Here is a 56,780-nt window from a genome sequence, read left to right on the forward strand (position 1 = left end):
GTCAGCGGCAGACGGTACATCTGCCGACGTGGGTGTGGCTGGATGAGGGCACCTACAAGCCGTTGTCGGTGACGGCGTCGGTGGATCTGGGCGCTGGGAGGAGGATTTCGGCGACGACGCGGGTGGAGCCGGAGTCGTTGGCGCTGTCCGCGGGGACGAGGGAGGCCGTGGTGCATCCGGCGTCGGGTGAGTGCGCCGTGCGGGAGGACGGCGGGATCGGGGTGCCGTACCGGAAGGGGGCGGGGAAGAAGTCTCCGCCGTGCGGGGTGACGTATCTGCGGGCGACGCAGGGCGGCGGCAGCTACCCGTTGCGGGCCACCCTCACCTGGGACGCCTCGTGGAAGGGCACCGGGGGTACGGGCGACGACGACCTGCCCGACGGCGAGTTCGGCAGCACGCGCAACGTCACCGTCCAGGAGATCCAGTCCATCAACTAGAGCGGCAGCGTGAGGGCAGGCTCACGGGCGGCTGAGGTCGCGGGGGATTTCGGCGGCGGCGGTCGAGGCGAGGAGCCAGCCGACGGCGATCCCTTTCCGGCAGGAGCACCGCGGCACCGGCAGGACCACCGCGGCACGGGGAGGAATACGCGGTGGACAACGGGGCCCCGGTCGCACAGTGCGGGAACGACTTCCGCGGTGCGGCACCTCACGTGCGGCTGTCATGACGCGTACGAACTCGCCCGGTTCCGGGCGCAGGTGGTGGGCGGGGCGGTGTCCGCCGAAAACGCGCCGGGGCCCCGAGGCGCTGGTGGATTCCGGGAGCGCCGCGGTGCTGTTCGTCACCGTTGCCGAGGGCAGGACGGTCAAGAACCGGGTCCGCCTCGTCCTGCGGCCGCCGGGCCGTTCGCGGAACGAGGAGGTCGAGCGGCTCCTCGCGCTCGGCGCCACGCGCGTGGCCGATCACCGTACCGCGGACGGCAGAGGCTGGGTGACCCTTGCCGACCGGGAGGGCGACGGCCGGAGGGCGACGGACTGTGCGTCGAGCGGGGTGCGGGCGGCTGAGGGGTCAGCCCACAGGAACGGGCGCCGGCAGCGTCAGGGCGCCGACAGCATCAGAGCGCCAGCGGCCTCCTGCTCGCGGGCGAGCATGGCCGCGAACGGCCCGCCCGCGGAAGCCAGTTCCCCGTAGGAGCCGCGCTCCACCGTGTGTCCGCCGTCCAGCACGACGATCTCGTCCACCGCGTCGAGGCCCTGGAGGCGGTGGGTGATCAGCACCGTCGTTCGGCCCTCCGTCGCGCAGAGCAGGTCCGCGGTCAGGGCGTCGGCGGTCGGCAGGTCGAGGTGCTCGGCGGGCTCGTCCAGGACGAGGACGGGGAAGTCGGCGAGCAGGGCACGGGCCAGGGCCAGCCGTTGGCGTTGGCCGCCGGACAGCTTGGCGCCGTGCTCGCCGACCAGGGTGTCCAGGCCGTCGGGCAGGGTCGTGACCCAGTCGTCGAGGCGGGCGGCGGCCAGCGCCGCGTGCAGCTCGGGACCGGTGGCCGCGGGGCGCGCCAGCCGCAGGTTCTCGCGGAGCGAGCTGTCGAACAGGTGGGCGTCCTGGGCGCAGAGGCCGACGTGTCGGCGGACGGCGTCCGTCTCCGCGTCGTACGCGCACACCGCGGGGGACCCGACGGTGTAGACGCCGCCCGCCTCCGGATCCACGAACCGCAGCAGCGCGTTCGCCAGCGTCGTCTTGCCCGCGCCCGATGCGCCGACGACCGCCACCCGGCGGCCCCGCGTCAGGTCCAGGGAGAAGTCGTGCAGCGCGGGCCGCGCGTCGGCGGGGGCGTCCGGGTAGCGGACGGTCAGGTGCCGGACGCGGAGGGGGAAGGTCTCCGCGGGGAGGGCGACGGGCTCCGCCGGTTCCGCCACCGGTACGGGTGCGTCCAGCACCTCGTACACCCGCTCCGCCGAGCGGCGCACCCGCTGCCGGAACTGGACCGCCTGCGGGAGCGGCGTGACCGCTTCGAACGCGGCCAGCGGGAGGAGCACCACCGTCGCCAGCAGCACGCCGTCCAGCGTGCCGTGCGTGGTCGCGCGGGCGCCCGCCCACGCGGCCGCGGTCACCGTCAGCCCGGTCGCGAGCGTGCTCAGACCGGCGGCCAGCGCCGTACGGGACGCCGAACGCGCCGCGAGCCGGGTCAGTGTCGCGTCGGCCTCCGCCGTCTCGCGGCGGCGCGCTGCGAGGGCGCCAGTGACCGGCAGTTCACCGGAGGCCGTGCCGGTCAGCAGATCCACCGTGCGCGTCGCCAGCTCGGCGCGGGCCGGCGCCAACCGGTGCTCCGTACGGCGGGAGAGCGCCCCGGTCAGCGCCGGGACCGCGATCCCCGCCACCGCCAGGCCGACGGCGAGCGCCGCGCCCGCGGCCGGGAGGAGCCACGTGGTGAAGGCGACGGATACCAGGGCGACCGTGCCCGCGACCGTTGCGGGCAGAAGCCAGCGCAGGAAGTGGTCCTGGAGGGCGTCGACGTCCGCGACCAGGCGGGTGAGGAGGTCACCGCGGCGGCGGTGACGCAGGCCCGCGGGGGCCAGTCGCGCCAGGCGCCGGTAGACGTTCACGCGCAGCGCCGCGAGGACGCGGAGGGCCGCGTCGTGCGAGACGAGGCGCTCCGCGTAGCGGAAGGCGGCCCGCCCGATCCCGAACGCCCGGGTCGCGGTGACCGCCACCATGAGGTAGAGGATCGGTGGCTGCTGGGCCGCCCGCGAGATGAGCCAGCCGGACGTCGCCATGAGGCCCACCGCCGCCGTGAGGGCGAGCGCCCCGAGTACGAGAGCGAGGGCGAACTTCCTGTTGAGACCCCGGGCCGCGGCGCGCACCCGCGCGAGGGGGCTCCTGGGCGCGGGGCCGCCTGCGGCGGCTGTACCCCCCGCGGGGGGAGCGCCCACGGACGCGGAGACCTCCACGGGATTGGAGATGTCCGCTGACCCGGAAGGACCCGCAGAAGCGGGAGGGCCCACAGCGGTGGAAGGGGTCCCAGCGGTGGGGGAGATCCCAGGCGCCGGAGGTGTCACAGACGCGGGAGCGCCCACTGAGTCGGAGCCGCCCACGGGCGTGGAAGGGCCCGCGGAGGCGGAAGAGTCCCCAGGTACCGGAGCGCCCACAGAGGCGGAGACGCCCACAGACGCGGAAGGGGCCACAGAAACGGACGGACCCGCAGAGGCACAAAAGTCCCCAGGTACCGGAGCGCCCACAGAGGCGGAGACACCCACAGACGCGGAAGGGGCCACAGAAACGGACGGACCCGCAGAGGCACAAAAGTCCCCAGGTACCGGAGCGCCCACAGAGGCGGAGACACCCGCAGACGCGGAAGGGGCCACAGAAACGGACGGGCCCCCAGACAGGGAGAGGTCCGCAGCGTCCCCGCTCCGAGCGGGAGCCGGGAGCGGGTCCGCAGGGGAGGAGCCCTCCACAGAAACGGACGGGCCCCCAGACAGGGAGAGGTCCGCAGCGTCCCCGGTCCGGGCGGGAGCCGGGAGCGGGTCCGCGCAGGAGGAGCCCGGTTCCAGACGGCGGTCCGCGGTGGCCAGGAGGGCCGGGCGGTGGGTGACCAGCACGACGGTGCGGGTGGCAGCGAGCCGCCGTACGGCCTCAAGTACGGCGGCCTCCGTCGCGGAGTCGAGGGCGGCGGTGGGCTCGTCCAGCAGGACGAGGGGGCGGTCGGCGAGGAAGGCGCGGGCGAGGGCGACACGGCGGCGCTGCCCGGCGGAGAGGCCGGAGCCGGACTCCCCCAGTACGAGCTCCGGGTCGAGATCCGGGGCGCCTGCCCCGGTGAGGGCGCGGACGACGGCGCTCTCGTCGGCGTCGGGCCGCGCGAGGCGGACGTTGTCGGCGACGGTGCCCGCGAACAGGTAGGGGTGCTGGGGCACCCAGGCGATCTGCTGCTGCCAGGCGGCGAGGTCGAGGGAGCCCAGCGGGGTGCCGCCGACGGTGACGCGGCCCTCGCCGGGCGGGGTGAAGCCGAGCAGGACGGACAGCAGCGTGGACTTGCCGCCGCCGGAGGGGCCGGTCAGGGCTACCGTCTCACCGGGGCGGACGGTCAGGTCCGTCGGGGGGAGGGCGTACCCGGCGCGGCCGGGGTAGCGCACGGCGACCCCCTCCAGGACGAGGGCGGCGTCCCGCGCGTCCACCCGCTGGGTACCGCCGGCCGGCACGGGCCGCTCCAGCACGTCGAAGACGGCCTCGGCGGCGGCCAGCCCCTCGGCGGCGGCGTGGTAGTGGGTGCCGACCTGCCGCAGCGGCAGGTACGCCTCGGGGGCGAGGATCAGCACCAGCAGCCCGGTGTGCAGGTCGAGGTCGCCGTGGACGAGGCGGGTGCCGATGCTGACGGCGACGACGGCGACGGACAGGGTCGACAGGAGTTCGAGGGCGAAGGAGGAGAGGAAGGCCAGCCGGAGGGTGCGCAGGGTGGCGCGGCGGTAGTCGCCGGTGATGGCCCGGATGTTGTCGGCCTGTGCCGTGGCGCGGCCGAAGACCTTGAGGGTGGGCAGTCCGGCGACGACGTCGAGGAAGTGTCCTGCCAGCCGTCCCAGCAGCCTCCACTGGCGGTCCATGCGGGACCGGGTGGCCCAGCCGATGAGCGCCATGAAGAGGGGGATGAGAGGGAGGGTGGCGACGATGATCGCGGCCGAGACCCAGTCGGCGGTGACGATGCGGGCCAGGACCGCGACGGGGACGACGGCCGCGAGGCCCAACTGGGGCAGGTAGCGGGTGAAGTAGCCGTCGAGCGCGTCGATGCCGCGGGTCGCCAGGGTGGTCAGCTCGCCGGTGCGCTGCCCGGTGAGGTAGCCGGGGCCGAGCGCGGTGGCCCGCTGCAACAGCCGTCGGCGCAACTGGGACTTGACGGCGGCCCCGCAGCGGTGCGCGGCCAGCTCCGTCAGCCAGGAGACGAGGCCCCGGGCGACGGAGACGGCGGCGAGCAGCAGCAGGGCACGGCTGTCGAGGTGCCCGTGCCGGTAGGCGCCGACGACGACGTCGGCGAGGAGCACGGCCTGCGCGATCACCAGCCCCGCGCCGGCCAGCCCCAGCGCGACGGAGGCCAGCAGGAAGAGCCGGGTGGTGCGCGCGTACCGCAGCAGGCGCGGGTCGACGGGCCGCATCTTCGAGGTCACCTCCCTTCAGTGTCCGCTCAGTGTCCGCCGGAGGCGGCGAGGTGCTGGGTGCCGATGCGCTTGCGGAACACCCAGTACGTCCAGCCCTGGTAGACGAGGACGACGGGGGTGGCGAGCGCCGCGCACCAGGTCATGATCTTGAGCGTGTAGGGGGTGGAGGCGGCGTTGACGACGGTCAGGTTCCAGTCCGCGTCCAGCGTCGAGGGCATGACGTTCGGGAAGAGGGCGAGGAACAGCATCGCGACGGCCGCGACGATCGTCACGCCGGAGAAGGTGAACGCCCAGCCCTCGCGCCCGGCGAGGTTGGTGGCCAGCGCGGCCAGCAGCGCCGCGACGGCCACGGCGAGCGCGATCAGGGAGGCGCCGTCGCCCCGGTCGGCCTGGGTCCACAGCAGGAATCCGGCGGCCGGCACGGCGGAGGCCGCGCCCAGCACGGTGGCCAGGCGCCGGGCCCGGGTGCGCAGGTCGCCGAGGGTCTTGAGCGCGGTGAAGACGGCACCGTGGAAGGTGAACAGGGTGAGGGTGACCAGGCCGCCCAGCAGCGCGTAGGGGCCCAGCAGGTCGGGCACGTTCCCGACGTACTCCATGCGGGAGTCGATCCGCACGCCGCGCACGATGTTCGCGAAGACCACGCCCCACAGGAACGCGGTGAGCAGCGAGGTGTAGAAGATCGCATGCTCCCAGTTGCGCTGCCAGCGCTCCCCCTCGCGCTTGGCGCGGTACTCGAAGGCGACGCCGCGCACGATCAGGCAGACCAGGATCACCAGGAAGGGCAGGTAGAAGCCGGAGAAGAGGGTGGCGTACCACTCGGGGAACGCGGCGAAGGTGGCGCCGCCCGCGCTGAGCAGCCACACCTCGTTGCCGTCCCAGACGGGCCCGATGGTGTTGATCAGTACGCGCCGCTCGGCCCGGTCGCGGGCCAGCAGCTTGGTGAGGACGCCGACTCCGAAGTCGAAGCCCTCCAGGAAGAAGTAGCCGATCCACAGGATCGCGATGACGGCGAACCAGACGTCGTGCAGATGCATGGCGGAAGCCCCTGTTCCTCGGGCGAGCTCAGTAGGAGAAGGCCATCGGCCGGTCGTCGGCCTCGGCGCCGGAACCGTTGGCGTCGCCGCCGATCCGGGTGGGCGGGTCGAGGTCGGCCTCGGTCAGCTCGGGCGGACCGGCCTTCACGTACTTGACCAGCAGCTTGACCTCGACGACGGCGAGGACGGCGTACAGCGAGGTGAAGACGAGCAGCGAGGTGAGGACCTCGCCCTGGGAGACGCCGGGGGAGACCGCCGAGGCGGTGGGCAGCACCCCGTAGACGGCCCAGGGCTGGCGGCCGGTCTCGGTGAAGATCCAGCCCCACGCGTTGGCGATCAGCGGAAAGCCCAGGGTGAGGGCGGACAGCCGCCAGTACCAGGTGCCCAGCCTCGGGTTCAGCTCGCGCCTGCGGGTGAGGGCGAGCCTGGGGCGTTCGTCCTCGCCGGTCCGCAGCCGCTCGTCGAGCCAGAACCGGCGGCGGGTGAGGTAGAGGCCGCCGGCGCCGAGCGCGAGGGAGGCCATTCCGAAGCCGATCATCCAGCGGAACGACCAGTAGGCGACGGGGATGTTGGGCCGGTAGTCGTCCAGGCCGACCGAGTCCTGGTACTTCTTCTTCAGGTGCGCGTCGGTGTCGTTGATGCCGGGGACGGAGTCGTGGAAGTTGTCGTGCGAGAGGAAGGAGAGCAGTCCGGGTATCTCGACGGCGACCTTGTTGTGGCCCTTCTCGACGTCCCCGTAGGCGAAGACGGAGAACGGGGCGGGCGCCCGGGTGTCCCACAGCGCCTCGGCGGAGGCCATCTTCATCGGCTGCTGTTCGAACATGACCTTGCCGAGCCGGTCGCCGCTGAGCGCGGTGAGCGCCCCCGCGATCACCAGGGTGACCAGGCCGAGCCGCAGCGAGCTGCGCATCACGGGTATGTGCTTCTTGCGCAGCAGGTGGTACGCGGCTATGCCCACCATGAACGCGGCGCCGGTCAGGAACGCGGCGGTCAGGGTGTGGAAGAACTGGGCCAGCGCCGTGTTCTGGAACAGGATGCCGAAGAAGTCGGTCATCTCCGCGCGGCCGGTCTCGTGGTTGATCCGGTACCCGACCGGGTGCTGCATCCAGGAGTTCGCGGCCAGGATGAAGTAGGCCGAGGCGACGGTGCCGAACGCGACCAGCCAGATGGTGGCCAGGTGCAGCTTCTTGGGGAGCTTGTCGCGGCCGAAGATCCACAGGCCGATGAACGTGGACTCCATGAAGAAGGCGATCAGCGCCTCGAAGGCGAGGGGGGCGCCGAATATGTCCCCGACGAAGCGGGAGTAGGCGGACCAGTTCATGCCGAACTGGAACTCCTGCACGATGCCGGTGACCACGCCCATGGCGATGTTGATCAGGAAGAGCTTGCCCCAGAAGCGGGTGGCCTTGAGGTACTTCTCCTTGTTCGTGCGCACCCACGCGGTCTGCAGGACCGCGGTGAGGGTGGCCAGCGAGATGGTCAGCGGAACGAAGAGGAAGTGGTAGACGGTCGTGATACCGAACTGCCAGCGCGCCAGTGTCTCCGGCGCCAACGCAAGGTCCACGTCGCTCTCTCCTTCAGGCAGCGCCCCCGAACGGGCGACCATTCGTGAATGCGTTCACATTCACAAGCCCAGCGTACGACGACGCCATATCGGACATGTCAGGGGGGTGGCCGTCGCTGCGGGACGGCTGAGCCGCTGCCGCCGCTCCGGCCCCCGCCGCCGTCCCGCACCCGGCAAGGACGGGCAGTGCGCAGACACAGCGGTGCCCGCCGCCCCGCCTCACGCGGGACGACGGGCACCGGAGCGAAGAGCTACAGACCCTTCCGGAACTCCTCTGCGACCTGCAAAAAGATGGTGTTGGCCGCCGTCTCGCCGATGGAGACCCGCACGCCCTCCCCGGTGAACGGACGGACCGTCACCCCCGCCGCCTCGGCCTTCTCGGCGAACTCGGCGGTCCGCTCCCCCAGCCGCAGCCAGACGAAGTTGGCCTGCGACTCGGCCACCGTCCAGCCCTGCGCACGGAGCTCCGCGAGCACGCGTGTGCGCTCTTTCACAAGCGCGTCCACCCGTACCAGCAGCGCCTCCTCGCTGCGCAGCGAGGCGATGGCGGCCTCCTGTGCGAGCTGGCTCACACCGAAGGGGACGGCGGTCTTGCGCAGGGCCGCGGCCACCGGCTCGTGCGCGACGGCGAAGCCGATCCGCAGCCCGGCCAGCCCGTACGCCTTGGAGAAGGTGCGCAGCACGCACACGTTCGGCCGGTCGCGGTAGAGCTCCAGTCCGTCCACCACTGCCTCGTCCCGTACGAACTCGCGGTACGCCTCGTCCAGCACCACCAGCACGTCGGAGGGCACCCGGTCCAGGAACCGCTCCAGTTCGGCACCGGTGAGGGAGGCACCCGTGGGGTTGTTGGGGTTGCAGACGAAGATGAGGCGGGTGCGGTCGGTGACGGCGTCCGCCATCGCGTCCAGGTCGTGCGCCTCCCGCCCGGCGCCCCCGGTCAACGGCACCCGTACCGAGGCGGCGCCGGAGATCTGCGTGATGATCGGGTACGCCTCGAAGGAGCGCCAGGCGTAGATCACCTCGTCGCCGGGGCCCGCCGTCGCCTGGAGGAGCTGCTGCGCGACGCCGACCGAGCCCGTGCCGGTCGCCAGGTGGGAGACGGGCACCCCGAACCGCTCGGCGAGCTCCGCGTGGAGGGCGGAGCACCCCATGTCGGGGTAGCGGTTGAAGGCGCCGGCCGCGGCCGTCACCGCCTCCAGCACGCCGGGCAACGGCGGATAGGGGTTCTCGTTCGAGGACAGCTTGTAGGAGACCGGCCCCCCGGCGGCCGCCGGACGCCCCGGCTTGTAGGTGGGGATCCCCTCCAGCGCACCGCGCAACCGCGGGCTGGTCACGTGCTGGTCACTCACCGCTGCTCCTCCTCCGTCGTGCCCTCGCGCCCGACCGCGACCGGTACCTCGTGCGCCCAGGCCCTCCGCCGGGGCGTTCACCCGCCGGGGCGCCCCCGGCCGGGTTCGGCTGCCGGGACGCCGCCTGCCGGGGAGTGTTCCGTCCGGCGGCGACGCCCGCCAATGCTCTTCACTTTATGAGGATTCACCCGCCCGGCGTAGCCCCACGGTCGCCTTACGGCCACGCGGCCCGCCCGGGGGAAGACCGCGATCCGCTTCCGGGGCCGGTTCCGGTACCCGGGGGAGCCCGCGCCTGCACCGCCGCCCGGGGAGGGCGTGCCCGGCGCGGGGCGCGTTGGTGCGCGCGGGAGGACGCACCGCGCGCGGGTGGCGAGCGCGGTGGCGCGCGTCACCCGTGACGGTGACGTCACCCCCGCGCGCACCGGTACGGACGCCACGGTGAAGGGCCGCACCACCTGCCGGACCCTCCCGGTGGATTCCCCGGTTGAACTGCGGTTTCCATGGTCGCCGGGGAAAGTCGCTCATGCAGGATCGTGCCTGCGCGAGGCCCGTCCGCCCTCCGGCGCGTCAGCACCGTGCGGGCCTACGATCGGCTCGCCATGACAGCAGCAGAGAAGCATCAGGCGGGCCGTAACCCGGCCGCTGCCCCGCCGCCGTCCGCCGGGAGGTGCCCGCAGCCCCGCGGCGGCGGGCGGCGGAGCGGGCGGGCAGGCATCAGGGATGTCGCCGCCGCAGCCGGTGTCTCCATCACGACTGTCTCCGACGCCCTCAACGGCAAGGGCCGTCTCCCGGAGGCGACACGCAGCCATGTCCGCGAGGTCGCCGACCGGCTGGGCTACCGCCCCTCGGCCGCCGCCCGGACGCTCCGTACGGGCAAGTCGGGCCTGATCGGCCTGACGGTGACGACCTACGGCGAAGAACCGTTCACCTTCACCGAATTCGCCTACTTCGCCGAGATGGTCGCCGCCGCCACATCGGCCGCGCTGGCCCGCGGCTATGCCCTGGTCATCCTCCCGGCCCCCGCCCGGCGCGGCGGCGGGCCCGGCACCGGCAGACCCGGCGCGGACGGCGGAACCGGCGGCGGGGGGCCGGGCGGGGAGGGGGTGCTGCCGGGGCCGGACGTGTGGTCGAACGTGGCGCTCGACGGCACCATCGTCGTCGACCCCTCCGACCAGGACCCCGTCGTCAGCGAACTCGTCCGCTCCGGACTGCCCGTCGTCTCCGACGGGCGCCCCAGCGCGTCGCTGCCGGTCTCCGCCTGGGTCGACAACGACCACCGGGCCGCCGTCGGCGGCATCCTCGACCACCTCGCCGAGGGCGGGGCCCGCCGCATCGGGCTGCTGACCGGCACCAGCACCGACACCTACACGCACGTGTCCACCACCGCCTACCTCGACTGGTGCGAGCAGGTGGGCCAGGAACCCGTCTACGAGCGGTACCCGGCGCACGACCCCCGCGCGAGCGCCGTCGCCGCCGACCGGCTGCTGGCGCGCCCCGACCGCCCCGACGCGGTCTACGGCCTCTTCGACCCCAACGGCACCGACCTGCTGGCCGCCGCCCGGCGCTACGGGCTGCGGGTCCCGGAGGACCTGCTGCTGGTGTGCTGCAGCGAATCCACCTCGTACGCCACGACGGCGCCGCCGATCACCACGCTCTCGCTCAAGCCCGGACGGATCGGCAACGCCGTCGCCCATCTGCTGATCGACGCCATCGAGGGCACCGGCCCCACCCGCACCGTGCAGCGGGTCATGCCGACCGAGCTGATCGTGCGGACCTCCTCGCAGCGCGCCGGAGCCCGCACCACGGTCGCCCCGCCCCGCACCCCCACCGCCGAGTGAACGGGCCGCTGGCGTGCCGTGCAGGTCCCGGCTGCGGATTCCGTAGGGTACGTCAGCGGAGAATTCAGGCGGAATGCACACGGGGCGCGGCCGGCTCGCCACATGGGCGTACCCAGGTGCGTCACAAGCCGCGACCAGCGTTCCTATGATTGGGTGCACCCCCGGCCGAGGCGGGGGAGGACGACACCGGGACCTGCTCCCGTCCTGGGGCGGCACCCCGGCCGAAAGACCAACGACCGGGGCCCCACCGGAAAGGGGAGGTCCTGCGGTGCACGGCGGCGGCGCGATGGTGGAGGGGTCGATGACTCAGGGGGCCGGTCAGGGACCCGACGTGTGGCACGGCGGGGCGACAACGCACGGTGCGGGCGATGCGCGCACACTTTCTGCTCCCGCGTCCGGTGCCCCGTCGGCGCCGCCGCGGGAGACCGGACCGGCGGCCGCTGCGGCGGAGCCCTCGGAGGTGCCGAGGGCGCCGAGGACCGCGCGCCCGGCCGGTGTGCCGCTGGACCCGCGGGCGCCCGGCAGCGTCCCCGCCGATCCCCGCGCGGGTGCCGACACCCCCTCCGCCGTCGGTACGGTCACCGCGGGCCCGGTGCCCGCGGGCGCCACCGGCTCCGCGGACCCGGACAAGACCGGTTCCCCGGGAGAGGGTGACGGGGCCGCTTCCGTCGGGGAGGGTGACGGGATGCCGGAGGAGTACACGCCGACCGCCCGGGACCTGCCGCTTCTCGGAGCGGCGTCGGCGGCAGCCGCGTCCCAGGAACGGGAGCCGACCATGGTGGATCTGCCCACCGCCGCACCGTCGGGGAACGACGGCGAGGGCCCGCTGTACGTCGTCGGGGACGTGCACGGATATCTTGAGGAACTGCGGGCCGCACTGCGCCAGTTCGGGATCATCGATGCCGACAACCGGTGGATCGCCGGAAACGCCCGGCTGTGGTTCCTCGGCGACTTCACCGACCGGGGCCCGGACGGCATCGGCGTCATCGACCTGGTCATGCAGCTCTCCGCCGAGGCGGCCGCCGCGGGCGGCTACTGCAAGGCGCTGATGGGCAACCACGAACTGCTGCTCCTGGGCGCGAAGCGGTTCGGCGACACCCCCGTCAACTCCGGTGCCGGCACCGCCTCGTTCCAGGCGGCCTGGCTGCTCAACGGCGGGCAGCGCAGCGACATGGAGCGGCTGGCGGACCACCACGTGCAGTGGATGTCCCGGCTGGACGCCATGGCGTTGGCCGACAGCCACCTGCTGGTGCACTCCGACGCCTCCTGCTACCTGGAGTACGGCGGCACCATCGAGGACGTCAACGACACGATCACCGAGGCCCTCCAGCGCAACGACGCGGAGGAGACCTGGGAGCTGTTCCGCAAGTTCACCAAGCGCTTCGCCTTCCGCGAGGAGACGGCGGGACCGGCCGCCGTGCGCGAACTGCTGGACGCCTTCGGCGGCACCCGCATCGTGCACGGGCACAGCCCGATCCCGTACCTGCTGGGCGAGGTCGACAGCGAGGACGGCGAGAGCGCCCCCTCCGTGACGGGTCCGCACGTCTACGCGGACGGGCTCGCCATCGCGATGGACGGCGGCGTGACGATGGGCGCCAAGCTCCTGATCGCGCAGCTCCCCCTCGTGCAGTGAGCGCGGCTGGGCTCGGGAGCGCGGTGGGCGCGGGGTGGTACGGGTGCGGACACCGGGGGGCGTGCGGAGCACACTTCGACACCCCTGGTGATTCGCGCGCCGATTCCCGGGCAGGTGTTTCCCCGAAGTGATCGGCCGGGGGCGTCGCTGTAGCGGGTCAATTCTGGAAACTGTCTGTCACGACATGCCGTGACGGCTCTACCATCGGTTTTACCGAGGAGAGTTCTCCGCCTGCTGACCAGACCTGCCCCGCCCCTCGACCGGCCGCCTAGGCCCTTCGCCCTACGGAGCATCGGGGGATGCACATGAACAGCGCTCCGCACCTGCTGCGTGAAGACCGGCCCGAGTTCGAGCGGGTCCTCGACGAGGCACTGCGCACCGCCCACCGACGCCCCGACCTCGCGGCGATCGGCCGACACCTGAACGCCGACCAGTTGCGCACGATGGCGCTCAGCGCCGCCACGGCGATAGCCGCCTGCGCGGAGGCCGAGTACCAGCAGTTCGTCCGGCTCCGCGACGAGTTGCGCCACCCCGACAACGCCCCGTCCGTCTCGGGCGCCGCACGTCCGGGCGGCGGCGCGACGGCCGAGGCCGAGGGCACCACCGGCACGGAACTGCGGACGCCCGGCCAGGGCGGCGGCAGCGTGGGCGACAAGCTGGTCGGCGCCATGGGCGGCGAGACGCTCGCGGAGGCGTCGGGCGCCGGACTGATGGCGGTCGTCTCGGTACTGGCCCCCGTCCTGGCGGCCACGGCAGCCGTCATCTTCCTGCTGCTCGGCTACTCGTTGCGGCTGATGTCCCCCGAGCCGGGGGTCGCGGGACCGATGCGCAGCGTCGGCTGGATCTTCGCCGCCTTCGCCGCGGCCGGCATCGTGGTGGCGATGGCGGGCCTGCTGCTGGCCGCGCTGCGCAACAGGTCCAGTTCGATCCGGGCGAGCGGGCGGGCGGCGGACGACGATCCGGGCGCCGACACCCTGACCGACGAGGTGGCGACGGCGCGGGCCGCCTGGCGCGAGGCCCTGCTGGAGCGCGGCATCCTGCCGTTCCTGCGGGAGGCGCTGGCCGACCCGGACGGCGCCGAGCAGGCACCGACGGCCTACGTACCGCGCGCGGGCAAGCTGGGCTACTCGCACCCCGGCTTCTCCAGCCGCCCCTCCTCGGAGGCGGCGTCCGTCGAGGGGACGTACGGGCGGCCCCGTTTCACCAGCCCCGACTACTCCAGCCCGGACTACGGCAGCCCGGACACCCCGCACGCCTGACCGCCCCGCCGCCCGCGGGGCGCCGGGGCGGTCAGGGCGTCACGGCGTCCCCGGCGGGGGCCGAGGCGTCCAGGGCGCGGCGGATGTCCCGTACCAGGTCGGCGCTGTCCTCGACGCCGACCGACAGCCGCACGAAGCCCTCCGGGACGGGGTCGCCGCCCCAGCGGCCGCGGCGCTCCGCCGTCGCACGGACCCCGCCGAAGCTGGTGGCCTCCCCCACCAGCCGCAGGTGGGCGAGGAACCGGTTGGCGTGGGCCTGGTCCGGCAGGGTGAAGGAGACCACGCAGCCGTAGCGGCTCATCTGCCGGGCCGCCAGCGGGTGCGCCGGATCGCCGGGGAGCCCCGGGTGGCGCACGTCGCTCACCTCGGGGCGCGCCACCAGAGCCTCGGCGACCGCCAGCGCGTTGCCGGCCTGCCGCTGCGTACGCACGTCCAGCGTCGCCAGCGAACGGTGCGCCAGCCACGCCTCCATCGGCCCCGGGATGGCGCCGACCGTCTTGCGCCAGGCCCGCACGGCCGCGGCCACCTCCGGCTTGCGGGTGGCGACGTAGCCGAGCAGCACGTCGCCGTGGCCCGTCAGCGCCTTGGTGCCGCTGGCCACCGCGATGTCGGCGCCCAGCAGCAGCGGACGCTGTCCCAGGGGCGTGGCCAAAGTGTTGTCGACGGCCACCAGAGCGCCCTGCTCGTGCGCCGCGTCCGCCAGCCTGCGGATGTCGCACACGTCCAGCCCCGGGTTGGAGGGCGTCTCCAGCCACAGCAGGCTCGCTCCGTCCAGGTGGTCGAGCTGCGCGTCCCCACCCGTGGGCGCCGTGCGCACCTCGACGCCGAAGCCCTCCAGCCGCTCGCGCAGGGCGGCCAGCAGGTTGTAGCCGTCGGAGGGCAGCACCACGGTGCGGCCCGGTCGGGTGAGGGAGAGCAGCACCGCGGAGATCGCGCCCATCCCGGACGAGAAGACGACCGCCTCCACCTCCGGGTCGCCGGGCGCCTCCAGTTCGGCGACGGCCCGCTCCAGGCGGGCCCAGGTGGGGTTGGTGTCGCGCCCGTAGGTGTACGGCGCGTCCTCGACCTCGCCGGGCAGGTGGTAGTGCGCGGCGAAGACGGGACCGGGCAGCGGCGGCTCGTACGGCTCCTCCGCCGGGAGCCCGGCGCGCACCACGCGGGTGCCGTCCGCGTCGCCGGCCGGCCCGTGGTGGAGGCCCGGCCCGGTCGGCGGCCGCTCGCCGTCCGGGGGCGGAGTCGGGGTGGTGGTCATGGTGCCTCCTGCTCGTGCTCGCGCGCGACGGCGCGCCTTGCGCGGTACGGCCGGGCTCAGCCGAGGGCCGCGCGGGCGGCGGCGCCGCTCTGAGCACCGTATCCGCCGCCGAAGAGCACGGCGTGCACGAGCAGGTGCTGGAGTTGGTGCAGCGGGACCCGCGCCTGGCGGCCGGGGAGCGGGCGGACCTCCTCGTACGCGGCGAGGATGCGGGGCAGCTCCGGACAGCCGAACAGCTGGAGCATCGCCAGGTCGGTCTCGGGGTGGCCGCCCTGAGCCGCCGGGTCGATGAGGCGGGCGGGGCCGTCGGCCGTCCAGTGCACGTTGCCTGCCCACAGGTCGCCGTGGATGACGGCGGGCCGCCGGGGAGGGCCGGAGACGGCCTCGTCGTCGAGCCGTCCGCACAGGCGCTCGATGTCCTGCGCGTCCCGCGGTGCGAGGTGGCCGCTGTCGACGGCGGCCCGCAGCAGCGGCTCCAGCCGGTACTCGGCGTGGAAGCGGGGCCAGGCGGCGGGGTCGTCGACCGGCTCGGCCGGCGAGGTCAGCGGCAGCGGCCCCAGGTAGCAGGGTTCACCCGGGGTGCCCCAGGACGGCGCGGGGCTCGCGTGCAGGGCGGCCAGCCCGCGCCCCAGCTTCTCGGCGGCCTCCCGGTCCGGCTCCCCGGGCTCCAGCCACTCCAGCACCAGCACGTCGCGTTCGGCCGCGTACACCGCGGGCACCGGGACGGTGCCGGTCGCCCGCAGCCGGGCCAGGCCCGCGGCCTCTGCGGCGAAGAAGTCGGCGGGCGCGGCGTCCAGCGTCTTGGCGAAGACGGCGCCGGGACCGCCGTCGGTACCGACACCGGCCCCGGCGCCGACGGAGACCCGGTAGGCGTCGCAGATCGAGCCGCCGCCGACCGGACGGGCGTGCGCGACGGGGTGCCCGAGCAGCTCCCGCGTACGCCGCTCCACGTTCCCGTTGCTGCCGCCGGGACCCGCCATCAGCCCGCCTCCCGCGCGTCGAGGGCCGCACCGACCTCGGAGAGCAGACCGGGCACGGCCGCCTCGACCATCTCCAGGCACACGGTGAAGCCCCGCTCGCCGCCGTAGTACGGGTCGGGGACGCTCAGTTCGCCCGGGTCGGCCTCCGGGTCGTAGGAGCGCAGCAGGCGTACCTTGCCGGCCTCCGCGCTGTTGCGGGCCAGCGCCCGCAACTCGGCGGCGTGGCCCTCGTCCAGCGCGACGACGAGGTCGTGCGTGTCGAACCAGTCGGGCTCGAACCGGCGCGCGAGGTGGGTGAGCGGGTAGCCGGACGCCGCCAGCACGGCCGCCGTCCGCGGGTCCTCCGGGTCGCCCAGGTGCCAGCTCCCCGTTCCCGCGCTGTCGACCTCCACCAGTCCGTCCAGCCCCGCCTCCCGCACGTGCGCCCGGAGGACGGCCTCGGCCATGGGCGAGCGGCAGATGTTGCCCGTACACACGAAACAGACGCGGTACATGGCCTCAGTCCCGGTCCAGGACCATGTTCAGCGCCCAGGAGACCACCGAGATGATCAGGCCGCCGAGGAACGCCGTGCCGAAGCCGTCCACGTGGAAGCTGACGTCCAGCTTGTCCGCGACCCAGGAGGTCAGCATCAGCATCAGCGCGTTGATCACCAGCGTGAACAGGCCCAGCGTCAGCACCAGCAACGGCAGGGACAGCAGCTTGACCACCGGCTTGACCACGACGTTGACGACACCGAAGATCAGGGCGACGACGACCAGCGTCAGCGCCTTCTCGCCCCCCGACCCTCCGGTCAGCTCGATATCGCTGAGCAGCCAGGTCGCCACGGCGAGCGCAGCGGCGTTGGCCAGCGTCTTGATGAGGAAGTTCATACCCAGATCGTGGCAGAGACCGGCGCCGGACCGTACGGACGGGCACCGGACCCGGCCACCCGGCCACGGGGACCGGCCGCCGGCCGGTGAAGGGAGAGACGAAGCGGTGAAGGCATTCCGGCTGGAGGAGCTGGAGGCGGAGCGGGCCGCGAACGACGGTGCCTATCTGAGGTTCCTGCGGGAGAGGCACATGTCGGCCGGTCTCTACGCGCTCGACGCCGGCACCGCGGATCCGCAGCGGCCGCACGAGCAGGACGAGATCTACTTCGTCGTCAGCGGGCGCGGCTCGCTCACCGTCGGGGACGAGACGACGGCGGTGGCGCGGGGCAGCGTCGTGCACGTACCGGCGCGGGTGCCGCACCGGTTCCACCACATCACCGAGGACCTGCGCGTCCTCGTGGTCTTCTCCCCTCCCGAGGGCTGAAGCCCGCCCTCCCCTCCCGAGGGCTGAGGCGCGGGCGCCGGGACGTCAGGGTTGCGTCAGGGTCGTATTCAGGGGACGACCCGGGCCTCGGCGGCCCCATCGGCTTGCCACGCGCCCTAGCATCGGAGCCAGAGGGCACACGAAGCCTTCGAACACACCCAGAGACGGAGCACACAGTCATGGATGCGAAAGGCACTGTCGCCGGCCTGCCGTGGTGGGTCACATGGATCGTCATACCCGTGATCGCGCTGGTCGTCTTCGGCGGTCTGATCGCCAGCCTGGTCGGCTTCCTGATCGGTCTCCTGTTCAAGATCCTGGTCTTCGTCGCCCTGGTCGGCGGCGTCGTCTACCTCGTCCGCCGCTTCAAGGCCGGCTCCTCCCGCAGCGACTGGTGACCCCGCGCCGGGCCCACGGGCACGGGCGCGGCCGAGCGCGCCCCGCCCGCCCGTGGGCCCGTCGGCGCGCCCTCACTTCGGCTTGCGGCGCCTGCCGCCCCGCCGGCTCGGAGCAGGTCCGGGAACCGCCGGGCCCCGCCCTCGCCCGGGTGCCTCCGGAACGGGGGCAGCCGCAGCCGGGGCGGTAGCCGCATCCGGTGGGCCGCCCGGAGCGCCCGGGAGCTTCGACCCGGCCGACTCCTGCGGGCGACCGCGGGCGCCCGCCGGACGGCCGCGGTCGGCGGAGACGACGAGCGCGGCCAGCAACGTCGTCACCGGTACGGAGGCGACCAGGCCGATGGAGCCCACCAGCGTGCGCACGATCTCCTCGGCGACGACCTCGCTCGTGGCGACCATCGTCACGTCGCTGCGCGCGATGGAGAACAGCAGCAGCAGCGGCAGCGAGGCGCCCGCGTAGGCCAGCACCAGCGTGTTGACCACGGACGCGATGTGATCGCGTCCGATCCGCATGGCGGAGCGGTAGATCCTGAGCCAACTCGCCCCCGGGTCCGCCTCCCGCAGCTCCCACACGGCGGACGTCTGGGTGACCGTCACGTCGTCCAGCACACCGAGCGAGCCGATCAGCACCCCGGCCAGCAGCAGGCCCCGGATCTCGATACCCGGGTAGAGCCCGTGCACCAGCCCGGTCTGGTCGTCGGTGTTGCCGGTCAGTTGGGCCCAGTCGATGAACAGCGACCCCAGCAGCCCGATCAGCAGCAGCGACACCAGCGTCCCCAGCACCGCCACCGAGGTGCGGGCCGACAGCCCGTGGCACAGGTACAGCGACGCCAGCATGATCGCGCTGCCCCCGACCACCGCCACCACCAGCGGATTCGAGCCCTGGAGTATGGCGGGCAGGATGAACAGCGTCAGCACCGCGAAGCTGATGACCAGGCCCACCAGCGCCAGCACCCCGCGCAGCCGCCCCACCAGCACCACGACGAGCGCGAACACCGCCGCCAGCAGCACCATCGGCACATCGCGGTTGGTGTCGACGACGCTGTACTGGAGGTTGCGCGGCGCCTTCGCCGAGTAGCCGACGACGACCTTCTCGCCCACCTCGTAGGTACTGGTGGCGTCCGGAGTGACGACCGTGGTGAAGGTGCGGCCCGCGTCCTTGCCCTCGGTGACCTCGACCGTCGCCTTGCGGCACGGCCCCTGGGCGCCGGACCCGCCCTGGGCACCGCCCTGCGGCTGGGAGCCGCCACCGCCCCCGCCCGAAGCGGCCGGAGGCTGCCGGACGTTGGCGTCGTCGCAGTCGATCTCCGCCAGCTTGGTGACCTTCGCACCGAACGTCGGCCGGTCGAAGCCGACCCCGGAGTGGTCGTGCGGGTGCCCCGGCGCACCCCCGGGCCACAGCACCACGAGACCGGCCAGCACCGCCACCGCGAACGGCACCAGCACGGCGGCGATGACCTTCCGCAGGTGGCGGGAGACGGGCGCGGCGGGACCGTGGGAGTGCCCGTGCCCGGCTCCGGCTCCGTGGTGGTGCCCGTGGGAGTGCTCGGGCCCGGGGCCGGAACCGTGGGGGCGGTCCTGTCCGGGCACAGGGCCGCGGTGGGGCGTCGGACGGTCGTCGTCGGGGTGCGAAGGGGTCACCGGCAGATCATCGCAAGAAAGCCGAGGCGGGGTGTTGTGTCCCTGCGGTGTGCCGTTAGCGTAGTAACGCCTTTGCACATCGCGGGAGCTCCGAGCACGGGGCTGAGAGGGCGCTGACGTCCGTGGCAGGAACCACGGCGACCGCTGCGCCGACCGCCGAACCTGTTACCGGGTAATGCCGGCGTAGGGAGTGGGTCTCATGACCACGCAGGATGCACACGCGCGCACCGAGAACCCCGAGAACCCCGAGAACCCCGACAATTTCGCGGACACCGCGGGGTCCGAGAAGGCCATCGGCTCGCACAAGGGATACCTGCAAGGGACGCGCCCGGACATCCGGGTCCCCGTCCGACGCGTGCACCTCACCAACGGCCAGGACGTGACGCTCTACGACACCTCCGGGCCGTACACCGACCCCGCCATCGACACCGACGTGCGCCGCGGTCTCGCACCGCTGCGCGAGAACTGGATCATCCAACGGGGAGACACCGAGGAGTACCCGGGCCGTGCGCTACGGCCCGAGGACGACGGCCTCAAACACACCAGCCCACGCGGCGGACGGCTGCGCGGCGAAGCGGGTGACCTCGCGGGCCTGGACGCCGTCTTCCCGGGCCGTCCGCGTCAGCCACGGCGCGGCCGCGGCGTCTCCGTCACCCAACTCGCCTACGCCAAGCGGGGCGAGATCACGCCGGAGATGGAGTACGTCGCGCTCCGCGAGAACCTGTCACCCGAGTTCGTCCGGGACGAGATCGCGGGCGGCCGCGCGGTGCTGCCGGCCAACGTCAACCACCCCGAGACCGAGCCGATGGCCATCGGGAAGAACTTCCTGGTGAAGGTCAACGCCAACATCGGCAACTCGGCCGTCACCTCCTCCATCGAGGAGGAGGTCGAGAAGATGACGTGGGCGACCCGGTGGGGCGCCGACACCGTCATGGACCTGTCCACCGGCCGCAACATCCACACCACCCGCGAATGGGTGCTGCGCAACTCGCCCGTCCCCATCGGCACGGTGCCGCTCTACCAGGCGCTGGAGAAGGTGGACGGCAGGGCGGAGGAGCTGTCCTGGGAGGTCTACAAGGACACCGTCCTCGAACAGTGCGAGCAGGGCGTCGACTACATGACGGTGCACGCCGGCGTGCTGCTGCGGTACGTCCCCCTGACGGCCCGCCGCAAGACCGGCATCGTCTCGCGCGGCGGCTCCATCATGGCCGCCTGGTGCCTGGCGCACCACCGGGAGAGCTTCCTGTACGAGCACTTCAGCGAGCTGTGCGAGATCCTGCGCGCGTACGACGTGACGTTCTCGCTCGGCGACGGGCTGCGGCCCGGCTGCATCGCCGACGCCAACGACACCGCGCAGATGGCCGAATTGGACACCCTCGGGGAGCTCAACCGGATCGCCAAGGCGCACGACGTGCAGACCATGATCGAGGGTCCCGGGCACGTCCCGATGCACAAGATCAAGGAGAACGTCGACCGTCAGCAGGAGGTCTGCGAGGAGGCGCCCTTCTACACCCTGGGCCCCCTCACCACGGACATCGCCCCGGCCTACGACCACATCACCAGCGGCATCGGCGCCGCGATGATCGGCTGGTGGGGCACCGCGATGCTCTGCTACGTCACCCCGAAGGAACACCTCGGGCTGCCCGACAGGGACGACGTCAAGACAGGCGTGATCACCTACAAGATCGCCGCTCATGCCGCGGACCTGGCCAAGGGCCACCCGGGCGCCCAGGACTGGGACGACGCCCTGTCCGACGCCCGCTTCGAGTTCCGCTGGGAGGACCAGTTCAACCTGGCGCTCGACCCGGACACCGCCCGCTCCTTCCACGACGAGACCCTGCCGGCCGAACCGGCCAAGACTGCGCACTTCTGCTCCATGTGCGGGCCCAAGTTCTGTTCGATGAAGATCTCCCAGGAGATCCGCGAACGTCACGGCGCCACCATGGACGAGGTCGAGGCCGGAATGGCCGAGAAGTCCCGCGAGTTCGCCGCCGCCGGCAACCGCGTCTACCTCCCCATGGCCGACTGACAGCTGTGTAAAGTCGCTTCGGGGCCCGAAGCCGCATGTTGGAGATGCGACTTCGGGCCCCACCCGATTTCCCGTCTCACGCGCCCGGCAGCACGTAGACGTGCGCTCCGTCGGCGTCCACCCCGCACTGCCGTACGCAGTTGTGCCGCAACAGCAGTCGCAGCGCGGCCAGCACCTTCTCCTGCGGGAGCCCGGTGCGGTCGGCCACGTCCTCCATACGGACCTTCGCCTCCCCGTGAGACGTCAACCACCCCGCCATCAGTGCCGCCACCGGCCACACGTCCTTGGTGATCGCCAACTGGTTGCGCTCCCACAGCGAGAGCAGCGAGACGGCCCCGGCGGAGGGCGGAAGCTGCGGGCCGGCCCCGGGCGACGGTTGCGCCCCTGACTCCCGCTGCCCGCGCGCGGGCTCCGTGTTCTCGACGAGGCGGCTCAGCAGGCCGACCATCTCCCGCTGCTGAGCGAGTACCTCCTCCTGGAACCGCCGGTCCGCACGCCGCTGAGCCAGCCACTCCTCGTCCAGCCGCAGATTGTGCTCCTCCAGCCGGACGATGGCGTCGGCAACCTTCTGCGGCACGGCGTACGCCACGGCCGCCCCGGCGTCGGCGGGTTGGACCTCGGCCTCGGCCAGCGAGTAGGAACCGTCCCGCTGCACGGCGACGACCACTTCGGTGACCCAGTTCTTGAAGGGCTCGGCTGCGGGCTTGGTACAGCCGTTGACGAGGCGGATCAGACCTTCGAGATCGACCATCTTCATATGCTTCTGCAGGCCGTGACCTGTGAGTTTGCCCAAGCCGTCACGTACACAGACGCCCTGGACAAGCTGTTGCAAGCTGCTGTTGCACTGCGGGGGTACGTGCCATTGGATGGCCTGCCGGGTATTGGCGTACCCCAGTTCCCTGGCCACATCCGCCGCCGGGAACCAGTGCGTGCCGTCCGGCAGTGTCAGCCTCCGCACGCGGGCTCCGGTGGCCGCGTGGACGAAGTCGTTGATGTCGATGGCATCCTGGTGCTCGTACATGAGCATCACCTCCGATGCTCAGACGAGCAGCCCGGTGGCCCGAACCGACGCCAGGTTAACGTTCGTTAACCTGAATGAGTGAAGCGCCCCGCGGGAAGGGCGGCTCGTGGCTCCCCCCTCTTGCCACGAACCGCCCGGCTCTACGCGCGAAGTTGCGCGAGTAGTAAGAGTAGTTGACCGTCTGTCAGTGTCCAGTCACTTATCGGCAGGGGCTGCCGATATCGTGCGCGGCCGGGCACGGACAGTAAGGAAAGCGGAGGGTTTGACCGGGGTGCTTCCGGGCCAGACCTCCTGCATGTTCATCGCACGCCCAGTGGTCAAGCGGACCGCACGCGCCATCCTCCTCGACCTGGGGGAGGACGAAGGGCCGGGGGAGCTGATCTTCATCAAGCGGACCAAGCCTGGTCGTGAGCCGTACTGGATCACGCCGGGCGGCGGGGTGGAGCCGGACCTCGACGAGACCGTCGTGGACGCCCTGCACCGCGAGCTCGACGAGGAGTTGGGGGCGAAGGTCACCGATGTGGTGCCCGCCTTCGTGGACACGGTGAGTGACCCGCAGGAGACGCGGAACGGCGTGAAAGTGCAGCACTTCTTCGTGTGCCGCCTCGTGTCGATGAACCCGGAGCTGCGGCACGGCCCCGAGGTGGAGGAGCCGTGCGGCCGGTACGAGATCGTACGGCTGCCCTTCACCCCCGAGGGCGTCACCTCCGTCGACGTCGTCCCCACGACGCTCCGCGCCTACCTGGCCGCGAACATCGAGGGGGTACGGGCGCTGCTCGCGCCCGACCTCGGCCACCGGTAGGGCTCGGCGGGCCTGTCGTACGGGCGGGCGCTGCCTCGCCGCGGTGCGGGCCGGTGCGGCGCCATCGCTGCGCAGCCGCTTTCAGGGGCGCCCCAGCACCCGCATGAACTGGTCCGCAAGCGCCTTGGCGTCGATGTCGTCCGCGTCGTACCCGGACAGAATGCGGAAGAAGGGCGGCCCGATCAACAGCGCGGTCGCCTGCTCCGTGGACAAGGTCGTGCCGGTGGCGGCGCGCGCCGCGTCGACGGGTGCTGCCGCGCTTTCTCCGAGGATGTCCCGGGAGGCCAGCAGGGGTGCGACGTCCGGGTCGTGCTGCGCTTCTCCGATGAGGGCCCGGTAGGCCGCTCCTGCGTGGGAGCGGGTCAAGAAGGCGACCAGAGCGGTGAGGTAGTCCTCCACGTCCGCGCGGGCGTCGCCGCTGAGAGGCACCGCCAGCTCGTGCCGGGCGTCGAGCATGCTCGCCTCGTACAGCACCTCCGCCTTGTTCGACCACCAGCGGTAGACGGTCTGCCGGCCCACGCCCGCCCGCTCCGCGATGCCCTTCATCGTCAGCGCCGCGTATCCGACCTCGACCAGCAGGTCGTCGACTGCGTGCAGCACGGCAGTTCGTGCGCTCTCACTGCGCGGCCGCCCGCGGCCGGTGCCCTCCACCATGGCCCCACTATAAACGAGACACCGTGCACCGCATGTGTGCTACTTTTACGGAGCACGGTGACTCGAAAGTGCTGACTCTTCTCCGGCCTGCGCAGCGTGCCGTGCCCCGCGTTCTGCCTTTGTGTGCTGCCTCGTGTACTGCCTCCGCTGAAGGAATCGAGAGCAATGGCCTCCACCACGCTGGAAAGTCCCGCGCGCCCGGCGCACAGGTCCGGCCTGGTCCTCGCGTGCACGAGCGTGCACGGCCCTGGTGGTCGGCTTCGTCGCGGCGGTCGATCCGGCTGTTCCGAAGCCGGCAGCGAGCTCCTTGCAGCCGACGTCGCCGGATCTCCTGTGGAGCGTCGACGCCTACGTGGTGATCTTCGCGTGCCTGGTCGTTCCCGCCGGCGCGTCCGGCGACAGGCACGGCCGGAAGGGCACGCTCCTGACGGGGCTCGCCACCTTCGCGACCGGCGCCCAGGTGCCGGCCGCCGCGCCGAACGTGGCGCTCATGCCGGTCGGCCGCGCGATCACCGGCCTCGCCCTCGCCCCGTCGGACCACGACGCGATCACCGCGGCCTTCACCCACGGAGCCGACACCGCGCTGCGGTCCGCCGCGCTCGTCGTCCTGCTCGCCGGGGCGCCGGTCGTCGCCGGTGCCCGGCGCGGACGCGGGACGGCGCCGCGCCAGGGCGAGGCGGCAACAGGCTTCCCTGCGGGCGGCGCAGACGCTGTGCGCAGGGACCACCCCCGGACCGTCCCCACCACCGTCACGGAGCCCTTCACAGGGCGAAGGAGGACACGCTCATGCGTGCGTTTGTCACAGGAGCAACCGGCTGGATCGGATCGGCCGTCGTCGACGAACTCCTCGCGGCCGGCCACCAGGTCACTGGTCTGGCCCGGTCCGCGGAGGGCGAGCAGAAGCTGACCGCCAAGGGCGCCACAGCGCTCCGCGGTGACCTGGACGACCTCACCGCGCTGCGGCACGGCGCGGCCCGGGCCGACGCCGTCATCCACCTTGCGAACAAGCACGACTGGGGCGACCCGGCCGCATCGGACCGCGCCGAGCGCGCCGCCGTCGCCGCTCTCGGCGGTGCGCTCGAAGGCAGCAGTCGCCCCCTCGTCGTCGCTTCCGCACTCTCCGGCCTGGTGGAAGGGCGGCCGGCCACCGAGGCCGACGCCTCACCGGCCGTGGGCCCCGACTCCAACCGCGGCGGCAGCGAGAACCTCGCCCTGGACCACGTCGCCAAGGGCGTGCGGACCGTGGTCGTACGGTTCGCGCCCAGCGTGCACGGGCGCGGCGACTGGGGGTTCGTCGACTTCCTGACCGCCGCCGCTCGCAAGCAGGGCTCCTCGGGCTACATCGGTGACGGTTCCGCAGCCTGGTCGGCGGTGCACCGCATGGACGCGGCCCGCCTCGTCCGCCTGGGCATGGAGCGGGCGCCCGCCGGCACGCGTCTGCACGCCGTGGCGGAGGAGAGCGTCACGACGAAGGAGATCGCCGAGGCCATCGGCCGCAGCCTCGGCCTGCCGGTCGTCTCCGTCGCGCCTGGAGACGCCGGATCCCACTTCGGCTTCGTCGGTCGCTTCTTCGCCTCGGCCATGACCGCCGACAGCACCGCCACCCGGCGGCTTCTGTCCTGGCAGCCCGACGGCCCCACCCTCGTCGAGGACATCGACGCGGGCGCCTACACGGCCTGACCCGACCGGCCGACACGGCGGGCGGCCCACTTCCGGGTCCGTCCGCTGTCCGGCACCCCACAAGAGATCCAAGGAGCGCACCTCGTGACCACGCACCGCCACACCCTTGCCGAACCACGCGTCTCAGCTGCCCTGACCCGCATGTTCGAGGCCGCAGAGCGCGACGGACAGAGCACAACACCTCTCGGGGCCCGGCAACACGCCGAGTGGGACCAGCTCTCCGCGCAGCAACTCGCCGACGCGGCGCAGGACATCTACATGCCGGTCTCCGCCGACGGGGGCAGGCTCCTGTACAACCTGGTGCGCGCCACCAGGCCCGCGCAGATCGTCGAGTTCGGCACCTCGTACGGAATCTCCACCGTGCATCTGGCTGCGGCTGTACGGGACAACGGGACCGGCCATGTCGTCACCACCGAGATGAGCAGCACCAAGGCGACGGCCGCCCGCCGCACCTTCGCCGCCACCGGGCTCGACGACCTCGTCACCGTGCTGGAAGGCGACGCCCTGCAGACGCTCGCCGAACTGCAGCCCCCGGTCGACTTCCTGTTCCTGGACGGCTGGAAGGACCTGTGCCTGCCCGTCCTGCAACTCCTGGAAGCGCATCTTCCGCCCGGCACCCTCGTGGTGGCGGACGACGTCGACCTGCCCGATCTGGGGCCCTACCTCGACCACGTCCGTGACACCGCCAACGGATACCAGAGTGTCACCTTCCCCGTGGAAGACGGTCTGGAGATCAGCTGCCGCCTGTAGGCAGACCTCTCTCCTGATGCGGGGGCTGACGGGTGCAGAGGGCTCCTAGCCGAACCAGCCCTGGAACACCGGCTCCTCCGGGGGCTGTTCCGTCTCCTCACCCCTGCGCTGGGCCTCCGCCAGCGCCCGCTCGGCCTCCTGCCGCCAGGCGGAGATCTCCTGGAAGTGCTCGTCCGGATCGCCGCCGGGCCCGGAGCGTGCCGAGATGGCCGCGGAGACGGCGGACGGCGCCGAGGGCACCGCGGGAGGCGACGGCGCCGCGTGCCGACGCCGCCTGGGCAGCGGTGCGGGAGCAGCCACGGGCGCGGCTGCGGAGGCGGACGCGCCGGCCGAGGGGGGCGGGAGGGGGTAGTCGTGCGCTTCCGCCGCGGCGCCGGCGGTCGGCGCCGGCTCGGGGGCGGTCAGGGCGTAGCTGTAGGCGTGGGCGGGGGGCGGCTCGGCGGGGCCGGTACCGGTCCCGGCAGCCGTACCCGTTCCGGAACCGCCTGCGGGCCCGGGCCCGGCTCCCGGTGCGGGGGCGTGCGCCGGTTCCGGAGCCGATGCGGTCACGGCCGTCGACGCGGCCACCGGTGCGGCCTCCTCCGGTGCGGGTGCCGCGTGCTGGGGCGGGACCGGGGGCACAGGCGGGACCGGGGGCACAGGCGGCACCGTGGGCGCAGGCGGCACCGCAGGCCCGGAGTTGGCCGACGGTGTCGTCGACGGCTGGGGCGGTGTGCTCGGCGGGGAGGGCGGCACAAGGGCGTCGGCGCCCTCCGCCGAGCGGTCCGCAGCAGTGTCGCGGGCCGCCGCCGCGCCAACTGCCGCCTCCTCGGCCGCTGTCTCACGGTCGGTCGTCCCGCGGCCCCCCACATGCTGGGCCGCACCCTGGCTGCCCACCGCCTCCTGAACCACCGTTCGGCGGGCCACCGTTTCGCGGGCCGCCGTCTCCTGGCCCACCGCCTCACGGGCCGACCCCTCACGGGTCGCGCCCTCGCGGGCCGCCGGTGCCGGGGCGGCGGGCCGGGGGCGGGTGCCGTGGTCCTCGCCGGTCTCCCGCGCGCGGGCCTCGCGCGCATCCCGTGCGGCGCCGAAGAAGTCGCCGCCCTTGCGCTTGTAGTCGTCCGTGCCCCACTCGCGGGCCGGACGACGCGGCGCCTTCTGGAGGTGGGGGATGTGTTTGGCGCAGTGGATGTACGCCTCTTCGACGTCGATGCGCACCCACAGCACGGCGCGCCGCCCGGGCACCGGGTCCTCGGGCAGGTCGGGCACCCAGGGGCGCAGTTCGGCGTCGTCCAGCACCTCGGCCCGGCCGTTGATGTGGAGCCCGATCCGGGCACGGATGAAGTCGACGAGCAGGATCCCCACGTGCGGGTTCTCCTGGATGTTGCCGAGGCTGGCGTGCACGCCGTTGCCGCGGTACTCGGGGAAGACGAGGGTCCGCTCGTCCAAAACCCGCAGGAACCCCGGCGGCCCGGCGCGGAAGGTGCTGTCGCACTCGCCGTCACGGTCGGCGGTGGCCAGGAAGAACATCTCCTGCTGACGGACGAACTCGCGCATCCGCTCGTTGAGATGGTCGAGCATCTGGTCGTCGTAGAACCGGTCGGCCCGTGTCGTGGAGCCGATCCGCTCCTGCAGCGCGTGCTCGCCGTCGCTGCCGGGGCGCCGTGGCGGATCGCCGCGCCCGGCGGGGAAGCCGTCGGCCGCGTCGGTGCGGGAGCCCGCGCCCGCTATGTGCCCCGCGGGCCCGTCTCCGGGTCCGTTCGCCTCACTCACCGCCGACACCCGTCCCCTTCCCCTGCTCTCTGTCGCCCTGCTTCGCCGCCGCACGGGTTCCCGCCGCTGCGGTGCTGCCGCTCCCGGCAGCCAGGTGAACGGCGCCGACGGCCCGGCACGCGCACAACCGGCCGCCACACCTCATCACTTACGCCCCCTGCGCGACCAGTTCGTCGAGGGAATCGTGGCGTATTCGGTGGGCGGGGATGCCCAGTCCGACCAGCGCCTCCACCCCGCTGCGGATCATTCCGGGCGGCCCGGACAGGTAGCCCTCGTACGTGGGCCGGGGCCCGTACCGGCGTACCGCGTCGGGCAGTTCCCCCGCCAGCGCTTGCGGCCCCGCCAGGGCCCCTCCCGCGGCGACGACGGGCCGCACGGACAGCCAGTCGTAGCGGTCCTGGAGCCGCAGCATGGTGTCCAGGTCGTAGAGGTCGTGATCGGTGCGGGCGCCGTAGAACACCTCGACGGGACGGGCTGCGCCCTGGCCCGCGACGTCCTCCACGAGCGCCTTGATGGGGGCGATGCCGGTGCCGCCGCCCAGGCACAGCAGGCCGCTGTCGGCACGGTGGTCGACGATCATCGAGCCGGCCGGCGGACCGAGGCGCAGGACGTCACCGGGCCGGGCGCGCTGCACCAGCGCGGTGGACACCCATCCCGCGGGCACCGACTTGACGTGGAAGGTGAGCAGCCCGTCGGTGCGGGGCGCCGAGGCGAACGAGTAGTGCCGCCACACCCGCGGCCACCAGGGCGTCTCCAGGCTGGCGTATTGCCCGGCGCGGAAGGGGTAGGGCTGGTCGGGGCGCACCGTGAGCACGGCGATGTCCGGTGTGCGGCGCTCGTGGGAGACGATCTCCGCGTCCCACCAGGCGGGTGCCCGCTTCTCGTCCTCGGCCGCGGCGTCGATCATGGTCTGGGAGATCACCGTGTAGGCGCGCACCCAGGCGGCCTCGGTGCGCGGCCCCCAGGAGCGGGGTGCATAGCGGGCGAGGGCGGCCATCAGGCACTCGCCGACGGCCGGGTAATGGGTGGCCAGCGTCCCGTACTTGCGGTGGCCGCGGCCCAGCCCTGCCAGGTACTCGCTCAGGAGCTTGCCCTCGTCGAACAGGCGCACGGCAGTCAGCAGCGCGCGGAAAAGCCGGTCGCGCTGGCCGTCCATGGCGGCCGGGAACATGTCGCGCAGGTGCGGATGCTGGACGAACAGCAGCGCGTAGAAGTACGCCGTCGCCGCACCGGAGGAACGTTCCAGCTCCGCCATGCTGGCGCGGACCAGCTCGGCGTCGTCGGGCTCGCCACCACCCGGTACGGCGCCGTCCGACTCCGCGCCACCACCGACCGCGCCGTCCACGGCCGGATGGCCGGCGGCCTGTCCTTCGGTCACCGGGGCATCGGTGGCGGGGCCCGTGGTCGCCGGACCGCCGCTGTGGGACGCACCGTCGCCCGGGGACGCGAAGGCACCCTGTTCGGCGGGGCCGACGGCCACGGGAGCCGAAGCGCCGGATGCCGTCGTGCTGCCGTTGCTGGCCGGTGCGGTGTGCTCCGCGGGTGCGGCATCGGACGACGGGGTGAACCAACCCCGCGCGCCGCTGCCACCGGCGGACGCACCGTCGCTGCCCGACATGGTGGTCATGCTCGCCTCGCCTTGTGCATCTACCGGACGTCCTGTGCCCATCCGGGTTCCGAAAGTTTCGGCAAATCGCTCCCTGTGAACATCGCGCGAGGAAACCTTCGCAGTTCTCCGTCACGATGCGGGAGGGACCCGACCATACCGTGAAGGGTTGACTCCACAACCCCCGTTCGCGGTTCCCGGGAATTCCGCCATTCGGAACGCCCCGATGAATTACCGTGGTGCGGCGACGAGTCCGTAGGCCTCCCGAAGATCACGCCCGGTGTAGTGGTGGGACGCCAGGGACCGAACGTGCTGGTCGGCGTTGACCGCCACCGAAACGGGGACGGCGGCGAACAGTTCGGCGTCCGAGAGGGAGTCCCCGTAAGCCACGCAGTCGCGGGGCTCGACCCCGAATTGGGCACACAGCTCCTGCGCGATCTTCACCTTCGAGGCGGGGGCGAGAATCCCCGCCGGGTCGACCGGGCACGCGGGATACGTCGTCCTTCCGTTCGGGATTGCGCGGGGAACCTCCGGCCACCGTGAACCGTGCGTAGCATCCGCCCCCCAATCCCGTAGTCGCCGCACAAAAAAATCCGGGGAGAGCGAAATCACGGCACAGCGCTCGCCGTTCGCACCGATCTGCTCCCACACCTCACGTATGCCCGAAATCCACGGTGCGTCCGTGAAGGCCGCTTCGACGATCTCGTCGGTGAGCTCAGCCCACAGCGCGCAGGCCCGCTCCGCGAACTGCGGCGGGGTCAGCTCCCGCCGTGCGAAGCTGCTTTCGAGCGCACGGATCTCGCGCTCGACGCCGAGCTGCTGCGAGATCTCCACGGCAGCCGCCGACCCGTACAGCAGCGTTCCGTCGAGGTCGAAGAGGTGGAGGCGGGGGCGGCGTCCTCCCGACGCCTGGTCCGCGCTCGCGTTCTGAGCCGGATGCATACCCGCGATCGTACGAGCCGCTCACCGCACCCCGTCAGGGGGCGGGACCGCCCCGCAGGTGCGCCGACGGGGGGCCCGGGGCTCCCGGCCGCCCACGGGGCTCCCCCTGTCCGGCCGGAGCCCCACACTTGTTCGGGAGCCCCGCCCGTGTCCGGGCCCGGCCGTACTCGGTGCCGAGTAGCCGCGGATACTCCCGCCGTCGGACGCCGGGCGCCGGGCACGCGGCCAGACTCGGCCCTTATGCGGCAACTGACCCGACGTGCCCGCAGAGGCACCCTTTCACTCCACGTCTGCGCCTCGGCCGGCTGGCTGGGTATGACGCTCTGCCTGCTGGCCCTGGGCCTCACCGCGGCGCTCACCGGGTCCGCAGCCGTGACGGAGGGCTCCTACCGTTCCATGAAGGTCTTCGGCGACTGGCTGGTCGCACCGCTGGCCCTGCTCACCCTGGCCTCCGGGCTCCTGCTGTCCCTGGGAACGCACTGGGGACTGGCCCGCCACCGGTGGGTGTGGGTCAAGTTCTGGCTCACCGGCGCCGCCGCACTGGCGAGCGTGCTGTTCTTCCGCGTACGGATCGACCAGACGGTGACCGACCTGGCGGCGGGCCGGCCGGTCCTGCCCTACGAGTTGGTGATCCCCCCGGCCGTCTCCCTGAGCGCCTACGCCTTCATGATGGTCGTCTCCGTGCTCAAACCCTGGGGCCTCACCGCACGCGGGCGGCGGCACCGGAGCACCGCCGCCGCCCGGCGGACGGCACCCTCGGCATCCCCCGGCGCCGGCGGGCGGCGGCGCGCGCGGTGGGGCACGCGCGCGCGGATGAGCGGATGAGCCGCCCCGAGAAGTCCGCCTCGTCCATGCCCGCGCTCGACAACCCGGTGACGGGGCATGACCTACCCTGGGCGCGAGGAGAGGAGCCGCCAGATGCCCTGCGCACCGCCCCGCCCCGACCCGGGCCCCTCGCACGGCTGGTGCGCACTGTCCGCCCTGCACGGGCGGATCGAGGCCCACATCGAGCGGGCGCTCCAGGCCGGTCACGCGCTCAGCGTGCGCGAGTTCTCCGTACTGAACGTGCTGAGCCAGCAGCACGAGGGGACCGGCGGCCACTTCCGCATGCACCAGCTCGCCGACGCGGTCGTGCTGAGCCAGAGCGCCACCACGCGGCTGGTCACCCGGCTCGAAGAGCGCGGCCTGCTGCGGCGGTATCTGTGCCCCGACGACCGGCGCGGCATCTACACGGACGTGACACAGGACGGGCACGCGCTCCTGGAGGCGGCCCGGCCCACCCACGACACCGCGCTGCGCGAGGCGCTGGAGGCCGCCGAGGCCCGCCCCGAACTGGCGCCCCTCGTCACAGCCGTCCGCGAGTTGGCGCCCGCCGGGGCGTGAACCAGCCGCCGACCGCCCCGTCCCGGCGCCCCGTCGAGGCGTAAGGTGCGGAGGATGACCACCGCTTCCACCGGTTCGGCGGCGCCCGCCGAGCCGCCCGCCGCCTCGACCGACGCGGGGTTCACCGTCCGCAGGGCGACCGCCGAGGACATCCCCGAGATCGTCGCGATGCTCGCCGACGACCCGCTCGGCGCCACCCGTGAGACCCCCGGCGACCTCTCCCCGTACCGCGTCGCGTTCGACCGCATCGACGCGGACCCGCAGCAGCACCTCGTCGTCGCCGAACAGGACGGCAAGACGGTCGGCACGCTGCACCTGACCGTGATCCCGGGCCTCTCCCGGCGCGGAGCGGCCCGGGCGCTGATCGAGGCCGTCCGCATCCACTCCGACGCCCGCGGCGGCGGGCTGGGGACCTGGCTCATCAAGTGGGCCGTCGACGAGGCCCGCCGGCTGGACTGCGTGCTGGTGCAGCTCACCTCCGACGCCACCCGCATCGACGCACACCGCTTCTACGAGCGGCTGGGCTTCGAGGCCTCCCACCTGGGCTTCAAACTGCCCCTGTCCTGACAGGACCGTGCAGCCGCATCCCGGTCCTGCGGACCGGGGCCGTCGATGTCCTGCGGGCCGGGGCCGTCGACCGCGGGGCCACGGTGCCCGTGACGGCCACGGGACCCACGGGGGCCCTGATGGGTGCGCGGGCATGACGGGCGCATGAGGCCGTGCGGGCCACGGCCGGGGTCATGACGGGGCACCAGCCCTGCATGACGAGCGCATGGGGCCGTGGGGCCTCAGAGTGCGGCGGCGCGCTCCAGCATCGCCAGGAAGTCGGCACGCTCGCGGGCGCTGAACCCCGCCAGCAGCTCCTCGTTGGCCCGCTCGGCCGCCGCGGCGCACCGCGCCAGGAGCCGCTCCCCCTCCGGAGTGAGCCGTACGGCGTTCTTGCGCCGGTCCCTGGGATGCGGCTCGCGGCGCACGTAGCCGTCGCCCTCCAGGTCGTTGAGGATGCCGACGACGTCCTTGGGGTCGAGCGCCACGCTACGGGCGAGCTCCGCCTGGGCGACGGGCTGATGGTCGGAGGCGGCGGCGAGGACGACGTGGTGCCACATCCGCAGGCCCTCGGCCGCCAGCGCGTCGGCGACCAGCGCACGCCCGCGTGCGGCGGCCCGGCCCAGCAGCCAACTCGGCAGCGTGCGGATGAGGGTGGGGGCGCTCGGGGTCTCGGGCATGGCGGCAGCCTACTTCGACCGTAGGGGTTCCCCACGAATAACCGTTGGCCTCCCCTACGGTTTCCCTTATCGTTGGTGTTTCCCACGACCATTGGTCCGGCGCCCGGCCCGACAGTTGTCCGTCGCGGCGGACGTCCGCCACCCGTCACGGCCGATGTCCGCTCACCACCAGATGCCCGCCCACCACCAGGGGAGATCCATGCGTCGCGTGCGCCACACCGCCGGAACCCTCACGCTCCAGCAGGTCGCCGCCCCCGAGCCAGGGCCCGGGCAACTCCTCGTCCGTACCGAGGCCATCGGCGTCACGCTGCCCGCCGTCCGGGCACTCGGCGCCTCCGCCGCTCCACCGGGCCACCGCACCGGGCCGGGCGGCGAGTCGGCACCGGCGGTACCGCAGCCGGTGGCCGGCGAGATCGCAGGGACCGTCGAGGCGGCCGGCCCTGACACCGCCGGGTACCGGCCGGGGGACCGCGTCACCGGCCTCTGCTTCGCTGACGCCTACGCCGAACTCGCCCTGCTGCACACCGCGATGGCCTCCCCCGTCCCCGACCACGCCACCGCCCGCGACGCCGTCGCCCTCGTACGCGGCGGACTCGTCGCACTCGGCGCGCTGGAAGCGGCCCGGCCGCAACCGGGCGAGACCGCGCTGATCACCGCCGCCGCCGGCGGCATCGGACACCTCGCGCTGCAACTCGCCCGCCTCCGCGGCGGCGCCGCCCGGGTCGTCGCAGCCGTCGGCGACGCCGCCGCCAAGGGAGCGTTCGTGCGGTCGCTGGGCGCGGACACCGTCCTGGGCTACGACGAACCCGACTGGGCCGCCGCCGTCGGCGGACCCGTCTCCTACGTTCTCGACGCCGCCGGGGGCGAGCGCCTCACCCCCGCCGTCCACGCCCTGGCCGACGGCGGCCGTCTGATCGCCTACAGCTCGGGCGGCGGCACGCTGGCCGCCTCCGACCTGCTGGCCGGGAAGACGGTGACCGGATTCCAGATCGCCCGCGTCGCCCGCAACACCCCGCACCGCTACGCCGCCTGGCGTGACGAACTGTGGGCCCTGCACCGCGCGGGCGACCTGCGCCCCGCCGTCGCCGCCGCGTTCCCGCTGGAGGACGCCGCCGAGGCCCACGCCCTCCTCGCCGGGCGCGGCAACCTCGGCAAGGTCCTGCTGCTGCCCTGAGCCGCCCGACGGGCCCCGCCCCGGGACCCACCGCCGGGCCGTGCCCAAGTCCGTCCGCGCGGACCGGACGATCGCCGCGTCATCCGGGGCCGTCCACGGCGCCCCGGATCCGCCCGCGCACCCGTCGGGCGGCAGCCACGCTACGCGGGCGTCCCGGTCACGGCGGGGTGGGGCGGCCACGGTGGGATGGGGCGGCCGCCTTCGGGGGGTGAAGCGGCCGGTGCCCCGGCCCGGTGGCGGCTCCCGAACGGCCTGACCTTTCTCGATCCTGTCGGCAGCCCCGGAAAGACGTCCGAGGCCACGAACGTCGTCGACGTCGCCTTCGGGGCCTCGGAGCGGGCACGGCGGGTTACCGGGGTCGTGCCTGCACGGCGCGTTGGAGCACCGGGCTACCGGGGTCGTGCCGACACGGCACGTTGAAGCACCGGGCTACCGGAGTCGGTGCCGACGCAGCGTGGGAGCGGCGCGGCGCGTCGTACAGCGCACAGGAAGGCATGTCCGACAACCCGGCGTACGCGGGCACCGTGACGATGCCCTGGCGCCCGGCCGCCCGGCGACGGAACCGAGGTCACCGTCACCGCCACGGACGTGCCACCCCGCATCGGCCATGCGGCCCGCGAGCCCGGAACCGTCCCCGGGCCGGACCATCCGGGCGTGACCACCTGGGCGTCGTACGGCGAACCGGCGGGGGCCAGGCGCGGCCACCGCACACCTGACTGCTCGGGCAACCGCCTCTCGCCGCACCGCCGCACCACCGGCTGTGGCCTGACGGCCCGTCCCGTCACCCGGACCCGGACTCGACCTCGGGACCGGCCTCGGGCCGGGTCAGCTACCCAGTCGTGCCCGGACCCGTCCGCGCAGCAGCGTGTACTCGGCGGCCCTGTTCAGGGGCCGGCCCACCGGACGGGGGACGGTGACGCCCTCCGTGACGACCTGACCGGCACGGAACTGGTCCCGGGTGAAATCGATCTCCCGGCCGTCCGGCAGCCGGTTCCACCAGTGGAAGCCCTGCCGCTCGCCGTTGGCCGCGTACACCTCCCCGCACATCAGCTCGCCGCCCAGCAGGTCGTGCACCACCAGGGCGGTCACGTCGCACTGGCCCCAGGCGGGGTTGGCCGGGCTCCAACCCGCGCGGGCCAGATCGTCCGCCGAGCAGGTGTCCGCGCCCCACGACTCCCGCAGCGCCCGCCGGACCCTGTCCAACGCGAGGTCGTCTATCCGCCCCAACTCCCCCGCGCCCGCGCCCGTACCGGCAACCTCGACCGCATCCACACTCATGCCCGCAAGCATGCCCCACCCCACTGACAACGACCCCCGATGATCCCCAGAAGACCGCAGAAACGCCTCACGCTACCGGGGATCATCCCCGCACACCGGGAGGAAACGCCCTCCCCCTCCCTGTCCGCTCCCGTCCCCCTCCCCTCCCTCGACCCTCCTTCACCTCTCTCCCGCCTCCTGCGGCCCCTCCCCGGACGGCCGCGGGCACAGAAGGACCAGGCGGGCACGGAGGATCAGGCGGGCACAGAAGGGCCAGAAGGGTGGGCAGCGATGTCTGTTCGTGACGACCGTTCCGGAGCGCAGGACGGCCGTGGCCGGGGCGCGGGGCAGCGGGTGCGGGTACAGGGGCGGCCGGTCGACGGTTTCCCCGCGCTGCCGCCGGAGGCCGAGCGCGGCACGGTGCGCCGGGTGACCACGGTGGGCGAGGAGATCCTTGGCCGGCCGTGCCGGGAGGTCACCACATTCGGCACTCCGGAGCTGTCGGCGCTCATCGACGACATGTTCCCGACCATGTACGGGGCCGACGGCGCGGGTCTGGCCGCCAACCAGGTCGACGTCGGCCTGCGCCTGTTCGTGTACGACTGCCCGGACGAGGACGGCGTCCGGCACGTCGGCCACCTCGTCAACCCGACCCTGGAGCTTCCCGAGCCGGGCAGCCGCCGGCTGGTCGACGACTCCGAGGGCTGCCTGTCCGTCCCCGGCTCCTCCATGGCGGCCCCCCGCACCGACCGGGCCGTCGTCCGCGGGTTCGACAAGGACGGCAGCCCCCTGGTCATCGAGGGGATCGGGTACTTCGCCCGGTGTCTGCAACACGAGACCGACCATCTCCTCGGTCACACGTACCTCGACCGGCTCTCCAGGCGCGACCGCAAGGAAGCGCTGCGGCAGACGGCGGACCGCAGCGAGGAGGTCTTCGCCCGGCGCACCCGCAAGGCCGCCCACCTGACCCGCTGTACACACCACGGAGACGCCGCGGCCCCCGCAACGCGAAGGACCGTCCGATCCGCGCGCACCACAGGGCATTGCCCAGCCCGCATGCAGCGCGGAGCACTTCGGGGACGAGGAAGACCACCCGCGGCCCGGGCACCAGGGTCATCGCCAGGTCGAGCCGCCGCCGCATCCCGCCGGAGTACGTCGCCGCGCGCCGGGTGGCCGCCTCGCCAAGGTCGAACCGCGCCGGCAGGCGGTCGACGACGGTCGCGGCGCGGCGCCGGTCGAGGTGGCCGAGCGCGGCCGTCATCCGCAGGTTCTCCCGCCCCGTCAGAAAGGCGTCCACGGCGCAGAACTGTCCGGTCACACCGATCGCCGCCCGCACCCGGTCGGGCTCGCGGCGTACGTCGTACCCGGCGACCCGGGCCGTACCGGCGTCCGCCGGCAACAGCGCGGACAGGATGCGGACCGTGGTCGTCCTACCGGCCCCGTTCGGGTCGAGCAGGGCGTACACGGTGCCCACGGGAACGGCCAGGTCCACTCCGGCGAGCACATTCCGGCCCCGGTAGACCTTGCGCACCCCGGCGACCTCGATGGCCGGGTTCTCGCCGTCATGCCGGCCATGCCCGAAGGTCGGCCCCGCGCCAAGCTCAAACGCCGCGATGGCCCGGGGGCGCCGGGCGCTCCGCCTGCGCCTGCGCGGGCCGCCCCGGGAGGCGACGGCGGCGGCGCCGTGCCCGGTGCGGCGGCGCCGCGCCCGGTACCGGGCCCGTGCCAAAGTGCAGGCCGGTGCGGGGCCGCTCAGCGGGCGAACCGACGGACGACACGCAGCGCGCCGAGGTCGACGGTCGCCCCCACGCGGTGGGCGCGGAGGAGGACGCCGACGGTCCGGGTCAAGATCATCACCAGGACCATGAGGACGAACGCGGTGCCGTATGTGGCAGCCGGCACCTGATGCCGGACCGAGAAGGTCCCCAGGGCGTGGGTGAACCAGTGGGTCGAGCCGTAGGCGAAACCCATGCGCAGGGCCATCGCGGCCGTCCACAGCGCGGCGTACGGCCAGCCCGCGACGGTGACGAGACGGGAGTCGGCGGGGTCGCGGCGGACCTGGATCAGGGCGATCGACGCCAGGCCGAACAGCAGTCCGAGGACGAGCCCGGCCGCCTCGATCAGGTGGGCGGTGCTCCCGGCCGGTATGTCCTTGAGGTACCTGAAGCCGACGCCCGCGACGATCGCGACGGGCAGGAGCAGTCGCCTGGCGTCCGGGCGCCGCGTGCCGAGCTGGGTGGCGAGGATCGCGAGGAACAGACCGGTGTAGAGCAGGTAGTCGCTGAGGCTCATGAGTTCTCTCCAGTGGATTCGGGCGTGCCGCCCAACTACGTCTCCGAGACTGCATCTCAAGAGATGAATCTGTCAAGATGCATCTCTCCAGATGTATTCTCAGAGATGTAACTTGGAGGGATGGAGATGAGCGACCTGTACCAACTCGGCCGTCGGCTGGCCGAGATCGCCCTGGAGGGCATGGGAGCCGACGCGCTCGATCTCGCCCCGGGCGAGTTCCTGGTCCTCCAGGACCTGTTCCTGAACGGCCGCAGCGCCGTGGGCGACATCGCCAAGCGCACCGGACTGGCCCAGAGCCGCGTCTCCACCAGCGTGCGCACCCTGGCCGGCCGCGACTGGGTGGCCACCGGCGCCGACCCCGCCGACGGCCGCAGAACCCTGGTCGACCTCACCGAGTCCATCCGCGCCGCCAGCAAGCAGCGCCGCGCCGGACACGTGGACAAGACCCTGACCGACGCCCTGGCCGGCACGGACGACGCGGAGCGGACCGCCCTCGTCGCCGCGCTCGACCGCCTCCACCAGCTCCTCGTCGCCGACCACGCCCCCCGCCGCTTCCCCGACACGGCCCCCCGCCGCACCACACGGCACCCCCCACGCCAGGGCACCTGACCGCACCGGCGCCGTGCGGACCGAGTCACCCCGGACACGTGTCGCACGGCCCCCGCGGGCATGGCCACCGTGCTCGAATGCGCCCCGCACCCCGCGTTGTTCGCCCTACGGCGGAGACCGACCCGACCGGGCCCGGCGCCCACCACCGTCCGTCGCATGCCGGCGCCCACCACCGTCCCGTCACATGACGTCGGTCACCGAACAGCCACCTACCCGACCGACGGCCTCCCGGGCCCGGCCCGGCGCGCTCCCACGCCGCCGGGCCGACACCCCCGCCGCGTGCCTTGCCCGCGACCGGCGAGCCCCGAGCGCGCACCGGTGAGTTCCCCGAGCCACGCTGGTCCGTACGCCGGACACCCACGGGCGGAAGGCCGGGCCATGCGGAAACCGATTTCTACGGCATGAACCTGACCCTGGACGGCTGCATCGCCGCGGCCGGCGACGACACCGGCCGGAACACCCGCCGGGTCACCGGCGACGCGATCGCCGAGATCACCCGGCTCTAGGCCGAGGACGGCGGCCCGATGAACATCGGCGGTGCAACGCTCGCCGGGGCGGCCCAGCGCGCCGGACTGATCGACGAGTACCTGACCGCCACCCGTCCGGTCCTGGTGGCGACGGCACGCCGTCCTTCACCGCGCTGGACAGCCGGGTGAACCTGAACCCGGCGGGAACGCGGACGTTCCCCGGCGGCGCTTGGTCCTGACCAGATACGAGACGAGGCGTTGAGACGGTGAAGCTCGATTCGAGGCCCGACAGCCCCGACAAGGCACCGTCAGGTCTGTGCCATGTCCACGAAGCGGGAGTAGTGGCCCTGGAAGGCGACGGTGATCGTGGCCGTCGGACCGTTGCGGTGCTTGGCGACGATCAGGTCGGCCTCCCCCGCGCGGGGGGACTCCTTCTCGTAGGCGTCCTCACGATGCAGGAGGATCACCATGTCGGCGTCCTGCTCGATAGATCCCGATTCACGCAGGTCGGAGACCATCGGCTTCTTGTCCGTGCGCTGTTCGGGACCGCGGTTGAGCTGGGAGAGGGCGATGACGGGGACCTCCAGCTCCTTGGCCAGCAGCTTGAGGTTCCGGGACATCTCCGAGACCTCCTGCTGACGGGACTCGGGCCGGCGGGAGCCGCCCGTCTGCATCAGCTGGAGATAGTCGATGACGATGAGCTGGAGGTCGTTGCGCTGCTTGAGGCGGCGGCACTTGGCGCGGATCTCCATCATCGACAGGTTCGGTGAGTCGTCGATGTAGAGCGGCGCATCGGTGACGCCGGGCATCTGGCGGGCCAGCCGCGTCCAGTCCTCGTCCGTCATCGACCCGGACCGCATGTGGTGCAGCGCCACCCGCGCCTCCGCGGACAGCAGCCGCATCGCGATCTCGTTCCGGCCCATCTCCAGGGAGAAGATCACGCTGGGCATGGCGTGCTTGATGGAACAGGCACGGGCGAAGTCCAGGGCCAGTGTCGATTTGCCCATGGCCGGGCGGGCTGCGATGACGACCATCTGGCCAGGGTGCAGGCCGTTGGTGAGGGAGTCCAGGTCGGTGAAGCCGGTGGGTACGCCGGTCATCTGGCCGCTGCGGGAGCCGATGGCCTCGATCTCGTCGAGGGCGCCTTCCATGATGTCGGCGAGGGGAAGGTAGTCCTCGGCGGTGCGCTGCTCGGTGACGGCGTAGATCTCGGCCTGGGCGCCGTTGACGATGTCGTCGACGTCGCCGTCGGCCGCGTACCCCATCTGGGTGATGCGGGTGCCGGCCTCGACGAGGCGGCGCAGCACGGCGCGTTCGCGGACGATCTCCGCGTAGTAGAGGGCGTTGGCCGCGGTGGGCACGGCCTGGACGAGGGACTGGACGTAGCCGGGGCCGCCGACGCGGGCGATCTCGCCGCGGCGGGTCAGCTCGGCGGTGACGGTGATGGGGTCGGCGGGCTCGCCCTTGGCGTAGAGGTCGAGGACGGCCTGGTAGACGGTCTCGTGGGCCGGCCGGTAGAAGTCGGGGCCCTTGAGGGTCTCGACGACGTCGGCGATGGCGTCCTTGGACAGCAGCATGCCGCCGAGGACGGACTTCTCGGCCTCCAGGTCCTGCGGGGGGACGCGTTCGAAGCCGCCGGGGGGGCCTTCGGGGCCGCGGTCGTGCTGTTCGCCCATGCCGCCGGAGCGTTCGTCGGGGCGGCTGCCTGCGCCGCGTCCGGACCGTGGGCCGCCGTTGCGGTAGCCGTCGCGGCCGGAGTCCTGGCGGGCCAGGGGAAAACCGTCCTCCGTGGCGAGGTCGGCGGCCCAGGGGTCCTCCACCTGTTCGGGTTGTTGTGTCACCCGTTCTCGCCTCCTCCCAGCACTCCGTCGTACGGCACAGTCTTACGGCACAGCACTGACAAAGGCTGGCAGTCGAGGCGCCCCGACCCGGGTTACGGCGCGTCGTCCCGGCGGTGGACCGGCCGGTGGGGAAGCGGGAACGAGGGGTGGGCGCTGGTACACCGTAGGGGGCCCGGGCGGTTCAGCCAATCACCTTATCCACAGGGTGGTGTGGACAGTCGGGGCCAACCTGTGGAGAAGCCCGCGAAAGCTGTGCACGAGTCGGGGGACAGCGCTGTGGATTACTCCTGCTGCCACCACGGCAACCCCGTGTGACCTGCACCTTTGTCGTCCACGGGCTGTGCGGGGAAAAAACTTTGCACGGGCGTCGGCAGGAGCGTCACGGAGGGTGCACAACCCTGTCGTGTACACCGTCCGGTAAGCACTGGAAGCCCCTTGCACTCATTACCTGTGGATGTTTGGATCGAACCCATGAGCCCCGCTTCCCCGACCACGCGCACCGCTGTGCGACGCCACGACCGTGAGATCATCGCGCTCGCCCTCCCCGCCTTCGGCGCGCTCGTCGCGGAGCCCCTCTTCGTCATGGTCGACAGCGCCATCGTCGGCCACCTGGGCACCCCGCAGCTCGCGGGGCTCGGGGTCGCCGCCGCCCTCCTGCAGACCGGCGTCAACATCTTCGTCTTCCTCGCCTACGCGACCACCGCGGCCGTCGCCCGGCGGCTGGGCGCCGACGACCTGCCCGCGGCCCTGCGCCAGGGCATGGACGGCATCTGGCTCGCCCTGCTGCTCGGCGTGCTCGTGGTCGCCGTCGCGGTACCGACGGCGCCCTGGATCGTCGACGCGTTCGGCGCCTCCGCCACCGCCGCCCCCTACGGCACCACCTACCTGCGCGTCAGCGCCCTCGGCATCCCCGCCATGCTGATCGTGCTCGCCGCGACGGGCGTGCTGCGCGGGCTCCAGGACACCAGGACCCCGCTGTACGTCGCCGTCGGCGGCTTCACCGCCAACGCCGCCCTCAACGCGCTGCTCGTCTACGGCGCGGGGCTCGGCATCGCCGGTTCCGCCTGGGGCACGGTGATTGCCCAGTGGGGGATGGCCGCGGTCTACCTGACGGTGGTCGTGCGGGGTGCCCGGCGCCACGGGGCCTCCCTGCGGCCCGACCTCGCCGGGATCCGCGCCAGCGGCCGCGCCGGGGTGCCGCTCTTGATCCGTACGCTCTCGCTGCGGGCCGTCCTCATGATCGCCACCGCGGTCGCGGCGCGGCTCGGCGACGCGGACATCGCCGCCCACCAGATCACCCTCACCCTGTGGTCGCTGCTCGCGTTCGCGCTGGACGCCATCGCCATCGCGGGGCAGGCCATCATCGGGCGCTGTCTGGGCGCCTCCGATGTGGCCGGGGCGCGGGCCGCCTGCCGTCGGATGGTGTGGTGGGGGGCCCTCAGCGGGGTGGTCCTCGGCGCGCTGGTCGCCCTGGTACGGCCCCTGTTCATGCCGCTCTTCACGACGGACGGCTCGGTCGTCGACGCGCTGACGCCGGTCCTTCTCGTGGTGGCCGTCACCCAGCCCGTCGCGGGCATCGTCTTCGTCCTCGACGGGGTGCTGATGGGCGCGGGCGACGGCCCCTACCTGGCCGGGGCGATGCTGGTGACGTTCGCGGTGTTCGCCCCCGTGGCCCTCCTGGTGCCCACCCTCGGCGGCGGCCTGACCGCCCTGTGGTGGACCGTGGCGGGACTGATGATGGGCACCCGCCTGGTGACCCTCGCCCTGCGCGCCCGCTCCGGGCGGTGGATGGTCACAGGGGCGGTACGCGGCGCCTGACCGGCGCCACCGGGTGGGTCCGTAGGCGCCCCGGTGGTCGTACACACCGTGCCGGCGCACGGGCCCCTGGCCGTACCGAGTTGCCGGCCGTGCACAGCGTCGGCCGCATGCGAAAGGGCCGCACCCCCTCGCAGGGGTGCGGCCCTTTCGTGCGGCTCAGGCCGTCGGGCCCGTGCGGTCCGGTCGTCAGGACGCGGCGACGTCCACGTCGACCGTGGCGGCCACGTCGGCGTGCAGTCGCACGCTGACCTGGTGGGCGCCCAGCGACTTGATGGGCGAGCCCACCTCGATGCGGCGCTTGTCCACGTCGGGACCGCCGGAGGCCTTGATCGCGTCGGCGATGTCGGCCGGGGTGACGGAACCGAAGAGACGGCCCTGGTCGCCGGCGCGCACCTTCAGGCCCACGTCGAGGCCCTCGAGCTGCCCCTTGATCTCGGTGGCCTGCTCGATCGTGGCGATCTCGCGGATCTTGCGGGCGCGGCGGATCTGCTCGACGTCCTTCTCGCCGCCCTTGGTCCAGCGGATGGCGTACCCGCGGGGGACGAGGTAGTTGCGGGCGTACCCGTCCCGCACCTCGACGACGTCACCGGCGGCACCGAGGCCGGAGACCTCGTTGGTCAGGATGATCTTCATGCTGGGGTCACCCTTCCCTTATCGCGCGGTGGAGGTGTAGGGCAGCAGCGCCATCTCACGGCTGTTCTTGACGGCCGTGGCGACGTCACGCTGGTGCTGGGTGCAGTTGCCGGTGACCCGGCGGGCACGGATCTTGCCGCGGTCGGAAATGAACTTCCGCAGCAGGTTCGTGTCCTTGTAGTCGACGTAGGAGATCTTCTCCTTGCAGAACACGCAAACCTTCTTCTTCGGCTTGCGAGCAGGCGGCTTCGCCATTGTCTACTCCTAGGAATATCGCTCAGAAGGGTGGCTCGTCCGAGTAGCCGCCACCGTTGCCGCCGGGGCCACCGCCCCAGCCGCCGCCACCGCCCTGGCCGCCACCGGCCGGGGCGCCCGTGGCCCACGGGTCGCCCGCGGGGGCGCCGCCGCCCTGCTGCTGGCCACCGTTGCCGCCGGGGCCGCCGCCCCAGCCGCCACCCTGGCCGCCGCCGCCGAACCCGCCGCCCTGGCCACCGCGGCCGGTGGTCTTGGTGACCTTGGCCGTGGCGTTGCGGAGGCTGGCGCCGACCTCGTCGACGTCCAGCTCGTAGACCGTGCGCTTGATGCCCTCGCGGTCCTCGTACGAGCGCTGCCGAAGGCGGCCCTGCACGACGACGCGGGTGCCCTTGGTGAGGGACTCGGCGACGTTCTCGGCCGCCTGCCGCCAGACCGAGCAGGTGAGGAAGAGGCTCTCGCCGTCCTTCCACTCGTTGGTCTGCCGGTCGAAGGTGCGGGGGGTGGACGCGACACGGAACTTCGCGACCGCCGCACCGGAGGGGGTGAAGCGCAGCTCGGGGTCGTCGACGAGATTGCCGACGACCGTGATGACGGTCTCGCCTGCCATGGGGGAACCTCTCGGCGTGCTGCTGGCTGCTGTGGTGCTGGTGGTGCTCGGTGCTGCTGGTGGTGCCGTCACGCACGGCGGTGCCGCGGCGACGGCGCGCTACTCGGCGCTCGGCCTCAGTGGGTCGACGGGCGCAGGACCTTGGTCCGCAGGACGGACTCGTTCAGGTTCATCTGCCGGTCGAGCTCCTTGACCACAGCAGGCTCGGCCTGGAGGTCGATGACCGAGTAGATGCCCTCGGGCTTCTTGTTGATCTCGTAGGAGAGACGACGACGGCCCCAGGTGTCGACCTTCTCGACCTTCCCGTTGCCCTCGCGGACGACGGAAAGGAAGCTCTCGATCTGGGGGGCGACAGCGCGCTCCTCCAGGTCGGGGTCGAGGATGACCATCACCTCGTAGTGACGCATGTGGAACCCACCTCCTCTGGACTCGGCGGCCACGGTCGTTCCGTGGCAGGAGGGTCGTGATGCGTTGCTGTGCCCCTGGTGAGCCCGGGCCCCGGGATTCCGGGAAGCACCCGGGCAGGGCACAGAAGGGACAGCGTACCCGGACGCGGCCTTCCGGTTGAAATCCGGGGGTGTTCCGGCGCAATCTGGACACCTCACAGGTGTGAGCGGCGTTACAGTGCGCGCCGCGCGCCGCAGGAGCAAGGAGCTCGCTGAGGAGGTGCCGTATGGCACACGCAGTCCGGTGGACCCGTCCCCTCTCCTACCTCAACTCCGACGGCAGGCGGCACCCGGTCGAGAACTCCCTGGCCACCGCCACTCTGGTGCTGGGCGTGGTGGCGGTGGTCTGCGCGTGGTGGACGGGCCTGCACGTGCTGGGCACCTGGGTGGGCGTCGTCGGGGTGCTGACCGGGGCGTGGGGGCAGTACATCTCGGCCACGACAGGTGAACGGTTCGTCACCATCGTCGGGCTGGGCGCCGCGGCGGTCGGCTTCTACATCAACATGATGCACGGCGGTTTCCTGCCCTAGCCAGAAGACGTCCGTACGGGTCTCCGGCACCGTCCCGCAGCTGTGGCGGGCCGGTGCCGGGGCGGCGCGAACCGCCCGGTTCGGCCAGGGCCTGGGCCGAACGGGGCCGCCGGGGGCACAGTAGGCTTCCCGCGAGCATCACTCAGTTCGCCGGAGGAGCGTCCCGCCATGAGCCTGACCCTACGGACCATCAGCCGCGAGCAGCATCTGGCGTACATCCAGAGCCTGCCGTCGGCAAGCCACTGTCAGGTGCCCGCGTGGGCGGACGTGAAGAACGAGTGGCGCTCGGAGAATCTGGGCTGGTTCGACGAGCGCACCGGTCAGATGGTGGGTGCGGGGCTGGTGCTCTACCGGCAGCTCCCGAAGGTCAAGCGCTACCTCGCCTACCTGCCCGAGGGCCCGGTCATCGACTGGTTCGCGCCGAACCTGGAGGAGTGGCTGCGGCCGATGCTGGCCCACCTCAAGAGCCAGGGCGCGTTCTCGGTGAAGATGGGCCCGCCCGTGGTGATCCGGCGCTGGGACGCGGCCGCCATCAAGAAGGGCATCCAGGACCAGGACGTCAAGCGGCTGCGGGACATCAAGGCCACCCACATCGAACCGCACGCCTTCGAGGTGTCGGACAAGCTGCGCAGGATGGGCTGGCAGCAGGGCGAGGACGGCGGGGCGGGCTTCGGTGACGTCCAGCCGCGCTACGTCTTCCAGGTGCCGCTGGAGGGCCGCTCGCTGGAGGACGTGCACAAGAGCTTCAACCAGCTGTGGCGGCGCAACATCAAGAAGGCCGACAAGGCCGGTGTGCAGGTGGTCCAGGGCGACATGGCCAACCCGTACGACCTGGACGAGTGGCAGCGGCTGTACGAGATCACCGCCGAGCGCGACCGGTTCCGGCCCCGCCCCAAGGCGTACTTCCAGCGCATGTGGAACGTGCTCAACGCCGAGGATCCGCACCGGATGCGGCTGTACTTCGCCGAGCACGAGGGTGAGCGCATCTCGGCGGCCACGATGCTCGTGGTGGGCGGGCACGTGTGGTACTCCTACGGTGCCTCGGCCAACCACAAGCGCGAGGTACGGCCGTCGAACGCGATGCAGTGGCGGATGCTCCAGGACGCGTACGCGCTGGGGGCGAGCCTCTACGACCTGCGCGGCATCAGCGACTCCCTGGACGAGAACGACCATCTGTTCGGTCTCATCCAGTTCAAGGTCGGCACCGGTGGGCAGGCGGCCGAGTATCTCGGCGAGTGGGACTTCCCGCTGAACAAGCTGCTGCACAAGGCGCTCGACATCTACATGTCGCGGCGCTGACCACCCGTCGGCGGCGGTCGCTCGTCCGCAGCCGGCGCACCCCACGTCCCCAGACGCACCCGCTTCGACCCGGACCCGAGCGGCGACTCGGTCCAGAAAGGTTCCGTACCGGCCATGGCGCTCTCCCTCTACGTCGACACCGATCGCTGGCGGGCACACCAGCAGTCGATGCTCCAGCAGTTCCCGGGGATCGTTCCGGTCTGCAAGGGCAACGGCTACGGCTTCGGCCACGAGCGCCTGGCCGACGAGGCCACGAAGTTCGGCGCCGACGTGCTGGCCGTGGGCACCACCTACGAGGCGGCCCGCACCAAGGACCTGTTCGGCGGGGATCTGCTGGTGCTCACGCCGTTCCGCAAGAACGAGGAGCCGGTGCCGCTGCCGGACCGGGCGATCCGCTCGGTCTCCTCGGTGGAGGGCGTGGGCCTCATGCGGGGGGCGCGCGTCGTCATCGAGGTGATGAGCAGCATGAAGCGGCACGGCGTCACCGAGCAGGACCTGCCCCGGCTGCACGCGGCGATCGACGAGGTGCGGCTGGAGGGGTTCGCCATCCACCTCCCGCTGGACCGGGCCGACGGATCCGACGCGGTGGAGGAGGTCATCGGCTGGATGGACCGGCTGCGGGCGGCACGGCTGCCGCTGGACACCATGTTCGTCAGCCACCTGAAGCCCGACGAGTTCGCGCTGCTCTCGCAGCAGTTCCCGCAGACCCGCTTCCGCGCCCGGATCGGCACCCGGCTGTGGCTGGGCGACCACGACGCGACCGAGTACCGGGGCGCGATCCTGGACGTGACACGGGTGGTCAAGGGCGACCGGTTCGGCTACCGGCAGGCCAAGGCGCCGGGCGACGGCTGGCTGGTCGTCGTCGCGGGCGGCACCTCGCACGGGGTGGGCCTGGAGTCCCCCAAGGCGCTGCACGGCATGACGTCCCGCGCCAAGGGTGTGGCCCGCGCGGGTCTGGCGACCGTCAACCGGAACCTGTCGCCGTTCGTGTGGGCGGGCAAGCAGCGCTGGTTCGCGGAGCCCCCGCACATGCAGGTCTCCATCCTCTTCGTCCCCTCCGACGCCCCGGAGCCGCACGTGGGTGAGGAACTGCCCGCGATCCTGCGGCACACGACGACGACGACGGACCGCACGGTGGACCGCTGAGCCCTTCCGGGGTGCTGCTCCCTGCCCTCCCGGGGAGAGGCTGCCCGGTCCGTCCTTCGCGGACTGCGCACGCGCTCCGGCTGAGCGCGCAGTTCCCCGCGCCCCTGGCAGGGGCGCGGGGAACTGCGCGACACGCCACGACGGACTCCGCACACGGCAGCGGACGACCAGGGGCAGGCCCTCAGCCGTTCAAGCCACAGCGGCGAGCGGTCAGCGTTCGGCCTTGCCGTCGATGAAGTCCTGCACGTTCTGGCGGGCCTGGTCGTCGAAGTACTGGACCGGCGGGGACTTCATGAAGTAGGAGGACGCCGAGAGGATCGGGCCGCCGATACCGCGGTCCTTGGCGATCTTCGCGGCGCGCAGCGCGTCGATGATGACGCCGGCCGAGTTGGGGGAGTCCCACACCTCCAGCTTGTACTCCAGGTTCAGCGGGACGTCGCCGAAGGCGCGGCCCTCCAGGCGGACGTACGCCCACTTGCGGTCGTCCAGCCAGGCGACGAAGTCGGAGGGGCCGATGTGCACGTTGTCGGCGCCCAGATCGCGGTCGGGGATCTGGGAGGTGACGGCCTGCGTCTTGGAGATCTTCTTCGACTCCAGCCGCTCCCGCTCCAGCATGTTCTTGAAGTCCATGTTGCCGCCGACGTTGAGCTGCATCGTACGGTCCAGGATGACGCCCCGGTCCTCGAACAGCTTGGCCATCACCCGGTGCGTGATGGTGGCGCCGACCTGCGACTTGATGTCGTCACCGACGATCGGCACACCCGCGGCGGTGAACTTGTCGGCCCACTCCTTGGTGCCGGCGATGAAGACGGGCAGCGCGTTGACGAAGGCGACACCGGCGTCGAGGGCGCACTGGGCGTAGAACTCGACGGCCTCCTGGGAGCCGACGGGCAGGTAGCAGACCAGGACGTCGGCCTGCGTGTCCTTGAGCGCCCGGACGACGTCGACGGGCTCGGCGTCGGACTCCTCGATGGTGAGGCGGTAGTACTTGCCCAGGCCGTCGTAGGTGTGGCCACGCTGCACGGGCACGCCGGCCGGCGGCACGTCGCAGATCTTGATGGTGTTGTTCTCGCTGGCGCCGATCGCCTCGGCCAGGTCGAGGCCGACCTTTTTGCCGTCGACGTCGAAGGCGGCGACGAACTCGATGTCGCGCACGTGGTAGTCGCCGAACTGGACGTGCATCAGACCCGGGACCTTGCTGTCCGGGTCGGCGTCCTTGTAGTACTCGACGCCCTGTACCAGCGATGCGGCGCAGTTGCCCACGCCGGCGATGGCTACGCGAACCGAACCCATTCCGGTTGCTCCCTGTGTGTTCTCGCTGAGGCTGCGGGGATGCCCGGCCTCATCTGTCGGTGATGTCGGACGGACCCGACGAGGGACGGTCCGAACCGGTCTCGTGCGCGGGGCGCCCCGGGCGCTCGTCCCCCGTGCGCCGGCCCTCCTGGCGTTCGCTCTCGATGAGCTCGGTCAGCCAGCGGACCTCGCGCTCCACGGATTCCATGCCGTGGCGCTGGAGTTCGAGCGTGTAGTCGTCGAGACGCTCGCGCGTACGGGCCAGAGAGGCGCGCATCCTGGCGAGCCTCTCCTCCAGCCGGCTGCGGCGCCCTTCCAGCACGCGCATGCGGACATCGCGTGAGGTCTGGCCGAAGAAGGCGAAGCGGACGCCGAAGTGCTCGTCCTCCCAGGTATCGGGACCCGTCTGGGAGAGCAGGTCCTCGAAGTGCTCCTTGCCTTCGGCCGTCAGCCTGTACACGATCTTCGCCCGGCGCCCGGCGAGCGAGCCCGCCTGGGCGCGGGGGGAGAGCGCTTCCTCGGGCTGGGCGCTCGGCTCCTCCACCAGCCAGCCGCGCTGTACCAGCGCTTTGAGGCAGGGGTAGAGCGAGCCGTAGCTGAAGGCGCGGAAGACGCCGAGCGAGGTGTTGAGCCGCTTGCGCAGCTCGTACCCGTGCATCGGGGACTCACGGAGCAGGCCGAGGACGGCGAACTCGAGGACGCCTGAGCGTCTGCTCACGGTCCGCCACCTCCGCCCGGTTCCGCACGTCCCGTACTCGTCCGGGTACATGTCTCGCTCTGATGTATCGATTCGATACATCTCGACGATAGAACGGGCCTTCGGTAGCGACAAGAGGGGGGTCGGTGAAGGGGCTCACATCACCGATTCACAGCAGCTCCTTTGCGTCGATTGAGGCGAATGAGAACAAAAGAAGGTTTTGGAGCTGCGTAGTCTGTCGGCTGTGCAGACCACCGGGAACCGTGCGGCGCCTCGACGCGTCCTCGTCCTGGGTGCAGTGCGCGCGGGTCCGGCCAGTCCGTCCGCCCGGCGCACTCGGGGGGACCAGAAGCCAACTGCCACCTTCAGGCGCTACGGCCGCCTGCCCGAGGAGTAGCTGTTCCAATGAGCGGAAACCGTCGAAAGCCGCCGCAGGGGCGCGGCCGTCGCGCGGCACAGCCGCCACCGTCGTCCGGCCGCCGCGCGGCACAGCGCGGCGGCGGGCACGGGCCTGCCTCGGGGGCCGGTGACGCCTCCGGCGGCCAGAACCCGTCGGCTCCCTACGAGGGCCGGGCGGCGGCCCGCAGGGCTGCCCAGGGCGGTGGCCGACGACGAACGGCCGCCGCCGCGGCGAACGCCCAGACCGGACGCCGTGCGGCGCGCGGCCGGGGGCGCGGCGGACCCGAGCGGAAGCGCTTCATCGACTACCCGCGGGCGAACAAGTCGGGGCTGCGGCGCTGGTTGCCGTCCTGGAAACTGGTCACCGGCTCCTTCCTGGGCTTCGTCGGCCTGTGCATCGTCGCCTTCGCCATCGGCCTGTGGATGGTGCAGGTACCCGACCAGGCCAAGGCCGACGCACGCTCCCAGACCAACGTCTACTACTGGTCCGACGGGGAGCGGATGGCGGTGGCGGGCGCCGAGGGCGAGAAGAACCGGCAGAACGTCTCCCGCAAGCAGATGCCCACGACGCTCCAGAACGCGGTGATCTCCTCCGAGAACGCCTCCTTCTGGGAGGACTCCGGTGTCGACCCGGTGGGTATCGCCCGTGCGGCCTTCAACATGGCGACCGGCGGGGACACCCAGGGCGGCTCGACGATCACCCAGCAGTACGTCAAGAACAGCTACCTGACGCAGGACCAGACCCTCAAGCGCAAGGTCACGGAGCTGTTCATCTCCATCAAGGCCGGCGCCACGATGGACAAGGGCGAGATCCTGGAGAGCTACCTCAACACGGCCTACTTCGGACGGGGCGCATTCGGCGTCCAGGCCGCCTCCCAGGCCTACTTCGGCAAGGACGTCGACGACATCAGCGCCTCGGAGGGCGCCTACCTGACGACGCTGCTCAACGGCGCGGCGCTCTACGACCCCTTCGAGGGCGACCAGGAAGCGAACAAGGTTCGCTCGGAGCAGAAGTGGAAGACCGTCATCCTCCGCGAGGTGGAAGTCGGCAAGATGTCCAAGGCGAAGGCGAAGGACGTCCTCGCCAAGGGCATGCCCGACATCAAACCGCCGAAGAAGGCGATGGACAAGCGGGGTCAGAAGGGCTATCTGATCGACCTGGCCAACCGGTACCTGGTCAACAACAAGGTGCTCTCCCGCGAGGAGCTCAACCGCGGCGGCTACCAGATCCGCACGACCTTCGACAAGAAGAAGACGTTCGCTCTGCGGGACTCGGTCACCGACATCTACAAGAAGAACATCGATGCGAAGAAGCGGCCCGACCTGGACAGCCATGTGCAGTTCGGCGGCGCGTCCGTGAGACCGACGGACGGCAGGATCGTCGCCATCTACGGCGGCGAGGACTACATCAAGCACTTCACCAACAACGCGGACGAGACGGGTGTGCCCGTCGGCTCCACGTTCAAGCCCTTCGTGCTGGCGGCGGCCATGAACGACGGGGTGCGTGATCGCAGCGGGCCCGCGGCGCAGTCGAAGGGCACGCGCCACCTGGTCAACCCGGACCGCAGCTACTACGACGGCCGCAACAAGCTGCTGATCCGCGACTACAACGGGGAGATCTGGAAGAACAAGGAAGGCAAGTACTGGCGCCAGGCCAACGACGGCAACAAGGACTACGGCGACCCGCACGACAGCTACCGGATCAACCTGCGCGACGCCATGAAGAACTCGGTGAACTCGCCGTACGTGCAACTCGGCATGGACATCGGGATCCCGACGGTGCGCGAGAACGCCGAGGCCGCGGGCCTGCTGGACTCCAGCCTGAACCACTCCAACAGCCCGTCCTTCTCCCTGGGTATCTCGACCCCCAGCGCGATCCGGATGGCGAGCGGCTACGGCACCTTCGCCGCCCAGGGCAAGCGCAACGAGCCGTACTCGGTGACGAGGGTCGTCGACGAGGACGGGAAGAAGCTGCCCCTGCCCAAGCACCACGAGCAGCAGAAGTTCTCCGCGCAGGTGGCCAACAACGTCACCGATGTGCTCACGGACGTCGTCGAGAGCGGCACCGGCACGGTGGCCAAGCAACTGGGGCGGCCGGCAGCCGGCAAGACGGGTACGACGGACGGCAACAAGTCCGCCTGGTTCGTCGGCTACACGCCGCAGCTGTCGACGGCCGTGGGCATGTGGCGTATGAACGACAACGCCTCCGCCAAGGACCGCAAGTTCCTGGAGATGTTCGGTACGGGCGGACAGAAGAAGATCCACGGTGCCTCCTTCCCGGCCCAGATCTGGACCTCCTACATGCAGGACGCCCTGAAGGGCTCGAAGATCGAGAACTTCCCGAAGGCGGAGCCCATCGGGGACAAGGTCTACGGTCCCGGGGCGAGCCCCGACCCGACCCCGACCGAGCCCTCGGCGCCGCCGTCGCCGTCGAAGGAGCCCAGCAGCAGCCCGTCCGAGTCCGAGTCGGAGTCGGAGTCCCCCTCCCACTCGCCGACGCCGACGGAAACGGAGTGCGACGACCCGCTCGAACCCGAGTGCCACGACAACGGCCAGGGCGGGGGCGACGGTGACCCGGGTGGCGGCGACGGTGGCCCGGGCGGTGACACCGGCGACACCGGAGACACCGGGGACACGGGCAACGATGCCGGCGGGATCTTCGCCGGCCCCAACAGCGCCCGCAGGGACTGATCCCCCGGCGCCTTCCGCCGGGTTGCCCCGGCGACAGGCTGCGGCACCGCTGCAACACCTCTGCGACGGCCCCGGCTCGGATGTCCGAGCCGGGGCCGTCGCCTGTGCTCGGCGGCGTCGCCCGGTGGGGAGTGGGGCGGGTTGCCCCTGCCGTTCGGCACGTGCGGCAGGATGTGGCCATGACGAGCGCCCCCACCGATCGGAACCCCGCTCCGAAACCACCCCCACCTCCCGCCCCCGCCCGCCTCGCGAAGGGACCCGGCGTACGCCCCACGGACCACGACGAGGTGGCGGCGGCCGCCAGCGAAGTGGCCGGGGGCCGCGCGGGGCGGCGCGCCGTCCACGGCACGGGGTGGTGGACACCGCTGCGCACCGTGCTCGTCGTCACGCTGGGCATGTTCGTCCTCGGCATGCTGCAGAAGGTGCCCTGCGCGGACGGGGGCTGGTTCTCCGGGCAGACCGCGCAGTACGTGCACGCCTGCTACTCCGACATTCCGCACCTCTACAACGGCCGCGGCTTCGCCGACGGACTCGTCCCCTACCTCGACCGCATCCCCGACCGCGTGTCCGGTGGCATGGAGTACCTCGAATACCCGGTACTGACCGGCGCGTTCATGCAGTTCGCGAGCGTTCTCACGGTCGGCGGGGACTCGCTCGTGGGACAGGAGCAGCTCTACTGGCTGATCAACGCCGGGCTGCTCGCGGTCTGCGCGGGGGTCCTGGCCGTGTGCGTGGTCCGCACCCACCGCAACCGCCCCTGGGACGGCATGCTCGTCGCCCTGGCGCCCGGACTCGCACTGACCGCCACGATCAACTGGGACCTGCTGGCCGTCGCCCTGACGGCCGCGGGCATGCTGCTGTGGGCCCGCTCGCGCCCGCTGGCCGCCGGCGTACTGATCGGCCTGGCGACGGCCGCGAAGCTGTATCCCGCACTTCTGCTGGGGCCGCTGCTGGTGCTGTGCTGGCGGGCGGGCCGCTGGGGCGCCTTCGGGCGGGTCACCGCGGGCGCCGCCGCCTCGTGGCTGGTGGTGAACGTGCCGGTGCTGGTCATGTCCCCGGCGGGCTGGGCGAAGTTCTACACCTTCAGCCAGGAGCGCCCGGTGGACTTCGGGTCACTGTGGCTGATCATCCAGCAGCGAACCGGACAGACATTCGAGGACGCCAACGTCTACGCCGTCGTCCTGATGGTGCTGGGCTGTGCGGGCGTCGCCGCACTGGCACTGTGCGCCCCCAGGAGGCCCCGGTTCGCCCAGCTCGCCTTCCTGGTGATCGCACTGTTCGTCCTCACCAACAAGGTCTACTCCCCGCAGTACGTGCTGTGGCTGATCCCCCTGGCGGCCCTCGCCCGCCCCAAGTGGCGGGACTTCCTCCTGTGGCAGGGCTGCGAGGTGGTCTACTTCCTGGGGATCTGGCTGTACCTCGCCTACACCGGGAGCGGCGACAAACGCCAGGGCCTACCCGAGGACGGCTACCAACTCGTCATCCTGGCCCACCTGTTGGGGACGCTCTACCTCTGCGTGATGATCGTCCGCGACGCCCTGCGGCCCGAGCACGATCCGGTACGCCGGGACGACGGCTCCGACGACCCGGGCGGCGGTGTCCTGGACCGCGCCCCCGACGCCTTCACCCTCGGCTCACTCGTCTCCGCAGCCGCCGGTCGCAGCACGAGTGGTGCCCACCAGCTGTCCCGGAGCACCGTGCGATGGGGCGCGGCAACACGTCAGTGAACCGGCGCGGTGCGCGCAGACGGGTCCATGAAGACCGTTGCGCGGGGTGCGTGGTGCGGGGTGCGGGGTGCGTGGTCGGGGGTGCGGGGGTGTCGCGCGCCGTTCCGCGGACCCGCAGCCATGTTTCACGTGAAACCGCCGGTGTTTCACGTGGAACCGACGCTCCCAGGGGCCACTGTGTGAGGCTGTGACCATGCCCGTCGCCCGCGATCTGCGTACCCTGCTCCGCTTCCCCGACTTCCGAAGGCTGTTGGCGGTACGGCTGCTCTCCCAGCTCGCCGACGGCGTCTACCAGATCGCACTGGCGGCCTACGTCGTCTTCTCCCCCGAGAAGGAGGCCTCGCCCACGGCGATCGCCTCCGCCATGGCAGTGCTGCTGCTGCCCTACTCCCTGCTCGGCCCTTTCGCGGGCGTCCTGCTGGACCGCTGGCGGCGGCGCCAGGTCCTCTTCTTCGGCAACCTCCTGCGTACTGCCCTCGCCACCGTGACCGCGGCGTTCGTCCTGGGCGGGGTACCGGACTGGCTGGTCTTCCTCTCCGCGCTGACGGTCACCGCCGTCAACCGCTTCGTACTGGCGGGACTCTCCGCCGCGCTCCCCCGGGTCGTGGACGACCGGCGGCTCGTCCTCGCCAACTCCCTCTCCCCGACCGCCGGCACGCTTGCCGCAACCCTGGGCGGCGGCGTCGCCTTCGTCGTCCGCTCCCTCGCCCCGGCGACCGGCCGGCAGGCCGACAGCCTCGTGCTGCTGACCGGGGCGGCGCTGTACCTGCTGGGGGCGCTCGCCTCGCTGCGGATGGGCAAGTCCCTCCTCGGCCCGGACCCCACCGTGGTACAGCCCCGGGTGGTGGCCGCCGTCGCCAGTACGGCCCGCGGTCTGCTGGCCGGCCTCCGCCACCTCGCCGCCCGCCGGACCGCGGCCTACGCCCTGACCGCCGCCACCTTGATGCGCTTCTGCTACGGCGCCCTGACCGTGACGGTCCTGATGCTGTGCCGGTACGCGTGGAACGAGAGCGGCTCCGCCGAGGGGGGCCTCGGAATGCTGGGCGTCGCCCTCGGCCTCTCGGGGCTCGGCTTCTTCGCCGCCGCCGTGATCACCCCCGCGGCGGTGGGACGGTGGGGGGTCTTCGGCTGGATGGCGCTGTGCGCGGGCGCCGCCGCGGTACTCGAACCCGCGTTGGGGCTTCCCTTCGCCCCGGGGCCGGTACTGGCCGCCGCCTTCGTGCTGGGGCTCGTCACCCAGGCCGCGAAGATCGCCACCGACACCGCGGTGCAGACCTCGGTGGACGACGCCTTCCGCGGCCGGGTCTTCTCCCTCTACGACATGCTCTACAACGTCGCCTACGTGGGCGCCGCCGGTGTGGCAGCTCTGCTGCTGCCGCCCGACGGACGCTCCGCCACGGTCGTCTGCGGGGTGGCCGTGCTGTACGCGGCCCTCGCACTCGCCGTGCTCCAGGTTTCACGTGAAACACGACCCGGGACGGGGACCTCCGCGGAGCGCACGCAATCCGCGGAGTCCGCCGACACCGCGGAGTCCGCCGAGTCGCCCGGGGCCGTCTGATCCGCAGGGACCCAGGACTCAGCTACCGGACCCCTGCTGCTGGTCCCACCACTTCCTGAGCTCGGCCACCGCTGAGTCGTGACCCAGCGGCCCGTGTTCCAGCCGCAGCTCCAGCAGGTGCTTGTACGCCTGCCCCACCACGGGACCCGGGACCACCCCGAGCTCGCGCATGATCTCGTTGCCGTCCAGATCGGGCCGGATGGCGTCCAGCTCCTCCTGCTCCTGGAGCCGGGCGATGCGCTCCTCCAGCCCGTCGTACGCCCGCGAGAGGGCCTGGGCCTTCCGCTTGTTGCGGGTCGTGCAGTCCGACCGCGTCAGCTTGTGCAGCCGGTCCAGGAGCGGCCCGGCGTCCCGCACGTAGCGGCGCACCGCCGAATCCGTCCACTCGCCGGTGCCGTAGCCGTGGAAGCGCAGGTGCAGCTCCACCAGCCGCGAGACGTCCTTGATCATGTCGCTCGGGTACTTGAGCGCGGTCATCCGCTTCTTGGTCATCTTGGCGCCCACCACCTCGTGGTGGTGGAAGGAGACCCGGCCGTCCTTCTCGAAGCGGCGCGTGCGGGGCTTGCCGATGTCGTGCAGCAACGCGGCCAGCCGCAGCGTCAGGTCGGGACCGTCCTCCTCCAGGTCGATCGCCTGGTCCAGCACCGTCAGCGAGTGCTCGTAGACGTCCTTGTGCCGGTGGTGCTCGTCCCGCTCCAGCCGCAGCGCGGGCAGCTCCGGCAGCACCCGCGCGGCCAGCCCCGTCTCGACCAGCAGCCGCAGCCCCTCGCGGGGCCACCGGCCGAGCAGCAGCTTGTTCAGCTCGTCCCGCACCCGCTCCGCGGAGACGATCTCGATGCGCTCGGCCATCTCCGTCATGGCGGCGACGACATCGGGCGCCAC

47 protein-coding genes and 5 pseudogenes (1 of these 52 running past the window's edge) are annotated in these 56,780 nt (G+C 72.3%); 26 read left to right on the forward strand and 26 right to left on the reverse strand.

Annotation, left to right across the window (positions count from 1 at the left end; translation table 11 throughout):
• A pseudogene (locus H297_RS0125800) lies at positions 1–437 on the forward strand (hypothetical protein); the annotation flags it as partial.
• Positions 438–660: 223 nt separating this feature from the next.
• Positions 661–1,128: a VOC family protein gene (locus H297_RS43405; RefSeq protein ID WP_486589670.1), complete on the forward strand. Its 468-nt coding sequence runs from the start codon at positions 661–663 to the stop codon at positions 1,126–1,128.
• Here the strand turns inward: H297_RS43405 and cydD are convergent.
• The 4 genes from cydD to hisC form a co-directional block, all read right to left on the reverse strand.
• Positions 1,035–5,075, reverse strand: coding sequence for a thiol reductant ABC exporter subunit CydD (cydD, locus tag H297_RS38475; RefSeq protein ID WP_037795543.1), 4,041 nt, complete (start codon positions 5,073–5,075; stop codon positions 1,035–1,037). The genes H297_RS43405 and cydD overlap by 94 nt on opposite strands.
• 29 nt (positions 5,076–5,104) lie before the next feature.
• A complete protein-coding gene (cydB, locus tag H297_RS0125815; protein ID WP_027739404.1) occupies positions 5,105–6,112 on the reverse strand; it encodes a cytochrome d ubiquinol oxidase subunit II in 1,008 nt (335 codons plus the stop codon).
• 28 nt (positions 6,113–6,140) lie between these two features.
• Positions 6,141–7,676, reverse strand: a complete 1,536-nt coding sequence (locus tag H297_RS0125820) for a cytochrome ubiquinol oxidase subunit I (protein ID WP_027739405.1) — start codon at positions 7,674–7,676, stop codon at positions 6,141–6,143.
• A gap of 251 nt (positions 7,677–7,927) precedes the next feature.
• A complete protein-coding gene (gene hisC, locus H297_RS0125825) occupies positions 7,928–9,010 on the reverse strand; it encodes a histidinol-phosphate transaminase (protein ID WP_037795545.1) in 1,083 nt (360 codons plus the stop codon).
• A 614-nt stretch (positions 9,011–9,624) separates the two neighbouring features.
• Here hisC and H297_RS0125830 point away from each other — a divergent pair.
• From H297_RS0125830 to H297_RS0125840, 3 genes are all read left to right on the forward strand, one after another.
• Entirely contained in the window at positions 9,625–10,863 is a 1,239-nt protein-coding gene (locus H297_RS0125830; RefSeq protein WP_037795546.1) for a LacI family DNA-binding transcriptional regulator, read from the forward strand.
• A gap of 268 nt (positions 10,864–11,131) precedes the next feature.
• Positions 11,132–12,496 (forward strand): metallophosphoesterase, encoded by a 1,365-nt coding sequence (locus H297_RS0125835; RefSeq protein WP_027739408.1) that lies wholly within the window; start codon positions 11,132–11,134, stop codon positions 12,494–12,496.
• A gap of 299 nt (positions 12,497–12,795) precedes the next feature.
• Positions 12,796–13,755, forward strand: a complete 960-nt coding sequence (locus H297_RS0125840) for a hypothetical protein (protein WP_027739409.1) — start codon at positions 12,796–12,798, stop codon at positions 13,753–13,755.
• Positions 13,756–13,786: 31 nt separating this feature from the next.
• Here H297_RS0125840 and H297_RS38480 read toward each other — a convergent pair whose 3' ends face one another.
• From H297_RS38480 to H297_RS0125860, 4 genes are read right to left on the reverse strand one after another with little or no spacing between them, the layout of a single operon-like run.
• Positions 13,787–15,007 carry a cystathionine gamma-lyase gene (locus tag H297_RS38480; protein WP_037795490.1) on the reverse strand — a complete coding sequence of 407 codons (1,221 nt, stop codon included), beginning with the start codon at positions 15,005–15,007 and terminating at the stop codon, positions 13,787–13,789.
• Positions 15,008–15,063: 56 nt separating this feature from the next.
• Complete coding sequence (locus tag H297_RS0125850; protein WP_051352189.1) at positions 15,064–15,987, reverse strand: fructosamine kinase family protein; 924 nt, start codon at positions 15,985–15,987, stop codon at positions 15,064–15,066.
• Positions 15,987–16,481 (reverse strand): low molecular weight protein-tyrosine-phosphatase, encoded by a 495-nt coding sequence (locus H297_RS0125855; protein ID WP_027739411.1) that lies wholly within the window; start codon positions 16,479–16,481, stop codon positions 15,987–15,989. The genes H297_RS0125850 and H297_RS0125855 overlap by 1 nt, the downstream gene beginning before the upstream one ends.
• A gap of 4 nt (positions 16,482–16,485) precedes the next feature.
• On the reverse strand, positions 16,486–16,857 hold the full coding sequence (locus tag H297_RS0125860) for a phage holin family protein (protein ID WP_027739412.1): 372 nt from the start codon (positions 16,855–16,857) through the stop codon (positions 16,486–16,488).
• A gap of 106 nt (positions 16,858–16,963) precedes the next feature.
• Here H297_RS0125860 and H297_RS0125865 point away from each other — a divergent pair, with 106 nt between their 5' ends.
• Entirely contained in the window at positions 16,964–17,281 is a 318-nt protein-coding gene (locus tag H297_RS0125865) for a cupin domain-containing protein (RefSeq protein ID WP_027739413.1), read from the forward strand.
• Positions 17,282–17,460: 179 nt separating this feature from the next.
• Positions 17,461–17,676 carry a DUF5326 family protein gene (locus tag H297_RS0125870; protein WP_027739414.1) on the forward strand — a complete coding sequence of 72 codons (216 nt, stop codon included), beginning with the start codon at positions 17,461–17,463 and terminating at the stop codon, positions 17,674–17,676.
• Positions 17,677–17,748: 72 nt separating this feature from the next.
• Here the strand turns inward: H297_RS0125870 and H297_RS38485 are convergent, their stop codons facing one another.
• On the reverse strand, positions 17,749–19,314 hold the full coding sequence (locus H297_RS38485) for a YibE/F family protein (RefSeq protein WP_486589671.1): 1,566 nt from the start codon (positions 19,312–19,314) through the stop codon (positions 17,749–17,751).
• 199 nt (positions 19,315–19,513) lie between these two features.
• Here H297_RS38485 and thiC point away from each other — a divergent pair, with 199 nt between their 5' ends.
• Positions 19,514–21,343, forward strand: coding sequence for a phosphomethylpyrimidine synthase ThiC (gene thiC, locus H297_RS0125880; protein WP_027739415.1), 1,830 nt, complete (start codon positions 19,514–19,516; stop codon positions 21,341–21,343).
• Positions 21,344–21,419: 76 nt separating this feature from the next.
• Here the strand turns inward: thiC and H297_RS0125885 are convergent, their stop codons facing one another.
• Positions 21,420–22,364: a BRO-N domain-containing protein gene (locus tag H297_RS0125885; protein ID WP_051352190.1), complete on the reverse strand. Its 945-nt coding sequence runs from the start codon at positions 22,362–22,364 to the stop codon at positions 21,420–21,422.
• 295 nt (positions 22,365–22,659) lie between these two features.
• Between H297_RS0125885 and H297_RS0125890 the strand changes: the two genes are divergently transcribed.
• Positions 22,660–23,166 carry an NUDIX hydrolase gene (locus tag H297_RS0125890; RefSeq protein WP_027739417.1) on the forward strand — a complete coding sequence of 169 codons (507 nt, stop codon included), beginning with the start codon at positions 22,660–22,662 and terminating at the stop codon, positions 23,164–23,166.
• 81 nt (positions 23,167–23,247) lie between these two features.
• Here the strand turns inward: H297_RS0125890 and H297_RS0125895 are convergent, their stop codons facing one another.
• Complete coding sequence (locus H297_RS0125895; protein ID WP_027739418.1) at positions 23,248–23,820, reverse strand: TetR/AcrR family transcriptional regulator; 573 nt, start codon at positions 23,818–23,820, stop codon at positions 23,248–23,250.
• Positions 23,821–24,070: 250 nt separating this feature from the next.
• On the opposite strand from H297_RS0125895, the pseudogene H297_RS44595 reads away from it, so the two are divergent.
• From H297_RS44595 to H297_RS0125910, 3 genes and pseudogenes are all read left to right on the forward strand, one after another.
• Positions 24,071–24,331: pseudogene (locus tag H297_RS44595) on the forward strand (MFS transporter); the annotation flags it as partial.
• A 275-nt stretch (positions 24,332–24,606) separates the two neighbouring features.
• A complete protein-coding gene (locus H297_RS0125905; RefSeq protein WP_027739420.1) occupies positions 24,607–25,500 on the forward strand; it encodes an SDR family oxidoreductase in 894 nt (297 codons plus the stop codon).
• An 84-nt stretch (positions 25,501–25,584) separates the two neighbouring features.
• Positions 25,585–26,250, forward strand: coding sequence for a class I SAM-dependent methyltransferase (locus H297_RS0125910; RefSeq protein WP_027739421.1), 666 nt, complete (start codon positions 25,585–25,587; stop codon positions 26,248–26,250).
• Positions 26,251–26,295: 45 nt separating this feature from the next.
• On the opposite strand, the gene H297_RS44600 is transcribed toward H297_RS0125910, so the two are convergent.
• The 3 genes from H297_RS44600 to H297_RS38500 all read right to left on the reverse strand — a co-directional run bounded on the left by H297_RS44600 (position 26,296) and on the right by H297_RS38500 (position 30,550).
• Complete coding sequence (locus tag H297_RS44600; protein WP_486589672.1) at positions 26,296–28,002, reverse strand: pyridoxamine 5'-phosphate oxidase family protein; 1,707 nt, start codon at positions 28,000–28,002, stop codon at positions 26,296–26,298.
• A gap of 148 nt (positions 28,003–28,150) precedes the next feature.
• On the reverse strand, positions 28,151–29,629 hold the full coding sequence (locus tag H297_RS38495) for a globin domain-containing protein (protein ID WP_078514616.1): 1,479 nt from the start codon (positions 29,627–29,629) through the stop codon (positions 28,151–28,153).
• A 210-nt stretch (positions 29,630–29,839) separates the two neighbouring features.
• Positions 29,840–30,550, reverse strand: coding sequence for an HAD-IB family phosphatase (locus H297_RS38500; RefSeq protein ID WP_051352191.1), 711 nt, complete (start codon positions 30,548–30,550; stop codon positions 29,840–29,842).
• 240 nt (positions 30,551–30,790) lie between these two features.
• On the opposite strand from H297_RS38500, the gene H297_RS38505 reads away from it, so the two are divergent.
• From H297_RS38505 to H297_RS0125940, 3 genes are all read left to right on the forward strand, one after another.
• Positions 30,791–31,375, forward strand: coding sequence for a hypothetical protein (locus tag H297_RS38505; protein WP_051352192.1), 585 nt, complete (start codon positions 30,791–30,793; stop codon positions 31,373–31,375).
• Between the two features lie 93 nt (positions 31,376–31,468).
• Positions 31,469–31,933 carry a MarR family transcriptional regulator gene (locus tag H297_RS0125935; RefSeq protein WP_037795494.1) on the forward strand — a complete coding sequence of 155 codons (465 nt, stop codon included), beginning with the start codon at positions 31,469–31,471 and terminating at the stop codon, positions 31,931–31,933.
• A 168-nt stretch (positions 31,934–32,101) separates the two neighbouring features.
• Complete coding sequence (locus tag H297_RS0125940) at positions 32,102–32,500, forward strand: GNAT family N-acetyltransferase (protein WP_051352225.1); 399 nt, start codon at positions 32,102–32,104, stop codon at positions 32,498–32,500.
• 221 nt (positions 32,501–32,721) lie between these two features.
• Here the strand turns inward: H297_RS0125940 and H297_RS0125945 are convergent, their stop codons facing one another.
• Entirely contained in the window at positions 32,722–33,159 is a 438-nt protein-coding gene (locus H297_RS0125945) for a MarR family transcriptional regulator (RefSeq protein ID WP_027739424.1), read from the reverse strand.
• Positions 33,160–33,358: 199 nt separating this feature from the next.
• Between H297_RS0125945 and H297_RS0125950 the strand changes: the two genes are divergently transcribed.
• The gene (locus H297_RS0125950; RefSeq protein WP_027739425.1) at positions 33,359–34,333 is read left to right on the forward strand and encodes a zinc-binding dehydrogenase; all 975 of its coding nucleotides are present in this window, start codon (positions 33,359–33,361) and stop codon (positions 34,331–34,333) included.
• Between the two features lie 825 nt (positions 34,334–35,158).
• Here H297_RS0125950 and H297_RS0125955 read toward each other — a convergent pair.
• Entirely contained in the window at positions 35,159–35,611 is a 453-nt protein-coding gene (locus tag H297_RS0125955) for a YunG family protein (RefSeq protein WP_486589673.1), read from the reverse strand.
• A 270-nt stretch (positions 35,612–35,881) separates the two neighbouring features.
• Between H297_RS0125955 and def the strand changes: the two are divergent.
• Positions 35,882–36,556: pseudogene (gene def / locus H297_RS42100) on the forward strand (peptide deformylase); the annotation flags it as partial.
• Positions 36,557–36,683: 127 nt separating this feature from the next.
• Here the strand turns inward: def and H297_RS42105 are convergent.
• Together H297_RS42105 and H297_RS0125965 are read right to left on the reverse strand one after the other, a co-directional pair.
• A pseudogene (locus H297_RS42105) lies at positions 36,684–37,121 on the reverse strand (ATP-binding cassette domain-containing protein); the annotation flags it as partial.
• Between the two features lie 221 nt (positions 37,122–37,342).
• Positions 37,343–37,882: a hypothetical protein gene (locus H297_RS0125965; protein WP_027739428.1), complete on the reverse strand. Its 540-nt coding sequence runs from the start codon at positions 37,880–37,882 to the stop codon at positions 37,343–37,345.
• Positions 37,883–38,008: 126 nt separating this feature from the next.
• Here H297_RS0125965 and H297_RS40510 point away from each other — a divergent pair, with 126 nt between their 5' ends.
• Both H297_RS40510 and H297_RS38515 read left to right on the forward strand, forming a co-directional pair.
• Positions 38,009–38,491 carry a MarR family winged helix-turn-helix transcriptional regulator gene (locus H297_RS40510; RefSeq protein ID WP_486589674.1) on the forward strand — a complete coding sequence of 161 codons (483 nt, stop codon included), beginning with the start codon at positions 38,009–38,011 and terminating at the stop codon, positions 38,489–38,491.
• A gap of 440 nt (positions 38,492–38,931) precedes the next feature.
• Positions 38,932–39,220 (forward strand): annotated as a pseudogene (locus H297_RS38515) (dihydrofolate reductase family protein); the annotation flags it as partial.
• A gap of 46 nt (positions 39,221–39,266) precedes the next feature.
• Here H297_RS38515 and dnaB read toward each other — a convergent pair.
• A complete protein-coding gene (gene dnaB / locus H297_RS0125985; RefSeq protein WP_027739429.1) occupies positions 39,267–40,799 on the reverse strand; it encodes a replicative DNA helicase in 1,533 nt (510 codons plus the stop codon).
• A gap of 471 nt (positions 40,800–41,270) precedes the next feature.
• On the opposite strand from dnaB, the gene H297_RS0125990 reads away from it, so the two are divergent.
• Entirely contained in the window at positions 41,271–42,617 is a 1,347-nt protein-coding gene (locus H297_RS0125990) for an MATE family efflux transporter (RefSeq protein WP_027739430.1), read from the forward strand.
• Positions 42,618–42,803: 186 nt separating this feature from the next.
• Here the strand turns inward: H297_RS0125990 and rplI are convergent, their stop codons facing one another.
• The 4 genes from rplI to rpsF all read right to left on the reverse strand — a co-directional run bounded on the left by rplI (position 42,804) and on the right by rpsF (position 44,519).
• Positions 42,804–43,250: a 50S ribosomal protein L9 gene (rplI, locus tag H297_RS0125995; protein ID WP_027739431.1), complete on the reverse strand. Its 447-nt coding sequence runs from the start codon at positions 43,248–43,250 to the stop codon at positions 42,804–42,806.
• Between the two features lie 18 nt (positions 43,251–43,268).
• Positions 43,269–43,505 (reverse strand): 30S ribosomal protein S18, encoded by a 237-nt coding sequence (rpsR, locus tag H297_RS0126000; RefSeq protein WP_003978893.1) that lies wholly within the window; start codon positions 43,503–43,505, stop codon positions 43,269–43,271.
• A gap of 22 nt (positions 43,506–43,527) precedes the next feature.
• Positions 43,528–44,112, reverse strand: coding sequence for a single-stranded DNA-binding protein (locus tag H297_RS0126005; RefSeq protein WP_027739432.1), 585 nt, complete (start codon positions 44,110–44,112; stop codon positions 43,528–43,530).
• Positions 44,113–44,228: 116 nt separating this feature from the next.
• On the reverse strand, positions 44,229–44,519 hold the full coding sequence (rpsF, locus tag H297_RS0126010) for a 30S ribosomal protein S6 (protein ID WP_027739433.1): 291 nt from the start codon (positions 44,517–44,519) through the stop codon (positions 44,229–44,231).
• 266 nt (positions 44,520–44,785) lie between these two features.
• Between rpsF and H297_RS0126015 the strand changes: the two genes are divergently transcribed.
• The 3 genes from H297_RS0126015 (at position 44,786) to H297_RS0126025 (ending at position 47,533) form a co-directional block, all read left to right on the forward strand.
• A complete protein-coding gene (locus H297_RS0126015) occupies positions 44,786–45,088 on the forward strand; it encodes a hypothetical protein (protein ID WP_027739434.1) in 303 nt (100 codons plus the stop codon).
• A 168-nt stretch (positions 45,089–45,256) separates the two neighbouring features.
• Positions 45,257–46,387: a peptidoglycan bridge formation glycyltransferase FemA/FemB family protein gene (locus H297_RS0126020; RefSeq protein WP_027739435.1), complete on the forward strand. Its 1,131-nt coding sequence runs from the start codon at positions 45,257–45,259 to the stop codon at positions 46,385–46,387.
• Between the two features lie 114 nt (positions 46,388–46,501).
• On the forward strand, positions 46,502–47,533 hold the full coding sequence (locus tag H297_RS0126025; protein ID WP_027739436.1) for an alanine racemase: 1,032 nt from the start codon (positions 46,502–46,504) through the stop codon (positions 47,531–47,533).
• Positions 47,534–47,743: 210 nt separating this feature from the next.
• On the opposite strand, the gene H297_RS0126030 is transcribed toward H297_RS0126025, so the two are convergent.
• Both H297_RS0126030 and H297_RS0126035 read right to left on the reverse strand, forming a co-directional pair.
• A complete protein-coding gene (locus H297_RS0126030) occupies positions 47,744–48,826 on the reverse strand; it encodes an inositol-3-phosphate synthase (RefSeq protein WP_027739437.1) in 1,083 nt (360 codons plus the stop codon).
• Positions 48,827–48,875: 49 nt separating this feature from the next.
• Positions 48,876–49,544, reverse strand: a complete 669-nt coding sequence (locus tag H297_RS0126035) for a helix-turn-helix transcriptional regulator (RefSeq protein ID WP_027739438.1) — start codon at positions 49,542–49,544, stop codon at positions 48,876–48,878.
• Between the two features lie 384 nt (positions 49,545–49,928).
• Here H297_RS0126035 and H297_RS0126040 point away from each other — a divergent pair, with 384 nt between their 5' ends.
• The 3 genes from H297_RS0126040 to H297_RS38520 all read left to right on the forward strand — a co-directional run bounded on the left by H297_RS0126040 (position 49,929) and on the right by H297_RS38520 (position 55,898).
• Entirely contained in the window at positions 49,929–52,613 is a 2,685-nt protein-coding gene (locus H297_RS0126040; RefSeq protein ID WP_027739439.1) for a transglycosylase domain-containing protein, read from the forward strand.
• Between the two features lie 179 nt (positions 52,614–52,792).
• On the forward strand, positions 52,793–54,340 hold the full coding sequence (locus H297_RS0126045) for a glycosyltransferase 87 family protein (protein ID WP_027739440.1): 1,548 nt from the start codon (positions 52,793–52,795) through the stop codon (positions 54,338–54,340).
• A gap of 193 nt (positions 54,341–54,533) precedes the next feature.
• Positions 54,534–55,898, forward strand: coding sequence for an MFS transporter (locus tag H297_RS38520; protein ID WP_051352226.1), 1,365 nt, complete (start codon positions 54,534–54,536; stop codon positions 55,896–55,898).
• Between the two features lie 18 nt (positions 55,899–55,916).
• Here H297_RS38520 and H297_RS0126055 read toward each other — a convergent pair whose 3' ends face one another.
• Positions 55,917–56,780, reverse strand: partial view of a CCA tRNA nucleotidyltransferase gene (locus tag H297_RS0126055; protein ID WP_037795497.1) — the 3' portion only. 588 nt of this gene lie beyond the right edge of the window; the window shows 864 of its 1,452 coding nt (coding positions 589–1,452); its start codon lies beyond the right edge, outside the window; the stop codon is at positions 55,917–55,919.

The sequence above is a fragment of the Streptomyces sp. CNT360 genome (genome assembly GCF_000424785.1).

Excerpts from the sequence above, each read along its gene's own strand:
- H297_RS0126030 (WP_027739437.1), bottom strand. The coding sequence starts at position 48,826 with ATGGGTTCGGTTCGCGTAGCCATCGCCGGCGTGGGCAACTGCGCCGCA.
- H297_RS0125850 (WP_051352189.1), bottom strand. The coding sequence starts at position 15,987 with ATGGCGGGTCCCGGCGGCAGCAACGGGAACGTGGAGCGGCGTACGCGG.
- H297_RS38505 (WP_051352192.1), top strand. The coding sequence starts at position 30,791 with ATGCGGCAACTGACCCGACGTGCCCGCAGAGGCACCCTTTCACTCCAC.
- H297_RS0125940 (WP_051352225.1), top strand. The coding sequence starts at position 32,102 with ATGCTCGCCGACGACCCGCTCGGCGCCACCCGTGAGACCCCCGGCGAC.
- thiC (WP_027739415.1), top strand. The coding sequence starts at position 19,514 with ATGACCACGCAGGATGCACACGCGCGCACCGAGAACCCCGAGAACCCC.
- H297_RS0126025 (WP_027739436.1), top strand. The coding sequence starts at position 46,502 with ATGGCGCTCTCCCTCTACGTCGACACCGATCGCTGGCGGGCACACCAG.
- H297_RS0125830 (WP_037795546.1), top strand. The coding sequence starts at position 9,625 with ATGACAGCAGCAGAGAAGCATCAGGCGGGCCGTAACCCGGCCGCTGCC.
- H297_RS0125965 (WP_027739428.1), bottom strand. The coding sequence starts at position 37,882 with ATGAGCCTCAGCGACTACCTGCTCTACACCGGTCTGTTCCTCGCGATC.
- H297_RS38520 (WP_051352226.1), top strand. The coding sequence starts at position 54,534 with ATGCCCGTCGCCCGCGATCTGCGTACCCTGCTCCGCTTCCCCGACTTC.
- H297_RS0126005 (WP_027739432.1), bottom strand. The coding sequence starts at position 44,112 with ATGGCAGGCGAGACCGTCATCACGGTCGTCGGCAATCTCGTCGACGAC.
- H297_RS0125950 (WP_027739425.1), top strand. The coding sequence starts at position 33,359 with ATGCGTCGCGTGCGCCACACCGCCGGAACCCTCACGCTCCAGCAGGTC.
- H297_RS0125870 (WP_027739414.1), top strand. The coding sequence starts at position 17,461 with ATGGATGCGAAAGGCACTGTCGCCGGCCTGCCGTGGTGGGTCACATGG.
- H297_RS40510 (WP_486589674.1), top strand. The coding sequence starts at position 38,009 with ATGAGCGACCTGTACCAACTCGGCCGTCGGCTGGCCGAGATCGCCCTG.
- rplI (WP_027739431.1), bottom strand. The coding sequence starts at position 43,250 with ATGAAGATCATCCTGACCAACGAGGTCTCCGGCCTCGGTGCCGCCGGT.
- H297_RS0125890 (WP_027739417.1), top strand. The coding sequence starts at position 22,660 with ATGTTCATCGCACGCCCAGTGGTCAAGCGGACCGCACGCGCCATCCTC.
- rpsF (WP_027739433.1), bottom strand. The coding sequence starts at position 44,519 with ATGCGTCACTACGAGGTGATGGTCATCCTCGACCCCGACCTGGAGGAG.
- cydD (WP_037795543.1), bottom strand. The coding sequence starts at position 5,075 with ATGCGGCCCGTCGACCCGCGCCTGCTGCGGTACGCGCGCACCACCCGG.
- H297_RS0125840 (WP_027739409.1), top strand. The coding sequence starts at position 12,796 with ATGCACATGAACAGCGCTCCGCACCTGCTGCGTGAAGACCGGCCCGAG.
- H297_RS0126020 (WP_027739435.1), top strand. The coding sequence starts at position 45,257 with ATGAGCCTGACCCTACGGACCATCAGCCGCGAGCAGCATCTGGCGTAC.
- H297_RS43405 (WP_486589670.1), top strand. The coding sequence starts at position 661 with ATGACGCGTACGAACTCGCCCGGTTCCGGGCGCAGGTGGTGGGCGGGG.
- H297_RS0125955 (WP_486589673.1), bottom strand. The coding sequence starts at position 35,611 with ATGAGTGTGGATGCGGTCGAGGTTGCCGGTACGGGCGCGGGCGCGGGG.
- H297_RS0125990 (WP_027739430.1), top strand. The coding sequence starts at position 41,271 with ATGAGCCCCGCTTCCCCGACCACGCGCACCGCTGTGCGACGCCACGAC.
- H297_RS0126015 (WP_027739434.1), top strand. The coding sequence starts at position 44,786 with ATGGCACACGCAGTCCGGTGGACCCGTCCCCTCTCCTACCTCAACTCC.
- H297_RS0125905 (WP_027739420.1), top strand. The coding sequence starts at position 24,607 with ATGCGTGCGTTTGTCACAGGAGCAACCGGCTGGATCGGATCGGCCGTC.
- H297_RS0125885 (WP_051352190.1), bottom strand. The coding sequence starts at position 22,364 with ATGTACGAGCACCAGGATGCCATCGACATCAACGACTTCGTCCACGCG.
- H297_RS0125935 (WP_037795494.1), top strand. The coding sequence starts at position 31,469 with ATGCCCTGCGCACCGCCCCGCCCCGACCCGGGCCCCTCGCACGGCTGG.
- H297_RS0125945 (WP_027739424.1), bottom strand. The coding sequence starts at position 33,159 with ATGCCCGAGACCCCGAGCGCCCCCACCCTCATCCGCACGCTGCCGAGT.
- cydB (WP_027739404.1), bottom strand. The coding sequence starts at position 6,112 with ATGCATCTGCACGACGTCTGGTTCGCCGTCATCGCGATCCTGTGGATC.
- H297_RS0125860 (WP_027739412.1), bottom strand. The coding sequence starts at position 16,857 with ATGAACTTCCTCATCAAGACGCTGGCCAACGCCGCTGCGCTCGCCGTG.
- H297_RS0125895 (WP_027739418.1), bottom strand. The coding sequence starts at position 23,820 with ATGGTGGAGGGCACCGGCCGCGGGCGGCCGCGCAGTGAGAGCGCACGA.
- H297_RS0126040 (WP_027739439.1), top strand. The coding sequence starts at position 49,929 with ATGAGCGGAAACCGTCGAAAGCCGCCGCAGGGGCGCGGCCGTCGCGCG.
- H297_RS38500 (WP_051352191.1), bottom strand. The coding sequence starts at position 30,550 with ATGCATCCGGCTCAGAACGCGAGCGCGGACCAGGCGTCGGGAGGACGC.
- H297_RS38480 (WP_037795490.1), bottom strand. The coding sequence starts at position 15,007 with ATGACCACCACCCCGACTCCGCCCCCGGACGGCGAGCGGCCGCCGACC.
- H297_RS0126045 (WP_027739440.1), top strand. The coding sequence starts at position 52,793 with ATGACGAGCGCCCCCACCGATCGGAACCCCGCTCCGAAACCACCCCCA.
- H297_RS38495 (WP_078514616.1), bottom strand. The coding sequence starts at position 29,629 with ATGACCACCATGTCGGGCAGCGACGGTGCGTCCGCCGGTGGCAGCGGC.
- H297_RS0125855 (WP_027739411.1), bottom strand. The coding sequence starts at position 16,481 with ATGTACCGCGTCTGTTTCGTGTGTACGGGCAACATCTGCCGCTCGCCC.
- rpsR (WP_003978893.1), bottom strand. The coding sequence starts at position 43,505 with ATGGCGAAGCCGCCTGCTCGCAAGCCGAAGAAGAAGGTTTGCGTGTTC.